Annotated in this window: 57 protein-coding genes (1 of these 57 cut by a window edge); 20 read left to right on the top strand and 37 right to left on the bottom strand. The window is 68.0% G+C overall.

Translation table 11 applies throughout. The features are described 5' to 3' along the window. The first annotated feature begins 1 nt into the window (after position 1). Positions 2-523: a 2-oxo-4-hydroxy-4-carboxy-5-ureidoimidazoline decarboxylase gene (gene uraD / locus SK803_RS33575; protein WP_319970195.1), complete on the top strand. Its 522-nt coding sequence runs from the start codon at positions 2-4 to the stop codon at positions 521-523. 4 nt (positions 524-527) lie between these two features. Next, complete coding sequence (pucL, locus tag SK803_RS33580; protein ID WP_319970196.1) at positions 528-1,406, top strand: factor-independent urate hydroxylase; 879 nt, start codon at positions 528-530, stop codon at positions 1,404-1,406. On the opposite strand, the gene SK803_RS33585 is transcribed toward pucL, so the two are convergent. Beyond that, positions 1,333-2,613 carry an FAD-dependent oxidoreductase gene (locus tag SK803_RS33585; protein ID WP_319970197.1) on the bottom strand — a complete coding sequence of 427 codons (1,281 nt, stop codon included), beginning with the start codon at positions 2,611-2,613 and terminating at the stop codon, positions 1,333-1,335. The two genes, pucL and SK803_RS33585, sit on opposite strands and share 74 nt — an antisense overlap. Before the next feature lie 70 nt (positions 2,614-2,683). Between SK803_RS33585 and SK803_RS33590 the strand changes: the two genes are divergently transcribed. Then, the gene (locus SK803_RS33590) at positions 2,684-5,932 is read left to right on the top strand and encodes an NACHT domain-containing protein (RefSeq protein ID WP_319970198.1); all 3,249 of its coding nucleotides are present in this window, start codon (positions 2,684-2,686) and stop codon (positions 5,930-5,932) included. Between the two features lie 2 nt (positions 5,933-5,934). On the opposite strand, the gene SK803_RS33595 is transcribed toward SK803_RS33590, so the two are convergent. The 3 genes from SK803_RS33595 to aceB all read right to left on the bottom strand — a co-directional run bounded on the left by SK803_RS33595 (position 5,935) and on the right by aceB (position 9,131). After that, positions 5,935-6,402 carry an Imm1 family immunity protein gene (locus tag SK803_RS33595; protein WP_319970200.1) on the bottom strand — a complete coding sequence of 156 codons (468 nt, stop codon included), beginning with the start codon at positions 6,400-6,402 and terminating at the stop codon, positions 5,935-5,937. Between the two features lie 75 nt (positions 6,403-6,477). Next, positions 6,478-7,647, bottom strand: coding sequence for a DUF6986 family protein (locus SK803_RS33600; protein ID WP_319970202.1), 1,170 nt, complete (start codon positions 7,645-7,647; stop codon positions 6,478-6,480). Beyond that, complete coding sequence (gene aceB, locus SK803_RS33605; RefSeq protein WP_319970203.1) at positions 7,647-9,131, bottom strand: malate synthase A; 1,485 nt, start codon at positions 9,129-9,131, stop codon at positions 7,647-7,649. Before aceB ends, SK803_RS33600 begins: the two co-directional genes overlap by 1 nt. A gap of 76 nt (positions 9,132-9,207) precedes the next feature. Between aceB and SK803_RS33610 the strand changes: the two genes are divergently transcribed. After that, complete coding sequence (locus SK803_RS33610; protein WP_319970204.1) at positions 9,208-9,951, top strand: IclR family transcriptional regulator; 744 nt, start codon at positions 9,208-9,210, stop codon at positions 9,949-9,951. Positions 9,952-10,009: 58 nt separating this feature from the next. On the opposite strand, the gene ftsY is transcribed toward SK803_RS33610, so the two are convergent. Continuing rightward, entirely contained in the window at positions 10,010-11,308 is a 1,299-nt protein-coding gene (gene ftsY, locus SK803_RS33615; RefSeq protein WP_319970205.1) for a signal recognition particle-docking protein FtsY, read from the bottom strand. A gap of 114 nt (positions 11,309-11,422) precedes the next feature. Between ftsY and SK803_RS33620 the strand changes: the two genes are divergently transcribed. Together SK803_RS33620 and SK803_RS33625 are read left to right on the top strand one after the other, a co-directional pair. After that, complete coding sequence (locus SK803_RS33620; RefSeq protein ID WP_319970207.1) at positions 11,423-12,550, top strand: anhydro-N-acetylmuramic acid kinase; 1,128 nt, start codon at positions 11,423-11,425, stop codon at positions 12,548-12,550. Next, positions 12,538-14,097, top strand: coding sequence for a sodium:solute symporter (locus tag SK803_RS33625; RefSeq protein ID WP_319970208.1), 1,560 nt, complete (start codon positions 12,538-12,540; stop codon positions 14,095-14,097). The genes SK803_RS33620 and SK803_RS33625 overlap by 13 nt, the downstream gene beginning before the upstream one ends. Here the strand turns inward: SK803_RS33625 and SK803_RS33630 are convergent. Continuing rightward, entirely contained in the window at positions 14,047-14,970 is a 924-nt protein-coding gene (locus SK803_RS33630) for a GNAT family N-acetyltransferase (protein ID WP_319970209.1), read from the bottom strand. The two genes, SK803_RS33625 and SK803_RS33630, sit on opposite strands and share 51 nt — an antisense overlap. Positions 14,971-15,064: 94 nt before the next feature. Here SK803_RS33630 and SK803_RS33635 point away from each other — a divergent pair, with 94 nt between their 5' ends. The 3 genes from SK803_RS33635 (at position 15,065) to SK803_RS33645 (ending at position 16,701) form a co-directional block, all read left to right on the top strand. Then, complete coding sequence (locus tag SK803_RS33635; RefSeq protein ID WP_319970210.1) at positions 15,065-15,550, top strand: tetratricopeptide repeat protein; 486 nt, start codon at positions 15,065-15,067, stop codon at positions 15,548-15,550. A gap of 74 nt (positions 15,551-15,624) precedes the next feature. Further along, a complete protein-coding gene (locus SK803_RS33640) occupies positions 15,625-15,963 on the top strand; it encodes a hypothetical protein (RefSeq protein ID WP_319970212.1) in 339 nt (112 codons plus the stop codon). 24 nt (positions 15,964-15,987) lie between these two features. Beyond that, positions 15,988-16,701 (top strand): lysophospholipid acyltransferase family protein, encoded by a 714-nt coding sequence (locus tag SK803_RS33645; protein WP_319970213.1) that lies wholly within the window; start codon positions 15,988-15,990, stop codon positions 16,699-16,701. A gap of 235 nt (positions 16,702-16,936) precedes the next feature. Here SK803_RS33645 and smc read toward each other — a convergent pair whose 3' ends face one another. The 4 genes from smc to SK803_RS33665 form a co-directional block, all read right to left on the bottom strand. Then, positions 16,937-20,656: a chromosome segregation protein SMC gene (smc, locus tag SK803_RS33650; protein ID WP_319970214.1), complete on the bottom strand. Its 3,720-nt coding sequence runs from the start codon at positions 20,654-20,656 to the stop codon at positions 16,937-16,939. Between the two features lie 154 nt (positions 20,657-20,810). Then, entirely contained in the window at positions 20,811-21,410 is a 600-nt protein-coding gene (locus SK803_RS33655; RefSeq protein ID WP_319970215.1) for an anti-sigma factor family protein, read from the bottom strand. Next, on the bottom strand, positions 21,407-21,913 hold the full coding sequence (locus SK803_RS33660) for a sigma-70 family RNA polymerase sigma factor (protein ID WP_319970216.1): 507 nt from the start codon (positions 21,911-21,913) through the stop codon (positions 21,407-21,409). Before SK803_RS33660 ends, SK803_RS33655 begins: the two co-directional genes overlap by 4 nt. A gap of 33 nt (positions 21,914-21,946) precedes the next feature. After that, entirely contained in the window at positions 21,947-22,219 is a 273-nt protein-coding gene (locus SK803_RS33665; protein WP_319970218.1) for an acylphosphatase, read from the bottom strand. A gap of 81 nt (positions 22,220-22,300) precedes the next feature. On the opposite strand from SK803_RS33665, the gene SK803_RS33670 reads away from it, so the two are divergent. Further along, on the top strand, positions 22,301-23,026 hold the full coding sequence (locus SK803_RS33670; protein WP_319970219.1) for a CAP domain-containing protein: 726 nt from the start codon (positions 22,301-22,303) through the stop codon (positions 23,024-23,026). On the opposite strand, the gene SK803_RS33675 is transcribed toward SK803_RS33670, so the two are convergent. After that, a complete protein-coding gene (locus SK803_RS33675; protein WP_319970220.1) occupies positions 22,999-23,502 on the bottom strand; it encodes a hypothetical protein in 504 nt (167 codons plus the stop codon). The two genes, SK803_RS33670 and SK803_RS33675, sit on opposite strands and share 28 nt — an antisense overlap. 153 nt (positions 23,503-23,655) lie before the next feature. Here SK803_RS33675 and SK803_RS33680 point away from each other — a divergent pair, with 153 nt between their 5' ends. After that, a complete protein-coding gene (locus SK803_RS33680) occupies positions 23,656-24,153 on the top strand; it encodes a hypothetical protein (protein WP_319970221.1) in 498 nt (165 codons plus the stop codon). 1 nt (position 24,154) lies between these two features. Here SK803_RS33680 and SK803_RS33685 read toward each other — a convergent pair whose 3' ends face one another. Next, positions 24,155-24,835 (bottom strand): response regulator, encoded by a 681-nt coding sequence (locus SK803_RS33685; protein WP_319970222.1) that lies wholly within the window; start codon positions 24,833-24,835, stop codon positions 24,155-24,157. Beyond that, entirely contained in the window at positions 24,832-27,321 is a 2,490-nt protein-coding gene (locus SK803_RS33690) for a sensor histidine kinase (RefSeq protein WP_319970223.1), read from the bottom strand. Before SK803_RS33690 ends, SK803_RS33685 begins: the two co-directional genes overlap by 4 nt. A 330-nt stretch (positions 27,322-27,651) precedes the next feature. Between SK803_RS33690 and SK803_RS33695 the strand changes: the two genes are divergently transcribed. Then, the gene (locus tag SK803_RS33695; protein ID WP_319970224.1) at positions 27,652-28,092 is read left to right on the top strand and encodes a MarR family winged helix-turn-helix transcriptional regulator; all 441 of its coding nucleotides are present in this window, start codon (positions 27,652-27,654) and stop codon (positions 28,090-28,092) included. A gap of 34 nt (positions 28,093-28,126) precedes the next feature. Here SK803_RS33695 and SK803_RS33700 read toward each other — a convergent pair whose 3' ends face one another. The 8 genes from SK803_RS33700 to SK803_RS33735 all read right to left on the bottom strand — a co-directional run bounded on the left by SK803_RS33700 (position 28,127) and on the right by SK803_RS33735 (position 33,253). Further along, a complete protein-coding gene (locus tag SK803_RS33700; RefSeq protein WP_319970225.1) occupies positions 28,127-29,233 on the bottom strand; it encodes a DUF1700 domain-containing protein in 1,107 nt (368 codons plus the stop codon). Next, positions 29,230-29,556, bottom strand: a complete 327-nt coding sequence (locus SK803_RS33705) for a PadR family transcriptional regulator (protein ID WP_319970226.1) — start codon at positions 29,554-29,556, stop codon at positions 29,230-29,232. Before SK803_RS33705 ends, SK803_RS33700 begins: the two co-directional genes overlap by 4 nt. 172 nt (positions 29,557-29,728) lie before the next feature. After that, a complete protein-coding gene (gene mutM / locus SK803_RS33710) occupies positions 29,729-30,586 on the bottom strand; it encodes a bifunctional DNA-formamidopyrimidine glycosylase/DNA-(apurinic or apyrimidinic site) lyase (protein WP_319970227.1) in 858 nt (285 codons plus the stop codon). Between the two features lies 1 nt (position 30,587). Continuing rightward, complete coding sequence (locus tag SK803_RS33715; RefSeq protein WP_319970228.1) at positions 30,588-30,788, bottom strand: hypothetical protein; 201 nt, start codon at positions 30,786-30,788, stop codon at positions 30,588-30,590. 8 nt (positions 30,789-30,796) lie between these two features. Next, on the bottom strand, positions 30,797-31,603 hold the full coding sequence (gene rnc / locus SK803_RS33720) for a ribonuclease III (RefSeq protein WP_319970229.1): 807 nt from the start codon (positions 31,601-31,603) through the stop codon (positions 30,797-30,799). A gap of 16 nt (positions 31,604-31,619) precedes the next feature. Further along, entirely contained in the window at positions 31,620-31,802 is a 183-nt protein-coding gene (gene rpmF, locus SK803_RS33725) for a 50S ribosomal protein L32 (protein WP_030467958.1), read from the bottom strand. 2 nt (positions 31,803-31,804) lie between these two features. Next, positions 31,805-32,386 (bottom strand): YceD family protein, encoded by a 582-nt coding sequence (locus SK803_RS33730; protein WP_319970230.1) that lies wholly within the window; start codon positions 32,384-32,386, stop codon positions 31,805-31,807. 150 nt (positions 32,387-32,536) lie between these two features. Beyond that, positions 32,537-33,253 carry a DivIVA domain-containing protein gene (locus tag SK803_RS33735; RefSeq protein ID WP_319970231.1) on the bottom strand — a complete coding sequence of 239 codons (717 nt, stop codon included), beginning with the start codon at positions 33,251-33,253 and terminating at the stop codon, positions 32,537-32,539. A gap of 148 nt (positions 33,254-33,401) precedes the next feature. On the opposite strand from SK803_RS33735, the gene SK803_RS33740 reads away from it, so the two are divergent. Then, positions 33,402-33,794 (top strand): GNAT family N-acetyltransferase, encoded by a 393-nt coding sequence (locus tag SK803_RS33740; protein ID WP_319970268.1) that lies wholly within the window; start codon positions 33,402-33,404, stop codon positions 33,792-33,794. On the opposite strand, the gene coaD is transcribed toward SK803_RS33740, so the two are convergent. The 4 genes from coaD to SK803_RS33760 all read right to left on the bottom strand — a co-directional run bounded on the left by coaD (position 33,791) and on the right by SK803_RS33760 (position 39,795). Continuing rightward, entirely contained in the window at positions 33,791-34,273 is a 483-nt protein-coding gene (gene coaD / locus SK803_RS33745) for a pantetheine-phosphate adenylyltransferase (protein ID WP_319970232.1), read from the bottom strand. The genes SK803_RS33740 and coaD overlap by 4 nt on opposite strands. Positions 34,274-34,326: 53 nt before the next feature. Continuing rightward, on the bottom strand, positions 34,327-34,881 hold the full coding sequence (rsmD, locus tag SK803_RS33750) for a 16S rRNA (guanine(966)-N(2))-methyltransferase RsmD (protein WP_319970233.1): 555 nt from the start codon (positions 34,879-34,881) through the stop codon (positions 34,327-34,329). Between the two features lie 338 nt (positions 34,882-35,219). Then, the gene (locus SK803_RS33755) at positions 35,220-36,293 is read right to left on the bottom strand and encodes an MBL fold metallo-hydrolase (protein ID WP_319970234.1); all 1,074 of its coding nucleotides are present in this window, start codon (positions 36,291-36,293) and stop codon (positions 35,220-35,222) included. Between the two features lie 124 nt (positions 36,294-36,417). After that, entirely contained in the window at positions 36,418-39,795 is a 3,378-nt protein-coding gene (locus SK803_RS33760; RefSeq protein ID WP_319970235.1) for a pyruvate carboxylase, read from the bottom strand. Positions 39,796-40,112: 317 nt separating this feature from the next. Here SK803_RS33760 and SK803_RS33765 point away from each other — a divergent pair, with 317 nt between their 5' ends. Beyond that, on the top strand, positions 40,113-41,357 hold the full coding sequence (locus tag SK803_RS33765; RefSeq protein ID WP_319970236.1) for a coiled-coil domain-containing protein: 1,245 nt from the start codon (positions 40,113-40,115) through the stop codon (positions 41,355-41,357). Positions 41,358-41,370: 13 nt separating this feature from the next. Here the strand turns inward: SK803_RS33765 and SK803_RS33770 are convergent, their stop codons facing one another. From SK803_RS33770 to SK803_RS33780, 3 genes are all read right to left on the bottom strand, one after another. After that, a complete protein-coding gene (locus SK803_RS33770) occupies positions 41,371-42,498 on the bottom strand; it encodes a hypothetical protein (RefSeq protein ID WP_319970237.1) in 1,128 nt (375 codons plus the stop codon). Between the two features lie 287 nt (positions 42,499-42,785). Next, positions 42,786-44,942, bottom strand: a complete 2,157-nt coding sequence (gene recG / locus SK803_RS33775) for an ATP-dependent DNA helicase RecG (RefSeq protein WP_319970238.1) — start codon at positions 44,940-44,942, stop codon at positions 42,786-42,788. A gap of 14 nt (positions 44,943-44,956) precedes the next feature. After that, a complete protein-coding gene (locus SK803_RS33780; RefSeq protein ID WP_319970239.1) occupies positions 44,957-46,567 on the bottom strand; it encodes a DAK2 domain-containing protein in 1,611 nt (536 codons plus the stop codon). A gap of 148 nt (positions 46,568-46,715) precedes the next feature. Here SK803_RS33780 and rpmB point away from each other — a divergent pair, with 148 nt between their 5' ends. The 3 genes from rpmB to SK803_RS33795 all read left to right on the top strand — a co-directional run bounded on the left by rpmB (position 46,716) and on the right by SK803_RS33795 (position 49,085). Beyond that, the gene (gene rpmB / locus SK803_RS33785) at positions 46,716-46,907 is read left to right on the top strand and encodes a 50S ribosomal protein L28 (RefSeq protein ID WP_030467945.1); all 192 of its coding nucleotides are present in this window, start codon (positions 46,716-46,718) and stop codon (positions 46,905-46,907) included. A gap of 160 nt (positions 46,908-47,067) precedes the next feature. Continuing rightward, positions 47,068-48,198: a nucleotide disphospho-sugar-binding domain-containing protein gene (locus SK803_RS33790; RefSeq protein WP_319970240.1), complete on the top strand. Its 1,131-nt coding sequence runs from the start codon at positions 47,068-47,070 to the stop codon at positions 48,196-48,198. Beyond that, complete coding sequence (locus SK803_RS33795; protein WP_319970241.1) at positions 48,195-49,085, top strand: NAD-dependent epimerase/dehydratase family protein; 891 nt, start codon at positions 48,195-48,197, stop codon at positions 49,083-49,085. The genes SK803_RS33790 and SK803_RS33795 overlap by 4 nt, the downstream gene beginning before the upstream one ends. Here the strand turns inward: SK803_RS33795 and SK803_RS33800 are convergent. Genes SK803_RS33800 through SK803_RS33820 form a run of 5 tightly spaced genes read right to left on the bottom strand, consistent with a single transcriptional unit; the run spans position 49,028 to position 52,949 of the window. Beyond that, the gene (locus SK803_RS33800) at positions 49,028-50,245 is read right to left on the bottom strand and encodes an MFS transporter (RefSeq protein ID WP_319970242.1); all 1,218 of its coding nucleotides are present in this window, start codon (positions 50,243-50,245) and stop codon (positions 49,028-49,030) included. The genes SK803_RS33795 and SK803_RS33800 overlap by 58 nt on opposite strands. Positions 50,246-50,287: 42 nt before the next feature. Next, positions 50,288-50,962: a uracil-DNA glycosylase gene (locus SK803_RS33805; protein ID WP_319970243.1), complete on the bottom strand. Its 675-nt coding sequence runs from the start codon at positions 50,960-50,962 to the stop codon at positions 50,288-50,290. Positions 50,963-50,982: 20 nt separating this feature from the next. After that, positions 50,983-51,504, bottom strand: coding sequence for a gamma carbonic anhydrase family protein (locus SK803_RS33810; RefSeq protein WP_319970244.1), 522 nt, complete (start codon positions 51,502-51,504; stop codon positions 50,983-50,985). 10 nt (positions 51,505-51,514) lie between these two features. Continuing rightward, positions 51,515-51,925 (bottom strand): GNAT family N-acetyltransferase, encoded by a 411-nt coding sequence (locus SK803_RS33815; protein WP_319970245.1) that lies wholly within the window; start codon positions 51,923-51,925, stop codon positions 51,515-51,517. A 55-nt stretch (positions 51,926-51,980) separates the two neighbouring features. Continuing rightward, complete coding sequence (locus SK803_RS33820; protein WP_319970246.1) at positions 51,981-52,949, bottom strand: thiamine-phosphate kinase; 969 nt, start codon at positions 52,947-52,949, stop codon at positions 51,981-51,983. Positions 52,950-53,046: 97 nt separating this feature from the next. Here SK803_RS33820 and SK803_RS33825 point away from each other — a divergent pair, with 97 nt between their 5' ends. Then, positions 53,047-53,280: an Lrp/AsnC ligand binding domain-containing protein gene (locus SK803_RS33825; RefSeq protein WP_090008449.1), complete on the top strand. Its 234-nt coding sequence runs from the start codon at positions 53,047-53,049 to the stop codon at positions 53,278-53,280. A gap of 19 nt (positions 53,281-53,299) precedes the next feature. Beyond that, positions 53,300-53,863 carry a DUF3515 domain-containing protein gene (locus SK803_RS33830; RefSeq protein WP_319970247.1) on the top strand — a complete coding sequence of 188 codons (564 nt, stop codon included), beginning with the start codon at positions 53,300-53,302 and terminating at the stop codon, positions 53,861-53,863. On the opposite strand, the gene SK803_RS33835 is transcribed toward SK803_RS33830, so the two are convergent. From SK803_RS33835 to SK803_RS33850, 4 genes are read right to left on the bottom strand one after another with little or no spacing between them, the layout of a single operon-like run. Next, complete coding sequence (locus SK803_RS33835; protein ID WP_319970248.1) at positions 53,860-54,912, bottom strand: D-alanine--D-alanine ligase family protein; 1,053 nt, start codon at positions 54,910-54,912, stop codon at positions 53,860-53,862. The genes SK803_RS33830 and SK803_RS33835 overlap by 4 nt on opposite strands. 32 nt (positions 54,913-54,944) lie before the next feature. Continuing rightward, on the bottom strand, positions 54,945-55,286 hold the full coding sequence (locus SK803_RS33840; protein ID WP_319970249.1) for an N-acetyltransferase: 342 nt from the start codon (positions 55,284-55,286) through the stop codon (positions 54,945-54,947). Next, positions 55,283-56,647, bottom strand: coding sequence for a MocR-like pyridoxine biosynthesis transcription factor PdxR (pdxR, locus tag SK803_RS33845; RefSeq protein ID WP_319970250.1), 1,365 nt, complete (start codon positions 56,645-56,647; stop codon positions 55,283-55,285). Before pdxR ends, SK803_RS33840 begins: the two co-directional genes overlap by 4 nt. 44 nt (positions 56,648-56,691) lie before the next feature. Continuing rightward, a complete protein-coding gene (locus tag SK803_RS33850; RefSeq protein WP_319970251.1) occupies positions 56,692-57,309 on the bottom strand; it encodes a hypothetical protein in 618 nt (205 codons plus the stop codon). A 57-nt stretch (positions 57,310-57,366) separates the two neighbouring features. On the opposite strand from SK803_RS33850, the gene SK803_RS33855 reads away from it, so the two are divergent. After that, on the top strand, positions 57,367-57,671 hold the 5' portion of the coding sequence (locus tag SK803_RS33855) for a helix-turn-helix domain-containing protein (protein ID WP_319970252.1). 910 nt of this gene lie beyond the right edge of the window; the window shows 305 of its 1,215 coding nt (coding positions 1-305); the start codon lies at positions 57,367-57,369; its stop codon lies off the right edge, out of view.

Here is a 57,671-nt window from a genome sequence, read left to right on the forward strand (position 1 = left end):
TGTGGAAGTTAGATTCCGCGATACAGAAACTTGGAGAGACGTGGAGAGCTTCAACAGCGCCCCGGAGGCCGAACTTCGACCTCTGCTCACCGAGTGCCTCGCGGTACCCCGCTGGGTCGACGCGATGGTGGCGGGCAGGCCCTACGCGTCGATGGATGCACTCCTCGCGGCTTCTTCGGTTGCCGCACAAGGACTTTCCGACGAGGAGGTGCTCGGCGCGATCGCCGGGCACCCGCGCATCGGCGAACGACAGAAGACAGGTGGGGTGTCGGCGAGGTGGTCGCGGTCCGAACAGTCCGGTGTGGACAGCTCCCAGGCTGATCGCCTGGCGGCTGCGAACGCCGCGTACGAGGATCGGTTCGGGCACATCTACCTGGTGTGCGCGACCGGCCTGAGCGGCGCGGAAATGCTCGGCAACCTGTCCTCACGGATGGACAACCCGCCGGAGGTCGAGCTCCGCGTCGTCAACGACGAACTCGCGAAGATCGCCGCGTTGCGGCTGCAGAAGCTGATCGGGAGCTGATCACATGGCCATCGTCCTGGGCCCCAACCAGTACGGAAAAGCCGAGAACCGCCTCGTCACGGTGTCGCGCAACGGTTCCGTGCACACGATCAAAGACCTGACCGTCAGCACCTCGCTGCGCGGGGACCTCGCCGACACGCACCTGACCGGCGACAACGCCAAGGTGCTCGCCACGGACACGCAGAAGAACACCGTCTACGCGTTCGCCAAGGAAGCACCGGTCGGCGAGATCGAGGACTTCGCGCTGCGCCTGGGCCGGCACTTCGTCGGCACGCAGGAGGCCATTTCCGGCGCGCGGATCCTGATCGACGAGCACGCCTGGGAGCGCATCGACGGCCACGACCACGCGTTCTCGCAGGGATCGAACGAGAAGCGCACCACCGCCGTGACGATCGAGGGCTCACAGGCGTGGGTGGTGTCCGGCGTGCGCGACCTCGTGGTGCTGAAGTCGACCGGGTCGGAGTTCCACGGCTACCCGAAGGACCCGTACACGACGCTGAAGGAGACCACCGACCGCATCCTCGCGACGTCGGTGACGGCCCGCTGGCGTTACGCGGGCACCGACGTGGACTGGGCGAAGTCGTTCACCGAGATCCGGTCGATCATGCTGAAGACGTTCGCGGACAAGCATTCCCTGTCGTTGCAGCAGACGCTGTACGCGATGGGCGAGGCCGTGCTCAACGCCCGCTCGGAGGTCGCCGAGGTACGCCTGTCCATGCCGAACAAGCACCACTTCCTGGTGGACCTCAGCGCGTTCGGGCTGGAGAACGACAACGAGGTCTTCTACGCCGCGGACCGCCCGTACGGCCTCATCGAAGGCTCGATCCTCCGGGACGACGCGCCGGACGCCGGTCTTGCCTGGAGTACTTTGCCAGCCTTCTGAACACCACCGGGTTGAACAGGCTCGCCGGCGAGGCGACCATGTGCACGACCCTGACGAAGCGGCGGAACAGGTCGGGGTCGTGCACGATCCCGGCCTGCCACTTCTTGAGGTACCAGCCGAACACGCCGCCGCGTTTGGTCTCCGCCCAGCTGCGGTCGGCGTTGCTGGACATCGCCCACGTCCCTTGCGCTGCCTTCGCGACCTTGCGCTGGAACGCCCGGCAGCCCTCGGCGCTGAAGTCGTCGTGCTGCCGGAACAACAGCGCCTCCATCGCCGCCACGGTCATGCCCTGCCCGTACACGGGGTTGAACGCGCACACCGCGTCGCCCACCGCCACCAGCCCGCCGGGCCAGTTCGCCGTGGCCTCGAAAGCGTTGCGGCGACTGGCGGTGCGGGCGAACAGGTAGACCGGCGTGAGCGGCTCGGCCTCGGCGAGCAGCTCCGAGATCGGCACCCGCAACGAGTCCAGGAACTCCTGGTAGCCGTCGAGGTCCCGTGGCGCGTGATCGTCGGCGGCGCCCTGCGCGGTGACCATCAGCCGGTCACCCTCGATGCGCATCACCGCACAGCCACGCGTGATGTCCGGAGCGGACAGACTTTGGGCGTACACCACGGGAAAGTCCTTCGGCGCGGTGTAGATCCGGGTCGCGTACCCGGTGCGGGAGTCGACCACCTCGGGTTCCGGCGCCGTGATCCCCGCCTCGGCGAGCCAGGCCGCCAGCTTCGACGACCGGCCGGACGCGTCGACGACCAGGTCCGCCTCGATCCTGCCGTCCCGCGTGAGCACGCCGTCCACGTCGCCGCCGCGGAACGACAGCCCGGTGACGTGCACGTCGTCCACGATCTTCGCGGTGACGCGGCGCCGCATGGCGGTCTCCAGCAACGGGCGGCTCAACGACAGCAGCGGCAGACCGGTGTGCGTCGTGGCCAGCCAACCAGACGAGTTGAGGATCCGCATGTCCCCCGCGTCGGCCAGTGGCGCCCCTGCCGCCACGAGCTCCGCGCGCAGCCCCGGGAACAGCCCCTCCATGAGCTCGCCACCGCGCACGAGCAACCCGTGCACGTGCCTGCCCTGCGGCACACCCGAGCGGTACTCGGGTTCGTCGGACAGCTTGTCCCGTTCCAGGACAACGACATCGTGAGACTCGCCCAGCACACGAGCCGCCAGCAAGCCGGCGATTCCCCCGCCTATCACCACGGCCTTCATGGGCCCATTGAACCCGAACGGCGCATCGCGGCGCGGTAACAGCCCGAATCAGCGCCACGATCTGGTGGGCGTGACCTCACCTGGCAGATCCCGGCGAGACGTTCTGCTGAGCCTCGCCCGTTTCGCGGTCGTGCTCGTCAGCCTCGGGGTCTTCGTCACGCTGCTGACGCGGTCGTTGCAGGACAACGACTCCTACGCCAGCATCCTGTCGGGCATCGCCACGATCGTCACGCTGTTCCTCGCTCTGTTCGACCACCTGCGCAGGCAGGACGCCGTGCCGCTGGTGGACGAGGCGATCGAAGACCTGCGGATGCGATTGCTCACCGAGTGGGAGCCCGAACTCCGCAACCGGGTGCAGCGTTCTCCCCACGAGCGCACGATTCCGCTCGAGTGGCGGAAGTACGGCGGGACGGGCCCGTCACCACTCGACGGCAGGTTCGAGGGCGACCCCGACGAGGCGGCGAAGCAGCTGGCCCGGCGGTTCGACCAGCCCGCGGGCAAGAAGCGGATGGTCGTGCTCGGGGAGCCGGGCGCGGGCAAGACGTTCATCGCGATCGCGCTGGCGGTCGGGCTGCTCCGGCACTGGAGCGAGGCCAAACCAATTGCGGTGTACCTCTCGATGTCGTCGTGGGATCCGGTCGTCGACAGCCTCGACGACTGGATCATCGACACCATCGCTAACACCTACTACTCCGGAGCACACCACACACCGGCGAAGCTGCTCACGGCTCGGCGGCTGCTGCCTGTGCTCGACGGGCTCGATGAACTGCCAGAACACCTGCGGCGTCTTGCTGTCCGGCGCATCAACGACACACTCACGGGCGACCGGACACTCGTCGTCACCTGCCGCACCGCCGAGTACGAGGACGTGCTCACGGGCGGCGCTCCCGCGCTTCTCCGCGCCCCTGCCGTCGAGGTGCTCCCGGTGACGCCCAGGGACGTTCTCAGCCGCCTGAAAGCGGTTCCCGCCTGGGCTGATGTCGTGCGTCATATCGAGAAACGCCCGATCGGACCGCTCGCGACCGCGTTGAGCACACCGCTGATGCTCTCGCTGTTCACCGCCACCTACCTCGATCGCGATCCCACCGAACTGCTCGACGAGACGAAGTTCGGCAGCAGGCACTCCGTCGAGGACCACATCGTCGACATGCGGCTGGACACCGCCCGCCCGGCGCAACGATCTGGCTCCGGATGGTCGCCGCAGCAGGCCAGGAAGTGGCTGACCTTCCTCGCCCAGCACATGCACGAGCACGACGAACGGGACATCACCTGGCGCAAGCTCGCATATCGCGCGGGTTCTGCGGCGACACCGCTGGTCGTGGCCGTCGTCCTGGGTGGGTTCCTGCTGCTCCTGACGTCAGCCGCGCTGCCCTCGAAAGAACGTTTCGGCCTGTTGATCAGCCAACGAACGACCCCCGTCTCGCTGCTGACCGACAAGTCACCGTGGACGTCGGTGGTCCTGGGCGCGATCGGGGCGGCCACGTGGCTGGCCTTCCGGCGCCGCCCTCTGCCGCGAGCACGTCCCGACCAGGCCCGCCGGCGCGTGCGCGGTTTCTACCGAGGCATGACCGTCGGCTTCGTCGCGGTGCTCGTCCCGGGCTTCGTGCTCGTTCTCGTGGCCACGGACGCGAACCTGTACTCCGCCGGAGGAGTGATCGAGACCTCCTCCCTCTTCTGCTCGACAACGGCGTTGGCGCTCGTGTCCGGTCTGGGTATCGGCCTGCACGAGATGCTCGTCGAACACGCCGCGGCCACACGCGTCGCCGCCACCGCGCGACAGGACCTGCGACAGGAAAGAATCTCGACCTTCCTGGCCGCGACCACCGCGGGTCTGGTCATCGGCTCACTCGCTGTCCTGAGCACCACGATCACCCTGGAGTTCGGCGCACATGTCGGGCAACGGCTCGCCCGGTCGATGGGGTTGAACACCGTCACCGACCTCGAGATGCCGCCCTGGGGCGACGGCCAGGCCTGGGTGGCGGTGAACTACACCGAGATGTTCGGAGCCAGTGCGCTCGTCGCGATCCTGTTCGCACTCATGCTGTCGGCAACCCGAGCATGGCCTCGCCTGGTGATGACAAGGGCGAAACTCGTGGTGGGCCACCGCCTTCCGTGGAGCTATCGGCAGTTCGTCAGCGACGCGACGCAGCTCGGCCTGCTGCGCCGTTCCGGCAGCGCACACCAGTTCGGCCACGTGCTGCTCCAGGAAAGGCTCGTCGCCACAGCGGCGCGCGGCGGACCGGCGCACGGTCGCCCCTGGCCTCGGATCATCGGAATCGGTGCCACCGCACTGCTCCTATTCACGCTCGTCGCTGGTGCAGCGTGGTCGGGGAGGCCCGCACCGTGCCGTGTGACCGGCTGGGCCGAAGTCGACGCTCGCATGACACGCGCGGCGATCGGTCAGGACAGCGCGTGCTTCGCGCGGATCGACCTGCAGGATTGGGAACGAGACCTGCAACGAGGTCTGGCCAACGCCCAGGTCCTGGCGGACATCAAGGCACAGCAGTCACAGGCCATGGATTCCATCAGGTCCGGATACGGCGCCGTGTCCATCGTCGGCGAGTTCGATCTGATGCCGCCGACCGAGTGGCACGAAGTCCTGGTGGGCATCGCCGCGGCCCAGCAGGTGAGCAGGGGCACCGTCAGCATCTCGTTCGTCTACGCCGATCTGGAGGGGAACGACGGCCCGGAAGCCGCCGATCTGCTCGACCTCTTCCTGCAGAGAGCGTGGCAGGACTCAGTATTGCGGGGGACCCGGATCTACGGTTACTCGGCAGTGGCCTTGGACGTCGCGTCGTCGCGCGTAATAGGTGAGGGAAACACCTCGACTCAAGTCGTCTCGCTGAACGACGAAGACTTCCGCGCACGGGCTAGGGAACAGGGCGATCGTGCCGCGCTGACCTGGCTGAACCGACCGAAGACGAAAGCGGAGCTCGTACCACCCGCCGAGGCTCTCGTCGATGACGTCGAGGCCGATCTCTGCACGGATTTGAGGGCCGCCCGTCGACTCGGGCTGAGTTTCGACCTGCGGCGCGCACAGCTGACTTCGAAGCTGCTCAACGACATGGCGGAGTGCGACGGAGCAGCCGTGCTGGTCAAGCCGGAGGACGTGCCCGCGCTGGCATCACTGCCTAACCGCCCGCGCGAAGTGAAAATCAACTACGTGAAGGACCAATCGGAGACCGTCGCAGGGGACTGCACGAGGGCACTGGGGGCAAACCCGAGCGTCCGGAGCATGAAGTCGTGCGTGGCAGTGGTGGCCGCCAACGAGTCGTTCCGCGTTGCCGTGGAACAACTTCCCAATCCGGAAGTCTCCTGAGGTCACCGGTTCTCGGTGGTGCGCAGGGCCATCTGCTGGTCACGCCACGAGTGGAAGAGATCCGCCTCGGAGTACCAGTCGACACCTGTCGGGCGTTCGCCGGTGGTCATGAACTCGATGAGCAACTGCTTGTACAGCTTGAGCGGCACCCCAACGCCAGGCGGGAAGTCCGTGTACTTCTCGTTGACGTACGGGGCTTCTTCCGACCCCTTCGGCCAGCCCATGAAGCTGTTGTCGACGTAGTACATGTAGCCCCACCCACCGCGCACGGCGAGCACGACGTTGTGGTCGGGATCGCCCTCGGCGGTGAGTGCCCGCCCGAAGTGGTCGAGCGAACCGTCGTTGCACTCCGGCCTGCCGAGCAGGCCGATCAACGTGTCCACATCCGCTTCGCACGCGACGACCTGATACTTGTGCTCCGCCGCGTCGAGGTCGGGTAGCCCGGTCCAAAGGCCAGCACGCATGCTCATGCCAGCCACCCTGCACCCATCGCCGACAACATTCGACACCCATTGACAGAACCACACGAACGGGTGATGACCCGGTCAGACCGATCGTGCGACGAGCCCCTTCAGTGCTGACTCGTCCAGACCTGTCGCCACCTGCACTTCCACCGGATCGAGTGCACCGCAGTCCACCGCTCGGAGGAAGAACGACGACAACGCCTGGGCGGTCGCGGGTTCGTCCAGAACGCCTCCCGAGACGCGCTGCACATAGGACTTCAGCCTCGCGGCGTCCGCGTCCAAACCCTCGCGGTAGAACGCGTAAACGGCCGCATAACGTGTCACCAATTGTGCCGGGTGCAGATCCCAACCCTGGTAGAAACCGTGTTCCAGCGACCGTCGCACGAGCCGGTAGTGCGTGTCCCAGCCGTGTTCCTTCTGATCACCGACGGGCAGCACGTTGGTGGAGCCGTCGGACAGCCGCACACCCGTTCCAGCAGCACAGACCTGCATGACGTGCCGCGCGAAGTCACACGCGCCGTGCGCCAAGTGCTGCTGGGCCGCGGACAACCCGCAGCCCGCCGTGTAGTCGTAGGTGCCGAAGTGCAGACCTGTCACCCGGCCGCGGCCCGCCTCGATGAACCGCGGGATCGCCAGCCGCCCCTCACCATCCACAACGGACTGCGTGGTCTCGACCTGGATCTCGAACTTCAGATCCTTCTCGAAGAGGTCGAGCACCTCGCCGAACACCTCGACCTGGTCGACAGATGTCACCTTCGGGAAAGTGATGACAAAACCTGGTGGAACCTCTCCCAATGCTGTCAGGAAGATGTCCAACGTGCGCAGCCCGCGCTCGCGCAACGCCTTGGTGTCGAACGACTTGATCCGCACCCCGAACGACGGCGGCGCGACGCCTTCCGAGAGCCAGCGGGACACGAGGTTCGCCGTGCTCTCGGCGTCCATGTCCTCGACGTCGTCCTCGGGCGCGCCGTAGCCGTCCTCGAAGTCGATCCGCAGGTCCTCGATCGGCTCGCGCCGCAACTTCGCCTGAACGCGCTCGAGCACGCCCTCCGGCAGTTCCGGCAGGAGGTCCGGCTCGATCGACTCCAGCGCCTCCCGCCCCCAGTCGCCGATCGTGGTCCCGATGATGCGACCGGCGGGCACGTAACACGTGTGCACGGGCTGACGCCCCACCGGCCAGCTGCGTTCCACAGTGGACAACCGCGCGGTCACCCGCGCCACGTCGTCCGGGGACAGCGATGTCTCGTACATCAGATGCGCTCGTACGCCGGCAGCGTCAGGAAGTCGACGAAGTCCTCGGACAACGCGACCTGTTCGAACAGCTCGACAGCCGCCGCGACGTGCGGGCCCTCGACCTCGTTCCCCACCCGCGCCAGCACTTCCCGCACCGCGTCGGCCGTGACCTGCGTGCCGTCGTCCAGCACGACCTTGTTGTTGATCCACTGCCAGATCTGGCTGCGCGAGATCTCGGCCGTGGCCGCGTCCTCCATCAGGTTGTGGATCGCCGCCGCCCCGTTGCCACCCAGCCAGGACGCGATGTACCGCACACCGACGTCAACGGCGCTTTCCAGCCCCGCGCGAGTCGCTCCACCACCCGCGGACTTGAAGTCCAGCAGCTGCGCACCCGTGACTTCGACCTCCGGCCGCTGCTTGTCGATCTGGTTGGGCTTGTCCCCCAGCACACCGTCGAAGATCTCACGGCAGATCGGCACCAGGTCCGGGTGCGCCACCCACGACCCGTCGAAGCCGTCCGTCGCCTCGCGCGTCTTGTCCTCACGCACCTTGCGCAGCGCGTTCTCCGTGACCTCGGGATCACGCCGGTTGGGAATGAACGCCGCCATGCCACCCATGGCGAACGCCCCGCGCTTGTGACACGTCTTCACCAGAAGCTCGGTGTACGCGCGCATGAACGGCGCCGTCATCGTCACGCTGTTGCGGTCCGGCAGCACGAAGTCCGCCCCCGCGTCCCGGAAGTACTTGATGACGCTGAACAGGTAGTCCCACCGACCGGCGTTGAGCCCCGACGCGTGGTCGCGCAGTTCGTAGAGGATCTCCTCCATCTCGAACGCGGCCGGAATCGTCTCGATGAGCACCGTCGCCCTGATGGTGCCGTGCGGAACGCCCTTCAGCTTCTGCGCCGTGGTGAACACGTCGTTCCACAGCCGTGCCTCAAGATGCGACTCCATCTTCGGCAGGTAGTAGTAGGGCTTACCCAACTCGGCGTTGTGGAAGAAGTGCAGCCCGAAGTCCACGAGCGCGCCAACAGCGTTCTTGCCACCGAACTGAAGGTTCCGCTCGTCGAGGTGCCATCCACGCGGCCGCACGACGATCGTCGGGTACGGCCCGCCCTTGAGCGAGTACTCCTTGCCCTCCGGCGAGGTGAACGCGATCGTCTCGCGCGCCGCCTCGTACAGGTTCACCTGACCCTGCACGACGTTGTCCCAGTGCGGCGTGTTGGCGTCCTCAAGATCCGCCAGCCACACCTTCGCACCCGAGTTGAGCGCGTTGATCGTCATCTTCCGCTCGGTGGGCCCGGTGATCTCCACCCGCCGGTCCCGCAGCGCCTCAGGCGCTTCCGCCACCTGCCACTCACCGTCGCGGATGCTTCGTGTCTCCTCGAGGAATCCAAGGGGCCGCCGCTCCTTGCGCAGGGCGAGCAACTCGTCCCGGCGGGCGGCATGCGCCTCGTGCAGCTTCGCCACGAACTCAAGAGCCTCGTCAGTGAGGACCTGCACCTGGATCCACCTCTCTCGGTTTTGCTGTGTGGACTATAGTTTTTGCATTGCGGAACTGCAACGAGAGGAGTCGCACGTGTCGACAGGTGGCGTGCAGTCGTTGCAAAGGGCGTTCGACCTGCTAGAACGCCTAGCCGACGCAGGAGGCGAAGCCTCCCTCTCCGAACTGGCCACCGCCTCAGGCCTCCCCCTCCCGACGATCCACCGTCTCATCCGCACCCTCGTCACGCTGGGCTACGTCCGCCAGAACAGCAACCGCCGCTACACCCTCGGCTCCCGCCTGATCCGCCTGGGCGAAACCGCCTCCCGGCAATACGGCACCTGGGCCCGCCCTTTCCTCTCGCAACTAGTTGACTCAGTAGAGGAAACCGCAAACCTTGCGGTCCTGGACGGCGACGAGGTCGTCTACGTGGCCCAAGTCCCCTCAAAGCACTCGATGCGCATGTTCACCGAGGTAGGCCGCCGCCTGCTCCCGCACGGCACAGGCGTGGGCAAAGCAATGCTGTCGCAACTCCCCCGCGACGACGTCCGCGCACTGCTGGACCGCACCGGCCTGCCCGCGTACACGTCGAACACCATCACGGACGCGACCGAACTGCTCGACTCGCTGGACGAGATCTCAGCGCGCGGCTACGCACTCGACGAGTCCGAACAGGAACTGGGCGTGCGCTGCATCGCGGTACCGGTGATCGGCGGCCCAACCCTGGCCGCAGTATCAGTCTCAGGCCCAGAGGGACGCCTCACCAAGGACGCCGTGAACCGCATCCTCCCCGAGGTGCTGGCCATCGCGAAGCGCCTGGCAGACCAGGCCGCGAACTGACGCAGGGGTCCCCAACTGGGAACCCCTGCGTCACAACGTGCTCAGACAGCCGACAAGATCAGCCGAGAAGTGCGTCCACAAAGGCGCCCGGCTCGAACGGCGCCAGGTGGTCAGCCCCTTCACCGAGGCCCACGAGCTTCACCGGGACACCCAACTCGCGCTGCACCTGGAACACGATGCCGCCCTTGGCCGTGCCGTCCAGCTTGGTCAGCACGATCCCGGTGATGTCGACCTGCTCAGCGAACACCCGAGCCTGCGTCAACCCGTTCTGCCCAGTAGTCGCATCCAGCACCAGCAGAACCTCGTCGACGACAGCCTGCTTCTCAACGACGCGCTTGACCTTGCCAAGCTCATCCATCAGGCCCTTTTTGGTGTGCAGCCGCCCCGCGGTGTCGACCAGCACGGTGGAGACCCCGGTCTCCACGCCTCGCTTGACAGCCTCAAAAGCAACAGAAGCCGGGTCGCCGCCCTCGGGTCCGCGCACAGTCTCAGCACCGACCCTCTTGCCCCAGGTCTCCAACTGATCAGCCGCAGCAGCCCGGAAAGTATCCGCCGCACCCAACAACACGGTGCGTCCATCAGCCACGAGCACGCGCGCCAGCTTGCCGGTGGTAGTCGTCTTACCAACGCCATTCACGCCCACCACCAGCAGCACAGCGGGCTTACCAGCGTGCGGCAACGCCTTCAGAGACCGATCCATCTTCGGCCCCAGCGCATCCACCAGCACCGAGCGCAGCAACGCGGCCGCCTCAGCCTCAGTCCGCACCCCAGCCGAAGCGATCTTCGAGCGCAGCGTCTCCACGATCTCCGTGGTCGTGGCCGCCCCGAGGTCAGCGATCAGCAGCGTGTCCTCGACGTCCTGCCACGAGTCCTCGTCCAGGTCGCCGGCCCCCAGCAAGCCCAGCAGCGAGGTCCCGAACGCGTTGCGCGACTTCGACAACTTCCCGCGCAGCCGCTCCAGCCGCCCCGCGGTCGGCTCGATCTCCTCGACCTCGGAAGCCTCTTCCGGCAGGTCGACCTCGACGAACCCGCGCTTCACCGAGTCTCGCGGCACCGAGGCGTCGTCGCCAACGCCTGGCTGCCCGTCGACCTCGGTCCGCTCGGCGACCGGATGCTCGACCGGCGCGGTGTCCTCGGCGACCTCCGCCCCCTCGACCGCCTCGGCAGAGGACGCCTCCGGGGCGGCAGGAGTGAGCGTGAAGCCGGACGAGGCCTGGTAACTACCTGACCGGGGCGCCTCGTCCTTCTGGGTCAGGCTGATGCGACGGCGACGCGTCAGCACCACGCCGGTCACCAGCGCGGCGATCAGGACGACCGCCACCACGACGAGGATCAGGACAAGGGAAGACGTCGGCACGGGCTCATGGTTTCACAGGCCCGCATGTGACCTGTCAACCACATATTGCTCAATTAGGCGAAAATTTCACCAAAGCTCTTGCGCCCGGCCACGGTGTGGAATAGACCACACGTCGTGAGGGTGATCGGACTGATTTCCGGCACGTCGATGGACGGCATCGACGTGGCCGTCGCCGACCTGTCGATCAGCGGTGACGTTGTCGAACTCGTGCCGGTGCAGCACGCCGAGCACCCGTTCCCGAAGGACCTGCTGGAGAAACCCCGGGACCTCGCTGAAGTGTGCGCCTTCGACACGTCGCTCGGGCAGGCTTTCGGTGAAGTCGCCGCCGGATATCTGCCGGCCGACCTGATCAGCTCGCTCGGGCAGACCGTCCACCACGAAGTGCAGGACGGCGACTGCCTCGGCACGCTGCAGCTCGGGCAGCCGGCCTGGATCGCCGAACGGACCGGTGTCCCGGTCGTCGCGGACCTCCGGGTGCGGGACGTCGCCGCGGGAGGCCAGGGAGCGCCGCTGGCGAGCACGCTCGACGCGCTCTGGCTGGCCGGTGACGCCCCCGCGGTCGCGCTGAACATCGGCGGCATCGCGAACATCACCGTCGTCAGACCGGGCAGTCCGCCGATCGCGTACGACACAGGCCCCGGCAACGCGCTGATGGACGCCGTCATGGAGGTCATCTCCCACGGCCAGAGGCGCCAGGACACCAACGGCGAGTTCGCCAGACGTGGCCACACCAGAGAAGACATCCTCAAGAAGCTCCTCGCCGACCCGTACTACGCGAAGCCCTGGCCCAAGTCGACGGGCAAGGAGCTCTTCAACGCCGAGTACCTGCGGGGGTTCCCGACGGTGCCGGCCGAGGACATGCTCAGGACCCTCGCGGAGCTGACCGCCCGCACCATCGCGGACGCCTGCCGGGCGCACGACGCGAGCGTGGTGGTCGCGTCCGGTGGCGGGATGCGCAACCCGGTGCTCGTCGAGGCGCTCACGAAGGCGCTCGACCCGATCCCGCTCAAGATCAGCGACTCGCTGGGCCTGCCGAGGGACGGCAAGGAGGCCTACCTCGCCGCCCTGCTCGGATTCCTGACGTGGCACGGGATCGCCGGCAACACGCCGTCCGCGACCGGCGCGTCCGGACCGCGGCTGCTCGGGAGCATCACGCCCGGCAACGGGCCGCTCAGGTTGCCTGAGCCCGTCACCACCACCGTGACCAAGCTGAAAGTGGGGGAAGCGACGTGCGCGGACTAGACCTGGCGATCATCGCCCTGTTCCTCGTCGGCATGCCGTTGATCGGCACGTGGATCGGCGGCAGGCAGAAGTCGTCCACCGACTACTTCGTCAGCGAGAAGCGCATCTCGTGGTGGGTCGTCTGCCTGTCGGTCGTGTCCGCGGAAACCTCGACGCTCACCGTCCTGAGCGTGCCGGTGATCGCCTACATGGCGACGCCCGCGCAGGGCGGCATGACGTACTTGACGCTCGCGCTCGGCTACATCGTCGGCCGGATCATCGTCAGCTTCGTGCTGCTGCCGCGCTACATCGCCGGTGACCTCGTCACGGCGTACGCGTTCCTGGGCAAGCGGTACGGCAACGGCATGCGCGCCACGGCGTCCGTCACGTTCCTCTTCACGCGCCTGCTCGCGGACGGCATCCGGCTGTTCGCGACGGCCATCCCGATCAAGGTCGTGCTCGCCGAGTACGGGATCACGGCGTCGTACTGGGCGATCGTGGTGGCGCTCGGCATCGCGATGGTGTTCTACAGCTTCTTCGGCGGCGTGCGTGCGGTCGTGTGGGTCGACGCCATCCAGATGCTCTGGTACGTCCTCGGTGGCGTCGTGGTGATCTGGGTGCTGGCCGGTCAGCTGCCGGACGGCTGGTTCAGCAAGGCCGCGGACCTGAACAAGTTCCAGATCTTCGACTTCACCTCGTCCCCGCTGACGGGCTCCTTCCCGTTCATCGCGGCGTTCTTCGGTGGTGCGCTGCTGTCGATGGCCTCGCACGGCGCGGACCAGCTGATCGTGCAACGGCTGATGGCCACGAAGGACGTGAAGTCCGCGCAGAAGGCGTTGATCGCGTCCGGCTTCGTGGTCTTCCTGCAGTTCGCGTTCTTCCTCGTCATCGGCGTGATGATGTGGGCGTTCTACAACGGCGTCGACCCGGTGAAGGACCTCAAGCTCAACAACAAGGACGAGCTCTTCGCCCACTTCATCGTCAACGACCTGCCGAGCGGACTGTCCGGCTTCGTGATCGCCGGCATCCTCGCGGCCGCGCTGTCGTCGTCGTTGGGCGCCTTGGCTTCCAGCACGGTCACGGACATCTACGAACGCATCCGCAAGACCCCGATGACCGACGACGAACGCCTGCGCCACGGCCGGGTCTGGACCCTGGTGTGGGCGGCCCTGCTGATCGTCTGCGCGGGCCTGTTCGCCTCCTCGAACAAGACCACGGCAGATCCGATCGTGGTGCAGGCGCTGGGCATCGCCGGCTACACCTACGGTGCGCTGCTCGGGGCCTTCCTCCTCGGCCTCATCTTCAAGCGCGTCACGCAGGTGGACGCGATCATCGCGTTCGTGTCGACGGTGCTCGTCGTCGGTTTCGTGATTCTCGGGGTCAAGTTCGTCGGCAGCACGCCGACGATCGACTTCGCGAAGGCCGACGCGACCCGGAAGTCCCTGACCGGCTGGTGGAACACGCCCCTGGGGGTGGCGGTCACCCTGCTCGTCGGTGGATTGCTGTCATTGCGGCATTCACGCGGTGTGGCGGTAGGCGACGAGCTCGATGTGAAGGCGAAAGCCTAGGCGGGCGAACATCTTCTGCGACGACTCGTTGCCGGAGTGGATCGACGCGGCGGCCTGCGGCCGGGCACCGTGTTCCGCCGCGAGCTTCCACAGCAGTTCGGTGACGAGTGCGGCGCCCACGCCCTGGCCGCGAACATCGGGTTCGACGGCCACGAAATCGATGTAGTACTCCTCGGGTTGGGCTTTACCCGCTGCGTACCCGAGCACGCGTTGGCCGTCCATCGCGACGACGACCGTGCGGGTCTCCGGTTTGGATTCGACGAGTTGTTTACCGGACAAGTACGTCCGCGGGAAACATCGTTCGTGCAGCACCGCAACGGCTTCGTGCACGAACGGATCAGTCGGGAGGACGCGCATCTCACGCTCGCTGGGGCACTTCGCGTCCCTCAGCAGCAACGTGCGCAGATCCCCGTTGTCCAGTATGTGGATGGCGCTCGCCTTGCCGGCTGAGAAGCCGTGCCGTTCGGCGAACGCCGCCAGTCGTCGGTGGGCGGTGTGCCCGTACAGCTCCAGATCGGTGACGCCGGTGAGGAGCTCGGTGGCGCGGCGGAACATCGCGTCGGCGGTCTGATCCCAGATGCGGCTGCCCGCGGGGTGGTTGACCGGTACGTCGACGAACGGTCCGTGCAGCCACGCGCGGCCGAGCTCCGAGTCGATCTCCACGCTGAGCATGCCGGTGATGTTGTCGTCGGCGTCGACGGCGACCACCGTGCAGTCGGCCCAGCTGGGCTCGAACTCGGCGAGCTCCGCGCGGAGCTCTTCGCTTGTCTCACCGAGGTAACCGATGTGGTGCGCGTTGTCGGCCTGGAGCCGGACCAGCAGCGCCATCGTGGCGCCGAGGTCGCCAGGTTCGGCGAAACGGATGTCGTACATAGAAGGAATGGTTGCTCGCACGGCCGTTCGAAGCGAGGGAGTTTTCCCGGAAGGCTCAACCGGTGGGAGACGCGCTGCTCGATAGGATCAAGTCGTGCCCTCCGTCCGAGAACTGGAAGAGCTCGTGGCCACCCTCGGCGACGATCATCCCGACGCCCTGACCAGCAGAAACAACCTGGCCGAGGCCAGGGCGCACGCGGGCGATTTCCGGGGCGCGGTGACCGACTTCAGGGCACTCGTCAAGGACCACACGGCCGCCGCGGGCGCGGACCACCCGCGGACGCTCGACGTCCGGCTGAACCTGGCGAGGGTGCTCGGCACGGCCGGACAGGTCAGCAAGGCCATCGGCGTCTGCGAGCCCCTGCTGCGCGACCAGGTCCGCGTCCTCGGTCCCGAGCACGCCGACGTCCTGGAGACCAGGCAGCTGCTCGCCAACCTGCGCTACAAGGCCGGTGACGCCGAAGGGGCGATCGAGGATCTGGAGCAGCTGCTGGCGGCTCTGTCGCACGTGCTCATGCCCACCCACAACCGGATCACGAAGGTGAAGCGCGACATCGCGTTCTTGAAGCGCCCCACGTGACGTGGGAGACAACACTCACACCCCTACCCAGATTCGGGCTTGCAGGGCAGGTGAGGGTGGGGGACTCTTCTACAGTGAGTGAGGAAACGATCCAACTCGATCTCAGCGAATCCGGGGTGGCCGTCGACCTGCCCTTGCCGACGAACAACCGGGACGGTGTCCAGGGAGTTCCCTACCGGCCGGTCGAATTCCGAGACGATGATCTGCCCACTGCCCTCGAACGCGCCGCCGCCTGGCTGCGGCAGACGCAGGACTGGCTGGGCGAGCCCGTGGACGTCATCGCAGTTCATCTCGACTACGACGACACCAAGGGCAACCCGTACTACGACCTCAAGTTGCTGTGCAACGACGAGGACCTCGCGGGTGTGCCGAGGGTCATCCGAGACAACGAAAGGGCCGCTACCGGTCAGTAGCGTTTACGGCTACCGTTCGGAAGCATGTCGGATCGCGTATATCCCCCGGTGATCGCCGCAGCGAAGCTCATGTTCAGGGTGCTGGACCTGCGGATCACCGTCGAAGGGGCGCACCACGTCCCGCGCACGGGTGGAGCGGTGCTGGCGTCGAACCACGTCAGCTACCTCGACTTCATCTTCGCGGGCTTCGGGGCGCGCCCATCGGGGCGCCTCACGCGGTTCATGGCGAAGCACGAGATCTTCGCCAACAAGATCGCAGGCCCGCTCATGCGCGGCATGCACCACATCCCCGTCGACCGGAGCGCGGGCCAGGCCTCCTACCAGCAGGCCCTGTCCGCGCTCCGCACCGGCGAGGTGGTCGGGATCTTCCCCGAGGCCACCATCAGCCGTTCGTTCACGGTCAAGGACATCAAGTCCGGCGCGAACCGCCTGGCGCACGAGGCCGGCGTACCGCTCATCCCCATGGCGTTGTGGGGCACCCAGCGCCTGTGGACCAAGGGCCGTCCCAAGAACCTCACCCAGCGGCACGTGCCGATCACCATCCTCATCGGAGAGCCGTTCGAGGCCTCCCCCGATGACTCCGGCGACGGTCTGCTGCGCAAGCGGATGCAGGACCTGCTGGACACCGCGCAGGCCGGCTACCCGACCGAGCCCGGCGCCTGGTGGGCGCCCGCGCACCTCGGCGGCACCGCGCCCACGCCGGAAGAGGCCGCGGCGCTGGACGCGCGCCGGGACTGAGTCGCGCGTACAAGGTTTTCACAAGACCGGTCCGGCAAGGTGGTCCGTGCGCACCTGAAGTGGTGAGGTTGAACTGGGGGACTTCACCCCTTCAGGCGCGAAGGCCGCGTCTGCACGGTGATGTCGGGGGACCTTTCTCCCCGAAGAGGAAGGTCACCGCGCCAGGCGCGGCCAGTGGTAAGAGGCCGCGGTCGGGGTTGGTCACAGCCCCCCAGGCACCGCTCCGACCGCCCTCTCAGGCTTCGTCTTCCGCCGGTTCCGGCGCGGACTCCGCAGCATCGACCGGCGCGGCCTCAGCCGCCGCAGACTCGACCGGCACAGACTCGACCGGCACAGACTCGACCGGCGCAGCAGCCTCGGCCGGTTCGGCACGCTTGGCCTTGGTCTCGTCGCCCGTCGTGCGCAGCCGCTGCGAGATCACCTGCGAGATGCCGTCACCGCGCATCGAGACGCCGTACAGCGCGTCCGCGATCTCCATGGTCGGCTTCTGGTGCGTGATGATCAGCAGCTGCGAACGTTCCCGCAGCTGCTCGAACAGGCTGATCAGCCGGTGCAGGTTCGTGTCGTCCAGCGCCGCCTCGACCTCGTCCATCACGTAGAACGGTGAGGGGCGGGCACGGAAGATCGCGACCAGCATCGCGACGGCGGCCAGCGACTTCTCGCCACCGGAGAGCAGCGACAGGCGCTTGACCTTCTTGCCGGGCGGGCGGGCCTCCAGCTCGATGCCGGTGGTCAGCATGTCGTCCGGCTCGGTCAGCACCAGCCGGCCCTCGCCGCCGGGGAACAGGACCTTGAAGACGATCTCGAACTCGCGCGCCACGTCCTCGTAGGCCAGCGTGAAGACCTCCAGGATCTTCTCGTCGACCTCCTTCACGACGGTGAGCAGGTCGCGGCGCGTGTCCTTGATGTCCTCGAGCTGGGTCGAGAGGAACTTGTAGCGCTCCTCCAGCGCGGCGAACTCCTCCAACGCGAGCGGATTCACCTTGCCCAGCAACGAAAGGTCGCGCTCGGCACGCTTGGCGCGGCGGGCCTGGGTGTCGCGGTCGTACGGCATCGGCTGCGGCTCGGTGACCTGCTCGCCGCGTTCCTTGGCGGCCTCGTACTCGGCCATCTCCGCCGCCGACGCGGGCACGGGCTGGTCCGGGCCGTACTCGTTGACGAGGTCTTCGAGCCCGATGCCGAAGTCCTCGGAGATCTTGGTCTCCAGCTGTTCGATGCGCAGGCGCTGCTCGGCGCGCAGGACCTCGTCGCGGTGCACGGCGTCGACGAGCTTCTCGAGCTCACCGGACATCTCGCGCACCACGTTGCGCACCTGGGTCAGCAGCAGTTCGTGCTGCTGACGGCGTTCCTGGGCCTGGTCGCGCTCACGGGCGGCGCGGGCCAGCGAGATCTCGATGCGTTCCAACGCCTGTTCGCCGCCGCTGACCACGGCCTTCGCGACCACGGCGCCACGTGCGCGGTGCTGGGTCGCACGGGCGTGGCGTTCGCGGGCCTCACGCTCGGCGCGCGCGGCACGACGCAGTCCGTCCGCCTTGCCTTGCAACGCCCGTGCGCGCTCCTCAGCGGTGCGCTGCACCAGGCGTGCGTCCATCTCAGCCTGACGGGCCTGAGCGAGCTCAGCGGCCAGCTGGTCGCGCTGCTCGGTGTCCGGCTCGTCGTCGAGGGTCTGCTCCTCCTCGGCCATCAGCAGCCGCTCTTCGAGCTCGGCCAGCTTCAGCAGGGCTTCCTCACGCGACCGCTCGACCTTGGCGCGCTGCTCGGTGATGCGGCTGACCTCGGCCTCCGCCGACCGCACCGCGGACGCCATCCGGTTCAGCCGCTCGCCGGAGCGGGCCTGGCGGACCTTGGCCTCCTGCACGGCTTCCTTGACCGCGTCGAGCACCTTGCGGCGGGCCTGCTGCTCGGCACGGGCGCCTTCCAGCGCCGCCGAAGCGTGTTCCAGCGCGCGTTCCGCCGTGCCCAAGGCCTCCTGGGCCTCGTCGACGGCCGCCTGGACCTCGATCACGCTCTGACCCTGACCGCCGGAGCCACCGACCGCCCAGTCCGCGCCGAAGACGTCGCCGTCCCTGGTCACCGAACGCGTGTTGAGCCGGGCCGCGGTGTCCAGATCGTCAACGACCGCAAGGCGATCGAGCGCACGAGCCAGTGCCGGACGCAACGCCTCGGGGGCGTGCACGACGTCGATCGCCCACCGCGCGCCGTGCGGGAGGTAGCCCCACTGCGAGGTGTCCACAGTGGACCCATGCGAGCCGATCAGCACGCCTGCGCGTCCGGCGTCCTTCTCCTTCAACAGCTTCAGCGCCTGCAGTGCGCCGTCACCGGACGCCACCGCGACGGCGTCGGCGATCGGGCCCAGCGCGGCGGCCAGCGCGACCTCGAAACCGGGTTCGACGGTCAGCAACGCGGCAACGGAACCCAGCAGGCCGGGCACGTCGGACGCGAGCAGCACGCCCGCGCCGTCCTTGCGGGTCAAGCCCAGCGAGAGTGCGTCGACGCGGGCACGCCACGACGCGATGTCGCGTTCCGCGGTGCGTTCGGCCTTCACGAGTTCGTCGACACGCTGCTTGGCCGCGTCGTTGGACTGCACAGCCTGGTGCAGACGTTCGTCGAGGCCGTGGTCGTCCTCGTCCTCGGTGCCGGTGATCTCACGGGCCTCGGCCAGTTCCATCGAGGCGTACTCGACGCGTTCGGTGGCCTCGGTGACCGTGACGGAGAGGCGTTCGATCTCCTCGGCGGTCGCGTTCGTCTTGCTGCGCAACGCTTCCACCTGACCGGACAGGCGCGCGAGGCCCTCCCGGCGGTCGGCGATCGCGCGGACGGCGGCGATGTGCGCCTTCTCCGCCTGCGACACCATGCGCTCCAGCTCGGCCCGCGTCTCCACGGCCTCCGCCAGCGCGATGCGCGCCTCGGTCACGCCTTCCTGGAGCTCCAGCTCCATCTCGGCGGTCTCCTCGGCCTCGCGGTCGAGGTCGTCCGGGTCACGGCCGCGCGAGGGCGCGTCGACGTCCGCGGACAGGTGACGGGCACGTTCCGCGGCAAGGCGAACGGTGCCGCGGAGACGTTCCTCCAAAGCGGACAGCCGGTACCAGGTGTCCTGCGCGGCCTGCAGCTTCGGCGAGTCGGCGGCGACCCGTTCTTCCAGCTCGGTCTGCTGGTACTGCGCGGTCTGCAACGACTTCTCGACCTCGGCGCGGCGCTCGCGGGCCTTCGCCTCGTCGTGTTCCTCCTGCGCGATGTTCTCCCGCTGCGTCACCAGGTCGTCGGCGAGCAGGCGGAGTTTGCTGTCTCGCAGCTCGGACTGGACGACCTGCGCGCGGCGGGCGATCTCGGCCTGCTTGCCGAGCGGCTTCAACTGGCGGCGCAGCTCGGCGGTGAGGTCGGTGAGCCTGGTCAGGTTCGCCTGCATCGCCTCGAGCTTCCGCAGCGCCTTTTCCTTGCGCTTGCGGTGCTTCAGGACGCCGGCGGCCTCTTCGACGAACGCGCGCCGCTCCTCCGGTTTGGACTCGAGGATCGCGGCGAGCTGGCCCTGACCGACGATCACGTGCATCTCGCGGCCGATGCCGGAGTCCGACAGCAGCTCCTGGATGTCCATCAGGCGGCACGAGCTGCCGTTGATCTCGTACTCGGTGGCGCCCTCGCGGAACATCCGGCGGGTGATCGACACCTCGGTGTACTCGATCGGCAGGACGCCGTCGGAGTTGTCGATCGTCAGCGTCACCTCGGCGCGACCGAGCGGCGCGCGGCCGGACGTGCCGGCGAAGATGACGTCCTCCATCTTGCCGCCGCGCAGGTCCTTGGCGCCCTGCGTGCCCATCACCCAGCGCAGCGCGTCGAGCACGTTGGACTTGCCGGACCCGTTGGGGCCGACCACACAGGTGATGCCGGGCTCGAAGCGCAGCGTGGTAGCCGAGGCGAAGGACTTGAAGCCCTTCAGCGTCAGGCTCTTGAGATGCACGCGGGGCAGAGTACCCAAACGCTTGCGGGTGATGCGTTAGGCAGGCCGTGACCTGCGTTTCCAAGCGCTGTGATCGTCGGCCTTCACCTCGTATTCCGCCGGTCAGACGGGCGCTGAGCGGTGGAAGACGCGGTGATTGCCGGCGGTCACAGCGCTAGGGACGGAGAGTAACCAACAGTCCTGTCTCGTCGGACACTTCCAGGCGATCGATCTGGTCGACCCGGAACGACGTGGAACCGGGAATCCGCTCGTCAGGCCCGTGATCGGAACCCCACCAGCCACCGATCTCCCGCTGCCCCTGCCGGTCGAACACGATGACCTTGCAACGCGCGCCCGGTTTCACGTCACCGAGCTTGAACCACATCTCGGTGCCCCAGGACTTCGAGACCATCGAGACCTCACCGTCCACGCCGGTGCCCGAGTCCTTCGCCGCCCAGATCGGCGCCGACGAGGACGGTGCCGGTCGCAGGAAGAAGAGGCCGCCGGCCAGCGCGAGCAGGGTGAGGACGGCCGCGCACGCGATGAGCACGCGGCGGTGACGGTTCGGATCGGGCGGGCAGGCCGGGATCTCGTCGAGGTTCTCGACGTCCTCCAGGCTCAGGCGGCCGAGCAGGCCCGGCAGCGGGGCGAGCCGCAGCATCTCGGCCTGGCACGCGTCGCAGGCCCCGAGGTGCTTTTCGAAAGTGGACCGTTCCTTGAGGTCGAGCGACCCGAAGAGGTAGGCGCCGACGTCGACGGTGTGCTGGCAGCTCACGCCTCGGTCACCCCTCTTTCCTCCAGTGCGTCGCGCAGCGCCCGCAGTGCGTAGAAGCAGCGCGACTTGACCGTGCCCGGCGGGACGCCGAGCGTCTTGGCGGCCTCCGCGACGGTGCGGCGGCGGTAGTACAGCTCGATGACGACCGTCCGGTGCTCGGGCGTGAGCGCCCGCAGCGCCGACGCGATCTGCCACGTCTGCAGCACGTGCTCGACCTTGTCGCTGACCGGCGGCAGGTCCACCGGTTCGAGCGGCACCTCGGTCGCGCGTGCGTTGCGGCGGCGGTATCCGGAGATCACCAGGTTCTTGGCGACCGTGTAGAGCCACGGTGCCGCGTCGTCCGGGTTCAGCTCGTCGTAGTGCCGCCACGCGCGCAGCAATGTCTCCTGCACGACGTCCTCTGCCTGCTGATAGTCGCCATCGACCAGCCGCAGCACGTAGTGCAGCAGCGGGCCTCTCCAGCGGTCGTAAAGCTGGATGAGGACGTCTTCGGCGGAGTCCACGCTCCCTTACTACGCCACCCCTTTCGGAAAGGTTCAGCGCTCCACGAACCCGGTCAGATCACCCCTGGCCTCCGACCACTGCTCACCGACAGATTCGACGTGTCCAGGGGTTTCACCCGAACGGAGAGCCTTCAGCAGTTGTTCACACTTCTCCCGCGGACCCTCGGCGACGACTTCGACCCGCCCGTCCGGCCTGTTCGAAGCGCTGCCCACCAGGCCCAGTTCCAGCGCCCTGGCTCGCGTCCACCAGCGAAAACCGACTCCTTGAACCCGTCCACGCACCCAGGCGTTCAGTCGCACGTCCACCTCCGAATGGTTGCGTAGTCACGCGAGGTGACCGAACACGCACTCTGGGGTTGTCACCCATTAGTGGTACGGTGCCGACCCGTGAGTGCCCGCAGCCTCTTACTCGGCCTGCTGATCGGTGCGACCGGAATCGGCGGTCTCGCCGTCACCGGGACCTCTCCTCTCGGCATCAGCTTCACCAACGCCGCACAGCAGGAGACCACCGACGCAGCGAACCAGTTCGGTACAGGCAACGCGGCCGCACCCAACAACAGACCGGCCCCCGCGGACAACACGGGCGTCGGCACTCCCACGGGATCGTCGTCGTCTTCCGCTCCCACGACTTCTTCGACGACGACCGCCCCGCCTTCCTCTTCGTCGTCAGCGGCTCCCACCACCACGACGACGCCTCCTGAAGCGCCGAAGCCGCCCGTCCAGCCCCCGCAGCCGCCGTCCGGCCAGTCGCCGGAGCAGGCCGTGCTCGCGCTCGTGAACGACGAGCGCGCCGCGAAGGGCTGCAAGGCGCTGGTGATCGACGACCGCATCACGACCGCCGCCCAGGGCCACAGCACGGACATGGCCACGCAGAACTACTTCTCGCACACGTCGAAGGACGGCAGGACCTTCGACAGGCGGATGAAGGAAGCGGGCTACCCGAAGCCCGGCGGCGAGAACATCGCGATGGGCTACGCCAACCCCGGCGCGGTGATGGAGGGGTGGATGAACTCCCAGGGCCACCGCGAAAACATCCTGAACTGCAGCTTCACCACCATGGGCCTGGGTCTCGACACCCGCGGCAACTACTGGACCCAGAACTTCGGTTTCTGACGGTTGAGCAGGGGAAACTTCGTGTACGAGAGCCCGGAACCTGACTCGCGGTCGCGCTTTTTCCGCGGCGCGCCACAGGTCGTCCTAGCCGCGTCCGGCGTCGTGCTGGCGACCGTCTTCGCCGCTGTCGCCTCCCTCGCGGCAGGCTCGGACAGCGCCAGCGAGACACCGTCGACGCAGCCGCCGCGCAAGGAGGCCGTGCGCGACGCCCTGAGCATCGTGCCGACGTCCGCACCCACCTCGTCGGTCCAGGTGACGTCGTCGTCGGTCCCGGAGACCACGACCGCCAACGCCACGACGACGACGAAGAAGTCGACCCGCGTCACCACCATCACGCGCCCTGACGGCACGACCACGACGGTGACCACCGAGGACCCGCCGCAGAACACGCCGACCAAGCCGACGGATCCGACGTCGACCACCACCACGACGACGACCACGACGTCGTCGACCACCACCAGCACGACGACGAGCACGACGACAACGAATCCGGCGGGCTAGGGTTACGCCCGTCACCGTCCAGTGACTCAGCGCTACACGAAGGTGTGGCGTGACTGAGGCTTTGGTGCGTTTCCGCCGATAACTCGAACGCAAGTCCATCCGACCGGGTTTCCCACGAGGAGATGGGTGTGTTCGAGGAAGATCATCCGCAGTCACCGGCCGAACCGGCCCAGAAGAAGCGCGCGGGCACGGCGGTGATGCTGGCCGCGGGCGGCGTGGTCGTCGCGACCCTGTTCGCCACGGTGGCGTCCATGCTCGCCGCGTCCGGCAAGGAAGCGGCGCCGGAGCGCACGTCGGCCGACATCGTCCAGACCATCACCAGCGTCGCTCCTGACGGCAGCACCAGCACCGTCGTCGTGACGGTGTCCTCCGGTGCGCCCTCGCCGGGCAAGCCGGACCGCAAGCAGGCCGCGCGCCCGCAGGAGCAGCCGAAGCCCGGCACGCCGGACCAGCCTCAGCTGACCACGGATCCGGCCCAGCCGTCGCAGCCGGCCCAGACGCCGACCACCCCGCCGACCTCGCAGACCGAACCGCCGGCGTCTTCGTCCTCACCGGCGTCGTCGAGCACCGCGCCGCCGTCGTCGTCTTCGAGCCCGACCTCTCCGGCGCCGGACCCGAAGCCCTAGTTCAGGGCTCGAACCGGTACCCCATCCCGGGTTCGGTCAGCAGGTGCCGCGGCCGCGCGGGCTCCGGCTCCAGCTTCCGCCGCAGCTGCGCCAGGTACACCCGCAGGTAGTGCGTTTCCCTCTCGTACGCAGGTCCCCACACGTCCCGCAGCAGCTGCTTCTGCGCGACGAGCTTCCCGGCGTTGCGCGCGAGCACCTCCAGCAGTCCCCACTCGGTCGGCGTGAGGTGCACCTCGGCCCCGTCCTTGAGCACGCGCTTGGCCGCGAGGTCGACGGTGAACGAGGCGGTCTGCACGATCGGCTCGTCCTCGGGGCCCGCGACGGCCGAGCGGCGGACCGCGGCACGCAGCCTGGCCAGCAGCTCGTCCATGCCGAAGGGCTTCGTCACGTAGTCGTCGGCGCCCGCGTCGAGCGCGTCGACCTTGTCGGTCGAGTCGGTGCGGGCGGACAGCACGATGATCGGCAGGGTCGTCCAGCCGCGCAGGCCGGCGATGACGTCCGTGCCGTCCATGTCCGGCAGCCCGAGGTCGAGGACCACGACGTCGGGCTTGCCGTCGGCGGCCAGGCGCAGTGCAGTGGCGCCGTCGTGGGCGGTCAGCACGTCGTAGCCGCGGGCGGAGAGGTTGATCCGCAACGCGCGCACGATCTGCGGCTCGTCGTCGACCACCAGTACTTTCGTCACGAAGCCCTCTCATCGACCGGGAGTGAGATCACCACGGTGAGGCCGCCACCGGGCGTGTCCTCCATGCTGATCGTGCCCTCCATCGCCTCGGTGAAGCCCTTCGCCACGCTCAGACCGAGACCAACGCCACCCGGCGTGCGATCGCCGAGGCGCTGGAACGGGGCGAACACCTGGTCCGCCGTGTCGCGCGGCAACCCGCGGCCGTGGTCCACCACGCGCAGCTCCACCTCGTCGCCGTGCGCCGACGCCCGCAGCGCCACCGCGCCCGCGTAACGCAGCGCGTTGCCGACGACGTTCGCGATCACTCGTTCGAGGAGTCCGAGGTCGGCGCGCACGGGCGGGAGCGACTCGGGGACGTCGACCTCGATGTCCCCGCTCAGGCCGCTCAACGCCCGTGCGACGGCTTCGTAGTACCCGACGGCACGGAACTGCGGTTCGACGGCGCCGGTGGCGAGGCGGGACGAGTCGAGCAGGTTGTTGACCAGGTCGGTGAGCCGGTCGGCGGACTCCTCCACGGCTTCGAGCAGCTCGGCGGTGTCCTCGTCGGACAGCTTCAGCTCCGGGTCGCGCAACGAGCCCACCGACGCCTTGATCGAGGTCAGCGGCGTGCGGAGGTCGTGGCCGACGGCACTCAGGAGCGCGGTCCGCAGCTCGGAACGGGAGGCCTCGCGCTGGACTTCGAGGGCCTTCTCGGCCATGCGTTGCTGCCTCAGCGCGAGCAGTGCCTGGCCTGCGGCCGCCTCCAGCACGCGGCGGTCGGACGCCGGCAGCGACCGGCCGCGCAACGCCAGGTGCACCTCGGGAGTCACCGCGATGTCGACGTCCGCGTCGTCGGGTTCGTCGCACGGGCCTACGCCGACGCACGCCACTCGTTCCCAGTCACCGTCGACGCGCTCCAACAGCGCGACGGAGGTCAGACCGAAGTTCTCCTTCACCTTCTCCAACAGCCGTGCGAGCGGATACGGGTTCGTCAGCACGGTGCGCGCGTACGACGCGAGAAGCGTGGCCTCAGTGCGAGCGCGCGCTGCCTGTGTGGCACGGCGGGCTGCGTAGTCCACCACCAACGCCGTGGAGACGCCCACGATGATCATCGCGAAGAAGGTGAGCACGTTCTGCTGCGCGTCGATGGTGAACGTGTAGAAGGGCTCGGTGAAGAAGAAGTTCAGCAGCAACGCGTTGACCAGCGCGGCGGCGATCGCCGGGCCCAGACCGCCTACGATCGCGACCACCAGCGTGACCAGCAGGTACGCGATGACGTTGGTGGAGAAGTTCAGGCTGCCGCGCATCGACGCGCCGGCCGCCGTCACCAGCGCTGGCCCGGCGACCGCGAGGAACCAGCCCCACGCGAGCCTGCTCGGCTTGAGCGGACTGCTCGCGAACCGCGCCCGCCAGCCGCTGGTCGTCGCCGGGTGCGTGACCATGTGGACGTCGATCGCGCCGGACTCCTGCACGACCGTGGAACCGATACCTGCCGAGAACGCGCGCGCGAACCGTGAACGGCGTGACGTACCGACCACGAGCTGAGTGGCGTTCACACCTCGTGAGAACTCAAGCAGCGCCGTTGGCACGTCATCACCAACGACCGTGTGGAACGTAGCGCCGACGTCTTCCACGAGCTTGCGGTACTTGGTCAACGCGTGCGGGTCGGCTCCCGCTAGTCCGTCACCCCTCAGCACGTGCACGACGAGAAGGTCGCCACCCGCGCGCGTTGCGATGCGACGCGCGCGACGGATGAGCGTCTCGCTCTCCTTGCCACCGGTGATGGCGACGACGACGCGTTCGCGCGTCTCCCACGTGTCGGTGATCTGCTGCTCGGTCCGGTAGCGCAGCAAGGCGACGTCGACCTGGTCCGCGACCCACAACAGCGCCAGCTCGCGCAGCGCGGTCAGGTTGCCGACGCGGAAGTAGTTGCCGAGGGCCGCGTCGATCTTGTTCGCCGCGTAGACGTCGCCGTGGGCGAGCCGGCGGCGCAGTGCTTCGGGAGTGAGATCGACGAGCTGTATTTGGTTCGCCTTGCGCACGACTTCGTCCGGCACGGTTTCCTGCTGCGGTACGCCCGTAATGCGATGAACGACGTCGTTGAGAGATTCGAGGTGCTGCACGTTGACCGTCGACAGGACGTCAATCCCGGCGTCGAGCAGTTCCTCTACGTCCTGCCACCTTTTTGCATTACGAGACCCCGGCGCGTTCGTGTGTGCGAGTTCGTCGACGACGGCGACCTCGGGCGCGCGAGCCAGCACCGCGTCGACGTCCATCTCGGTGAGTTCGACACCGCGGTGCGTGGAGTGCCTGCGCACCACGATTTCCAGGCCTTCGACCAGTTCAGAGGTCTTCGCACGGCCGTGGGTCTCCACGAATCCTATGACCACATCTGTGCCGCGTTCCCGCCGCCGGTGCGCCTCGCCCAGCATCGCGAACGTCTTGCCGACGCCAGGAGCTGCACCGAGATAGATCCGCAGCTCACCACGCCTGGGTTTCGCACTCACCGCACCAGTCTGCTCCTGGCCCCGCGTGGACTGTTCGGGGGTACGCACTGCGCCGCCCGGCCACACAAGTGCTCCTTCCCACATCTTTCGACAGAGATCTGTCTCGTTGAATCATGCTTCAGCGCGGCACCCGTTCGAGTGAGCCTCACTGCACTTTTTACGCCGTTTACCAGCACATTTAAGTGTGCCGGACGCGCGCTGTGACACCCCGCGTCACCACAACGGCCGAATGGGTTATCGGCAGTTGGCGGATAGCGCGCGGAGCGTGAATGAGGGAAAGTGCCAGGGTTCGTGTCCGAATTCGGACAATCACATGCGCGCGGAGAAACGATGCCCACCACCGTCACCAACCACGAGGCACTTCAACTCGTGGTGGCCGTGCACCGGCTGGTGCGAAGTCTTCGACAGGCCGCTCCGGCCCGTCGTTTGCAACCCACCCAGTTATTGGTGCTGTCAGAACTGAGCGCCCACGGCCCGATGCGCATCGGCGAGATCGCGGTGCGCGCGCTGTGTTCGCAGCCGACCGCGACAACCGTCGTGACCAGCCTCGAAGGCACCGGCCTAGTGCGAAGAGAGCCCGACGCCGCCGACGGCAGAGCGACGATAGTCGTGCTCACCGAAGTCGGCCGCGAGACGATCCTGTCGCTCGCTCACGGCGAAGCCGAACTATTGAGTGAAAGAATGTCCGAACTTTCGCCGGAAGACAGAGAACACCTGCGCTCTGCCATGCCAATATTGCGCCACCTGGCCGAACCGCAGGAGAACAAGTAGGAGCGGGACCCCCCGACGGGTCCCGCTCCAGGCATTACTTGCTGGGTGACACAGAAGTAGGTGACACCGAACTGGAAGGTGTAACAACAGAACTCGACGGCGGTGTGTTGGTCGTTGATGTCACCGATGACGGAGCGGACACACTCGGTGCCACCGTGTAACAGACACCGTTTTCGTAGTCGATCTTCGGCCGTGGATACCTGTTAGCAGGAATCATCGGTTCCGGGTCACCGCCACCGCAGCCGTTGTACTGGCGCGGGGCGTTGATGGGATCGCCGTCCTGGTCGTACAACAGCACGTTCGTGAGCAACTTGCCGTTCTCGTCGTACGCATAGATGTTCTGGTACGACTGCATGCTCGGCACCTGCTGGTACGACGACCTGTTGTTGTAGGCGAGGTTGTTCGCAGTCACGTCGATCACCTGGAACAACAGCCCGACCGCCAGCGCCGAGGCCGGCAGGCTGAACCACAGCCACCGCCGGTCGGTCTTGGCGCGCGGCCCGGCGAACACCGACAGCACCGCGATCCCGGCGATGACCAGGAACCCGAGGATGTCGCGACTCGCGAGCAACACCGCCCCGAGCCCGAGCAGACCCGCCCGCACCAACCACCACGCGGGCTGCAACGACCGCAGGTAGGTCAACGCCCGTTCCGCCGGCGTACCGGCCTCCGGCGTCAGCCACTGCTTGACCTTGATCGTCTCGGGCAGCGCCATGATCTCGGCCTGCGTCGCCCCGCGGTCGTTCACCAGCGCGAGGCTGAGCACCAGGATCACGCCGGGCAGCAACAGGATCGCCGGCTCACGCAGAGCCGTGGCCCCCGCGAGCAAGGTGACGCCCGTGGCGATCGCCAGCCCCCACGCCGCCACCCGCGGCCTGGTCAGCAACTTCCCCTTGGTGGTGACCGGCAGCCGTTCGGTCCGCGGCGGATACCCGGCGGCCGACCTCAGCTCCCGCGCGTACTGATCGGGAGAACCGAGCCGCTGCTCGAGAGTCTCGTTCTCCCCGAGCTCGGTGGAGAGCTCGGCGACGTGCGCCTCGACGTCCTCCATGATCTCGGCGACCTCGTTGGGCGGCAGGTCGTCGAGGGCCGCACGCATCCCGGCCAGGTAGTACTCGACACCAAGCGCTTGGGTGTTCATGCTGCGACCTCCTCGAGCAGGCCGTCCAGCGTGCTGGCGAACGACCTCCACGTCTCCCTCGACTCAGCCAGGCGCACCCGCCCGGTCTCGTTGATGCTGTAGTACTTGCGGTGCGGCCCCTCTTCGCTCGGCACCACGTACGAGGTCAGCATCCCCGCGTTGTAGAGCCGCCGCAGCGTCCCGTACACCGACGCGTCGCCCACTTCGTTCAATCCCCCGGCGCGCAGTCTGCGCACCACGTCGTACCCGTACCCGTCGTCCTTGCGCAAAACCGCAAGGACGGCCAGGTCCAGCACCCCTTTGAGCAGCTGACTCGTGTCCATGGCCTCTCCCGCCCGCTCTTACGCCGTGAACACTACTACGCAGTGCGCAGTACTGTCTAACGCGCGTTACGGCTTCGAGATCGTTCAGGCAAGTTCGAACGTGCGCGCGAGAAGTCCGCTCAAGCGGATGACAGCGCACAAATAGGACGCAGGACCTACGGGGAGGGTTGGCTCAGCTGCGCGGGCGCGGTTGACAGCGCGGGCAGGAGTACGAGGAGCGGTTCATGAACGGCTCGCGGATCATCGACGCTCCGCAACGCTTGCACGGCCGGTTCTCCTGGCCGTAAGCGTTCAGCGACCGGTCGAAGTACCCGGACTGTCCGTTGATGTTGACGTACAAGGCGTCGAACGACGTCCCACCGTGCCCGAGCGCCTCACGCATCACGTCGGTGGCGTGGTCGAGCAGCTCGGCGGCCTTGACCTTGGTCAGCTTGTCCGTCATCCGGGTGCCGTGCAAACGAGCACGCCAGAGGGCCTCGTCGGCGTAGATGTTGCCGATGCCGGACACGAGGGTCTGGTCGAGCAGCGCGCGTTTGATCTCCGTGTGACGCAGGCGCAACGCCCGCACGGCAGCATCGCGGGAGAAGAGAGGATCCATGGGGTCGCGCGCGATGTGCGCGACGGAATCCGGTACGAGGGTGCCGTCGACCTCGACCAGCTCGGCCAGCGCGAGGCCGCCGAAGGTTCGTTGGTCAACGAAGCGAAGCTCTGGTCCGCCGTCGGTGAACCGGAAGCGGACGCGCAGATGCTTCTCGTCGGGAGCCGACGAGGGTTGAACGAGCATTTGGCCGCTCATGCCCAGGTGCGCGAGCATGGCGGCCTTGTCGGCCAGTTCGACCCAGAGGTACTTGCCGCGGCGCTTGGCTGCCACCATCGGTTGCGAGGCCAAGCGCGCGCAGAAGTCCAAGGAACCCATGTCGTGCCGGCGAATGGCACGTGGGTGCAACACCTCTACCGAGGAGATGACCCGGCCGGCGACGTGGGCTTCGAGGCCGAGGCGTACTACCTCGACCTCTGGGAGTTCGGGCACGTCAGGCTTCGGACTTGCCCTCGTCGATGGGCTGCGCTTCGATCACGGCGGCCTGCGGCTTGGTGGGCTTGAGAACCCACACACCCGCGCGGCTCGTGTCCCTGACCAGCACAAGTCCCTGGATGCCTCCGTTGCGGGAGGTGTTCACGGGGCCGCGAGCGGAGCGCGTGCGGCGGTTGGTGCGGTACCTGGTCGCATACATTGCGTGTCTCAGTCTTCCTCGGATGGGAGGGTCCCTGGCGGCGTCACCGAGGCGCCGTTCTGTCCGTTCGCGGATCGGACCGACTCCTGCTCGGCCTTGACCCGCTCCGACAGAACATGATAAGCCGCTTCAGCGGCTTTCTGCTCGGCTTCCTTCTTGGTGCGCCCATCACCCTTGCCGTAAGGCTGGCCACCGACGAGCACCGTTGCGGTGAACTCTTTGCGGTGATCCGGCCCTTGGTCGTCCACGCGGTACTCCGGGACGCCGAGACTGGCTTGGGCGGTGAGCTCCTGCAGGCTTGTCTTCCAGTCCAGTCCAGCACCCAGAAGCGGAGCTTTGGCCAAGAGTGGATCGAACAGCCGGTGAACGAACGTTCGTGCGGTATCAATACCGAACTGCAGGTACACCGCACCGATGACGGCCTCGAGACCGTCGGCGAGGATGCTCGCCTTGTCCCTGCCGCCGGTCAGTTCTTCGCCACGACCGAGCAACAGGTGTGCGCCCAGCCCGCCCGGTCCCAGGTCACGCGCGACACCCGCGAGAGCGTGCATGTTCACCACGCTGGCACGGAGCTTCGCGAGCTGACCTTCGGGAAGGTCGGGATGAGTGCGATAGAGGTGGTCGGTGACGACCAGCCCCAGCACAGCGTCTCCCAGGAACTCAAGACGCTCGTTCGGCGGCAGGCCGCCGTTCTCGTACGCGTACGACCTGTGGGTGAGCGAAAGCCCGAGCAGCTCGGCGTCCAGTTGGACGCCGAGCGCTTCGGACAAAGTCGCGCGGTCGGCTTGCGGAGCGCGCGGCGGCTTTCCCCCCACTACGAAACCGAGGAGATCAGGCCGGCTGAGCGACCTGGCGGCCAGCGTACTGACCACAGGCCGGGCAGGCGACGTGCTGCGGCTTCGGCTGGCGGCAAGCCTTGTTGGAGCACGCCACCAGGTGCACGGCAGACGTCTTCCACTGGGAACGGCGCGCACGGGTGTTCGAACGCGACATTTTCCGCTTCGGGACGGCCACGACTACTTCTCCTCGTTGTTGTCATCGCTGAGCCGCTCTTGCAACGCGGCCCACCGAGGGTCAATCGTCTCATGCCCGTGGTCGGGCCCGAGCTCCGCCCACCTGCCACCACACTCGGAGCAAAGCCCCTTGCAGTCCGGCTCGCAGAGCGGCGCCTGCGGCAGCGCGAGGACGATCGCGTCCCGCACCACAGGCTCGAGGTCGATCAGATCGTTGACGATCCGGCTGACCTCGTCTTCATCGGTGGTCTCGTCCGTGGTGCTGTCCGGCCACGCGTAGAGCTCCGTGATCCGGACTTCAACCTCATCGGTGAGCGACTCGAGACACCTCGAGCACTCCCCTGCGACCTTGGCGAACGCCGTCCCCGACACGAGCAAGCCCTCCACGACCGATTCGATCAGGAGGTCGAGCTCAACTTCCCCGCTCTCGGGCACCGCGATCACCCCGAGCAGCCCCACACCTTCGCCGGGGACCGACCTGACAAGGGGTCGGCTCAGACCGGCGCGACGGCCGATGTCCCTGGTGTCGATGACCCAGGGACTGGATGCTGTGGGACGCGTGGACGCGTGACGATGCTCAGTCATGATTTCGGGTTGTTGCCGGCGGGGACCTACCACGTCCAGCCGGTCCAGGGTACGGGACGACGGCCTCGCGCGTGAAATCCGCAGGTGATCGCACCTGCAAGACGTAGCGCGAATCACACGTTCAGTCGCCCCTTGCGCCCAGCTGGTTCGTCAAGAACCGTAGTCGAACGGCGCCGCGGCCCCCGCGACGGCCGGTCCGCGCAGGTGCGAGCGGCCCTTGCCGACCGACCTGAGCGTGTGCGCGAGGAGGTCCTCGAAGTCCGCGAGCTTGCCGTCCACGTACGCGTCGCACTCCGACCGCAGCCGGATCGACTCGCTCTGCGCGGCGTCCAGCAGGCGTGCCGCCTCGGCGTGCGCCGCGCGGACGACCTCCTGCTCGTTGACGAGCCGGGCCTGCTCGGCTCGGCCGTCCTCGGTGGCGCGCTCGTAGTTGGCACGGCCGGCCTGGATCATCCGCTCGGCCTCGGCGTGCGAACGACCCACCAGGTCGTCGTACTCCTGCCGACCGGCGGCCACGGTCCGTTCCGCCTGGTCCTCCGCCTCGGCGATCATCCGCTCGGCTCGTGCCCGCGCGTCGGACAGCATCGCCTCCGCCTCGGCCTGCGCCTCGGCGAGCATGCGATCAGCGTCCGCGCGTGCCTTCGACACCCCGGACTCAGCCTCGTGCTTGGCCTTGCCGACGACCTCGTCGCGGTGGTCGAGCACGTCCTGCGCGTCGTCCAGCTCCGCGGGAATGGCATCGCGCACGTCGTCGAGCAGTTCGAGCACATCACCGCGCGGCACGACGCAGCCCGAGGTCATCGGTACTCCGCGCGCTTCCTCGACGATCGTGACGAGCTCGTCGAGTGCCTCGAACACCCGGTACACGTCTCACTCCCTAACCCCTGTGGATCCCACCCACAAGTGTGCCCTGCCGATCTCCCCCGCAGAGGGAGATCGGCAGGGCGTGTCAGGATTTGCCGTGACCATCACCATCAGGCAGGCCACCGCGGCCGATGTCGACCCGATCGTGGCAATGCTCGCCGACGACCCCCTCGGCGCCACCCGCGAACGCCCCGGCGACCCCGCCTACCTCAAAGCCTTCGAAGTCATCGACGCCGACCCGCACCAATACCTGGCCGTCGCGGTCTCCGATGATCAGGTGGTGGGCACCCTGCAGCTCACGTTCACGTCCGGCCTGTCCCGCCTGGGCATGACCCGCGCCACCGTGGAAGCCGTCCGGGTGCGCTCCGACCAGCGCGGCAACCGCCTGGGCGAACACCTCATGACCTGGGCGATCAACGAGGCCCGTGCACGCGGCTGCGGCCTCATCCAACTCACCACGGACGCCTCACGCACCGACGCCCACCGCTTCTACGAACGACTCGGCTTCACCGCATCGCACGTAGGCATGAAACTCTCGCTCTAGCGAGTCTCGGCCAGGCGCTGCTGCAACCGCTGCTCGATCGTCGCGGGCAACAACGTCTTGACATCGCCGCCGTACGTCGCGACCTCCTTGACCAGCGAGGACGCCAGGAACGAGTACGCGGGCGTGGCAGGCATGAACAGCGTGTCGACCCCGGTGAGCTGGTGGTTCATCTGCGCCATCTGCAGCTCGTAGTCGTAGTCCGTGACCGCGCGAAGGCCCTTCACAATGGCCTTGATGTCGTTCTCACGACAATAATCGACCAACAGCCCGTGCCACGAGTCCACCCGCACGTTCGGCCAAGGCTGCGTGACCTCGCGCAACATCTCCATGCGCTCTTCAACCGAGAACAACGTCTTCTTGGTCTTGTTGATGAGCACAGCGACGACGACCTCGTCGAAGAGATGCGCGGCTCTCTCGATGATGTCCAGGTGACCGTTGGTTACCGGGTCGTAGGAGCCGGGCGTCACGGCACGCGTCATAAGCCGGACGTTAGCACCCGATCGGACGCCTCCAGGCGTGTCCGTGGTTCTCGTCACCCATCAGAACGCACCTGACCCCAATACACAGCCGTGTCCCCGTATCGCTTGGCACGCAAGGGTTCCACCAGGTCAGGCCACAAAGGTTCGCCACTGCGCGAAGCACGCTCGACAATCAACACCGCATCCCGCGCGAGCTTCCCGGCAAGCCCGCTCAACACTTTCCCGAGCTCCTCATCGCCAACCGCGTACGGCGGATCGGCAAACACAACGTCGTACACGTCACTCTCAGCCGACGTGAAAGCCTCAGCCGTGCGGTTGACGATCACCGTGTTGCCGAACCCAAGCTCCCGAGCGTTCGCCTTCAACACCTCAGCCGCCCGCTTGTCCGACTCCACGAACGTGGCGTGCGCAGCCCCCCGGCTCAACGCCTCAAACCCAAGCGCCCCCGACCCGGCATACAGGTCCAGCACCTTCGCCCCGTCAAGATCCATCATCGCCTCAAGCGAACTGAACAGGGCCTCGCGCACCCGGTCAGACGTGGGCCGAGTCCCCTTCGGCGGCACCTTCAGCCTCCGACCGCCCGCAGTACCGGCAACAATCCTCGTCACCCGCCCATCGTCCCAGCCACCTCCCGCGCGGCAACGCGCCGGTCTCACGCCGATGGCGAAGCCGAGGCGACCCAATGGCGAAGCCGAGGCGCTCTTCGCTTGAAACAGCGCTCCGGGCGGGGCCCCGTCACGAGTCGTGCCGCAGCCCTTGCCGCGCAGACCGCACCACCTACGCAACGCAACTCCGCCCAACCCAACAGGCGTGCCATCAACCCGCGCGTGGCGGAGGACTCCCCAGATCAGATTGGCAGGGGGTCTGGGGGACGGAGTCCCCCAGGGGAAGCACTCAACCGCAAGCCGCCGCCCGCAACCCAACCACCTGCGCAACACGCGCGCCATCAGGCCAACGCCTGCCACCACCCATCAACCTCACCAGGAGCATCAACATCAACCCGCTCCCCAGGCCGAGGCACAGCCAACTTCATCCCCCGAGCCTTCACCTCACGCCACACCCGGTCGATCGGCTCCCCCCACGGATGCAACGCCAGGTTGAACGTCGCCCAGTGCACCGGGATCAGCAGTCCACCGCCGAGGTCGTCGAACGCCCGCACACCGTCCTCCGGCGTCATGTGGATGTCCGGCCAAGCATCCCCATACGCCCCAACCTGCATCAACACCGCATCGAACGGCCCATGAGCCTCCCCGATGACCTTGTACCCGGGGAAATACCCGGTGTCCCCGCTGTAGAACACCGACCGCTCCCCACGAGCAATCACCCAGGACGCCCACAAGGTCACGTTCCGCTTGATCGACCGCCCAGAGAAGTGTTGCGCCGCAGTACAAGTGAGCGTGAACCCGTCCACGGAGAACGATTCGTCCCAGTCCAGCTCCACCACGCGATGCGCGGGCACGTCCCACCGAGCCAGATGCGCCCCAAGCCCCAGCGGCACCACGAACACCGCCGACGTACCCGAGGTCAGCGCCTGCACGGTCTCCATGTCGAGATGGTCGTAGTGATCATGCGAGATCACCACAGCACTGACCACCGGCAAATCCGACAACTGATGCGGAACCGGATGCAACCGCTTCGGCCCGACATGCGCCGAAGGCGAAACCCGGTCACTCCACACAGGATCGACCAGCACCGCAGCGCCATCGATCTCGATCAACGCCGACGCGTGCCCGTACCAGGTGACGTGCAAACCGGACGAAACCGGCGCGCCTGGCCCGACCAGCGGCACGGCGGCGGACGGCTTGCGGTCCTCGCCACCGAAGACAAAATCACGCACGGAGAAGGAGTCCCGGTCCGGGACCGTGCTGACTTCCTTGTCGTTGTGGAACTTGCCGTCGCGGTAACGCGGCGAACGCGACATGTGCACCGGATCCGGAGTGCCGCCCAGCTGCCGCGGCACCTCGCGCAACGCCCACGCCACGCCTGCCAGTCCGAGCAGTCCGGCCAACGCCTTCTTCATGATCGAAACCTCTCCCGTGCTCCCGTGCCCGGTGCAACGCAGGGAATGGTCGTCGAGTTCCACGCTCCTCGCACAACGAAAGGGCCCGGCCTCGCGAGAGGCCGGGCCCTTTCGTCGGAAACGCTTACTCCAGAACGATCAGAAGGTCGCCACCCTCGACCTGCTGGGCCCCGCGCAACGCCAGGCGCTGCACCCGCCCTGCCTTCGGAGCGGTGATCGCGGCCTCCATCTTCATGGCCTCGATGGTCGCGACCGTCTGACCCGCGTCCACGGAGTCACCCTCGGCCACCGCCGCCGTCACCACGCCGGCGAACGGCGCCGCGACGTGGTTCGGGTTCGTCCGGTCGGCCTTCTCCGCGGCCGGGATGTCCGCCGCCACGGACTTGTCGCGGACCTGGATCGGCCGCAGCTGTCCGTTCAGGGTCGCCATGACCGTGCGGATGCCGCGCGCGTCGGCCTCGGAGATCGCCTCCAGCCCGATCAGCAGCCGCACACCGGGCTCCAGATCGACGGAGTACTCCTCGCCAGGACGCAGGCCGTAGAAGAAGTCCTTGGAGCGCAGCACCGACGTGTCGCCGTAAGCGTCGCGGTGAACGCGGAACTCCTTGGTGGGCGCCGGGAACAGCAGCCGGTTCAGCGTCGCCCGCCGGTCGTCGACCAGGCCGGCCTCGTCCTCAGGGGACAGCTCCTCGACCGGCTTCGGGGCCGGACGGCCTTCGAGGGCCTTGCTGCGGAACGGCTCCGGCCAGCCGCCGGGCGGGTCGCCCAGCTCGCCGTGCAGGAAGCCGATCACCGAGGCCGGGATGTCGAACTTGCCGGGGTCCGCCTCGAAGTCCTTCGGGGCCACGCCCGCACCCACGAGGTGCAGCGCGAGGTCGCCGACGACCTTGGACGACGGCGTCACCTTGACCAGGTGGCCGAGCATGCGGTCGGCGGCCGCGTACATCGACTCGATCTCCTCGAACTTCTCGCCCAGGCCCAGAGCGACGGCCTGGGTGCGCAGGTTCGAGAGCTGACCACCGGGGATCTCGTGGTGGTAGACGCGGCCGGTCGGGCCGGGGATGCCGGACTCGAACGGCGCGTAGATCTTGCGCACCGCCTCCCAGTAGGGCTCCAGGTCGCAGACGTTCTGCAGGTTGAGACCCGTGGAGTGCTCGGTGTGGTCGGTCAGCGCCACGATCGACGACAGCGGCGGCTGCGACGTCGTGCCGGCCATCGACGCGGCGGCGCCGTCGATCGCGTCCACCCCTGCCTGGATCGAGGCCAGGTAGGTCGCGAGCTGGCCACCGGCCGTGTCGTGCGTGTGGAGGTGGACCGGGAGGTCGAACTCCTTGCGCAGCGCGGAGATCAGGCGTGCCGCGGCGGGTGCGCGCAGCAGACCGGCCATGTCCTTGACGGCCAGCACGTGCGCGCCCGCGCCGACGATCTGCTCGGCGAGCTTGAGGTAGTAGTCCAGTGTGTACAGACGTTCGTCCGGGTTGGACAGGTCGCTGGTGTAGCACAGCGCGACCTCGGCGATGGCCGTCCCGGTCTCGCGCACGGCCTCGATCGCCGGGCGCATCTGCTCGACGTCGTTGAGCGCGTCGAAGATCCGGAAGATGTCGATGCCGGTGTTCGTGGCTTCCTGCACGAACGCATTGGTGACCGCCTCGGGGTACGGCGTGTAGCCGACCGTGTTGCGGCCGCGCAGCAGCATCTGCAGGTTGATGTTCGGCACGGCCTCGCGCAGCGCGGCGAGCCGCTCCCACGGGTCCTCCGCGAGGAACCGCAGCGCCACGTCGTAGGTCGCGCCGCCCCAGCACTCCAGGGACAGCAGCTCTGGCGTCATGCGCGCGACGTGCGGCGCGACGGCGAGCAGGTCCTTGGTGCGCACTCGGGTGGCGAGCAGCGACTGGTGCGCGTCGCGGAACGTGGTGTCCGTGACGCCGACGGCCTTGCTCTCCCGCATCCACCGCGCGAAGCCCTCGGGACCGAGCTCGACCAGCTTCTGCTTGGAACCGGCGGGCGGCTCGGCGTTCAGGTCGATGACCGGCAGCTTCTCGCGCGGGTCCACCGCGGTCGGGCGGGTGCCGTTCGGGTGGTTGACCGTGACGTCCGCTAGGTAGGTCAGCAGGCGCGTGCCGCGGTCGGCCGAGTGGCGCGCGGTCAGCAGGTGCGGGCGCTTCTCGATGAACGACGTGGTGACGCGGCCCTCGTAGAAGTCCGGGTCGTCCAGGACCGCCTGCAGGAACGGGATGTTCGTGGAGACACCGCGGATGCGGAACTCCGCGATCGCACGGCGCGCACGGGCGACGGCGAGTTCGAAGTTGCGGCCGCGGCAGGTGAGCTTCACGAGCATCGAGTCGAAGTGCGCGCCGATCGCCATGCCCGCGCCGGCCGTGCCGCCGTCGAGGCGGATGCCGGAACCACCTGGCGAGCGGTAGGCGCTGATCATGCCGGTGTCCGGGCGGAACCCGTTGGCCGGATCCTCCGTCGTGATGCGGCACTGCAGCGCCGCACCGCGCAGCTGAACGGTGTCCTGCGACAGGCCGAGGTCGTCGAGCGTCTCGCCGGACGCGATGCGCATCTGCGACTGCACGAGGTCGACGTCGGTCACCTCTTCGGTGACCGTGTGCTCGACCTGGATGCGCGGGTTCATCTCGATGAAGACGTAGTGGCCCTGCGGGTCGAGCAGGAACTCCACGGTGCCGGCGTTGCGGTAGCCGATGTGCCGGGCGAACTTCACCGCGTCGGCGCAGATCCGGTCGCGCAGCTCGGGCGCCAGGTTCGGCGCGGGCGCGATCTCGATGACCTTCTGGTGACGCCGCTGCACCGAGCAGTCGCGCTCGAACAGGTGGATCACGTTGCCCTGGCCGTCGGCGAGGATCTGCACCTCGATGTGGCGCGGTTCGACCACGGCCTGCTCGAGGAACACCGTCGGGTCGCCGAACGCCGACTCCGCTTCACGGGAAGCGGCTTCGAGCGCCTCACGCAACGCGGCCGGGTCGTCGACCTTGCGCATGCCCCGGCCACCGCCACCGGCGACAGCCTTGACGAACACGGGGAAACGCATCGTCTTCGACGCTTCGAGGAGCTCGTCGACGTTCGAGGACGGCTCGCTCGACTCCAGCACCGGCAGCCCGGCCTCGCGGGCGGCGGCGATGGCGCGCGCCTTGTTGCCCGTCAGCTCCAGGACCTCGGCGACGGGGCCGACGAACGTGAGCCCTGCCTCCCGGCAGGCCAGCGCGAGTTCCGGATTCTCGGACAGGAAGCCGTAACCGGGGTAGATCGCGTCGGCGCCCGCCTTGCGGGCGGCCTTGATGATCTCGTCGACGGAGAGATACGCGCGCACGGGGTGACCCGGCTCGCCGATCTCGTAAGACTCGTCCGCCTTCAACCGGTGCAGCGAGTTTCGGTCCTCGTGAGGGAAAACGGCGACCGTTCCCGCGCCCAGTTCGTAGGCGGCTCGGAACGCGCGAATCGCGATCTCGCCGCGGTTGGCGACAAGAACCTTGCGGAACATCCGTAGCCCTCCCGGTATTGCTCTGCGGTCAGTTCAGGCACGTTACCGTGCGACTCTTGCCTGTTGGGAGGACTGTCTCACGTGATGGGTGTCATCCTGATCGGTCCTGCTGGTGAGAATTCTCGCGTGTGGAGAGCAAGATGGACACCCACCACCCGGTCAGACTGCGGCCGGTAGTGGGATTAACCAGATCGAGTGACGATCTTGGGAAACATCTCGGTAGGGTGAGCCATATGGCCGGGGCTGATGGAGCCGGGCAGCCTACTGCCCGCACACCGCATTTCGACGTTGTCCTCCGTGGTTACAACCAGCGACAGGTGAATGAACGAGTCACTCGCCTTGAGTTCGACCTCAAGAACTCGAACCGCTCCCGAGACGCGGCTGCCGCGCAGGTGGCAGAGCTGACCAAGCTCCTGAACTCGATGCGCGCCGATCTCGACAAGACCAAGATGCAGCTCCAGAACCTCGCCAACAGCCCCGTGAGCGCGTCCAACGTCACCGAGCGTGTTCGCGTGATGATGAGCCTGGCCGAGGAAGAGATCGCGGACATCCGCAAGGACGCCCTCGACAAGGCGGCCGCCACGCGCGGCGAGGCCGAGAAGTGGGCGGCCGATCAGCGGGACAGCCACAACCGCCTGCTCGCCGAGACCGAGGCCCGCCGCAAGCAGCTGGAGGTCACCTACCAGCAGCGCCACGCCGAGCTCGACCAGAAGTTCGCCGACCGCAAGTCCGAGCTGGAGGCCGAGCACACCGCGTTGCGCACGAGGCTGACCTCCGAGCACGAGGCCCTGGTCGCCGAGGTGCGTGCCGACGCCGAGCGCGTCGCCGCCGAGTTCGAGAAGAAGTCGGCCGACCTGGACGCCCGCCGCGTGGAGCTCGACGCGAAGTACAAGGCGTACCACGACACGCTCGACAAGGAGTACGACGGCCTCAAGGCGACGCTGACCGCCGAGCACAAGAAGGTGCTCGCGGACGCCAAGTCGGAGGCCGAGCGGGTCGCCGCCGAGGCCGAGGTCACGCGGGTCGAGGCGCTGCAGAAGCTCGACGACGCCCTCAAGCTCAAGCAGGCCGAGGCCGAGAAGGCGCTCGCCGACCTCGAGGCCGAGTCGCTCGCCAAGGCCGAGAAGACCACGTCCGACGCGTCCGCGCAGGCAGTCGCCCTGGTCAGCGCGGCGGAGGACAAGGCGGCCACGACCCTGCGCGAGGCGTCCGACAAGGCGGAGGCCACCGTCGCGGACGCCGAGCAGAAGGCGGCTTCGGTGGTGCGCGAGGCCGACGAGAAGGCTTCGACGCTCGTCCGTGACGCCGAGGCCAGGACGTCGGCGTTGGTGCGCGAGGCGGAGGAGAAGAGGGCCGCCGCGGTCGCCCAGGCCGACCAGCGCGCCGCCGCCGCGGCCGAGAAGGAAGCGTCATTGCGTTCGGCGCACGACAACCTCGCGAACCAGTTCCACGCCGCCCAGGCCGCGGTGGACGCGGCGATGTCCGTGCTGAAGCCGCTGGACGACGCCGAGAAGGCCGACGAGGACAAGACCCAGCAGCTGCCCAAGCCGCGCCAGGACTGAGTGTTCGACTCGATCAGCCGGGGAACGGCGGCAGGCTGCTCGTGGCCCAGCTCGTGTGGCAGCCGCCGTTCGCCACGTAGTCGCTGGCGAACCCGATGAGCGACCTGCCGTCGAGCGACGCGACGCCGCTGGGGTGGTAGTTCGGGCAGGAGTTGTCGCGCGCTCCCGGCACCGGAACCGGCGCCGCGACCTCGTACCAGCCGTCCCTGCCGCCGTTCTCCGAGACGAAGACCGTCCTGCCGTTGCCCGCGTCGACCTTGCCCGACGCGTTCATCAGCATCTGCCCCATCAGGATCACGCGCCCTTCAGGCGTGCCGTTGGGCGCGAGGGTGATCGACGGCGTGTGCGCGAAGTACTTGCCGTCCTTCGTTATCGGTCTGGTGCCGGACCACGCCGGATCACCCCAGCTGACGCCGTCCTGCGAAGTGCGGTGGTACGCCTCGCAGAAGTACTGGTTCGGCTGCGCGCAGATCTCGTACATCATGTAGTACCGGCCCGTCGGCAACCGCTTGACCTGCGCCATTCCCGGCCGGAGCCCCTTCTGCCGCACCGCGACGATCTTCTCCTTGGCCGACCAGGTGACGCCGTCCGCCGACACCGTCCGCCCGATGTACTGGCTGTGCGCGCTGTCCGACTCGTCCGCGAAGTAGCAGTTGAGCCTGCCCAGCGCGTCCACCGACAGGTCCGGCTCCCACAGCCCGCCCTGAGGCCTGGCCCGCGCGCACTCGGACAGGTACTGCCACGTCTCGCCGGCGTCCTGGCTGCGCCAGATCCGCGCCTTCAGGGTCTCTTCCTTGTAGCCCACCGACCCCACCCACAGCACCGTGCCGACGGGCATGTCGCCCACCTGGCTCGGCAACTCGTAGAGGTGCCCGCAGCAGCTCGCGTGAGCGCTGGCGGTGTCGACGAACGAGGCGACCTTCCTGAACTTCTTGCCGGTCCGGTTGGCGCGCAGGACGTCCACGACGTGGTTGCCGTGCAGCGCCACCAGGATCGAGCCGCGGCCGGGACCGTGCTCGAGGCGGATCGCGTGGGGGTAGCGGGACTCCTCGCCGGTCAGGACCGCAGGGTTCGCGAGGGCCGGGGCCTGGGACGCGATGAGGGTGGCGGCGACGAACGCGGTGATGATCAAGCGGCGCACGATCGGGAACGTACTGGGGAGATCGGACAAGTCCGGCACGTGGCACGCGCACACCTTCAGGTGAACCAGGTGTGCGCGGGTGCGCGCGCCGGAAGCTGGTGACGGACGACAGGTCGCCCACGGCCGCAGCCCGCTCCGAGTCGTGAGTGGCGCACCGCGGTGCGTGGCCGACTCGCGTGGTGAGCGACCAGCCGCCGGTGAAGCCGACTTGAGCGGCTGTCAGCCAACCGGTGCGAGCGAGGTCGGCTCAGGGCTGCGGCCCATCACACAGCACCGACCCGTGCCGGCTAAGCCTTCTCCAGGAAGTCCGCCCTCTCCTCCGTCAGCAGCGTCGCCACCATCCCCGCGAGCCCGGGGTGCTTCGCCAGGTCCGGATCCGCGTCCACCACCAGTTGGGCCGCCACGCGGGCGTCCGCGATGATGTCCTCGTCACGCAACAGCGACAGCATCTTCAGCCCCGAGCGGCGGCCGGACTGCGCGGCGCCGAGGATGTCGCCCTCGCGGCGCAGTTCCAGGTCCAGCTGGGCGAGTTCGAAACCGTCCAGAGTGGACTCGACGGCGCGCAGGCGTTCCATGGTCGCGGTCATCTCCGGCATCTCCGTCACCAGCAGGCAGAGGCCGGGCGCGCTGCCCCGGCCCACGCGGCCGCGGAGCTGGTGGAGCTGCGAGACGCCGAAACGGTCCGCGTCCATGATGGCCATGACCGTGGCGTTCGGGACGTTGACGCCCACCTCGATGACGGTGGTGGCGACCAGTACCTGAACCTCGTTGGCCGTGAAGGCGCGCATCACGGCGTCCTTCTCGTCGGGTGGCATGCGGCCGTGCAGGATTTCGACGCGCAGGCCGCGCAACGGGCCCTGCGCCAGCATGTTCGCCACGTCGACCACGGACAGGGCCGGGCGCTTGTCCTCGTCTTCGGACTTCGCGGGCTCCTCGTCGCCGATGCGCGGACAGACGAAGTAGGCCTGGTGGCCGGCGGAGACTTCTTCACGCACGCGGGCAAACGCGCGGTCGAGCCACGTCGGCTTCTCGCGCACGGGCACCACCGAGGTCTTGATCGGTGAGCGGCCGCCCGGCAACTCGCGCAGGGCGGACACTTCGAGATCGCCGTAGACTGTCATGGCCACGGTGCGCGGGATCGGCGTCGCGGTCATGACGAGCACGTGCGGGTTTTCCCGTTCACCCCGCGCGCTCAGGGCGGCGCGTTGCTCGACGCCGAAGCGGTGCTGTTCGTCCACCACGACCAGGCCCAGCGAGTGGAACTCGACCTTCTCCTGGATGATCGCGTGCGTGCCGACGACGATGCCCGCCTCGCCGGTCACGATGTCCAGCAACGCCTGGCGGCGCTGGGCCGTGTTCATCGAGCCCGTCAGCAACGTCACGCGCGTGGCGTCTTCCGCGCCACCCAGCTGGCCTGCCTGGGCGAGGTCGCCGAGCATCTCCTGCAACGAGCGAGCGTGTTGTGCCGCAAGGACTTCGGTGGGGGCGAGCATCGCGGACTGACGGCCGGCGTCGACGGCCTGGAGCATTGCTCGCAACGCGACCATGGTCTTGCCCGAGCCCACCTCGCCCTGCAGCAGGCGGTTCATCGGCACGGTGGACTCCAGGTCCGAGGCGATCTGCTCCCCGACCTCCACCTGACCTTTCGTCAGCGTGAAGGGCAGCCGCGCGTCGAACGCGTCGAGGATGCCGCCGGACCGGCGCGCGCAGGCCGGTGCCGGGCGAGCCGTGGACGCCTTGCGGCGCTGGGCCAGGGCCAGCTGCACGGCCAGCGCCTCGTCCCACTTCAACCGCAGCTGCGCCACGGAGATCTCCGCCCAGCTCTCCGGCCGGTGGATCGCCCGCAGCGCCGATTCCAGCCCGATCAGGCCGTGCTCGGTGCGGAAGTCGGCGGGCAGCGGGTCCTCCGGCACGCCGTCCCAGATCTCCAGCAGCTGCTTCACGCAGTTCGCGATGTTCCACGTGTTGATGTGCTGCGAGGCCGGGTAGACGGGCAGGAACGCCTGCAGGAACGACGATCCGTCCTGCTCCGGGGTCAGGATCTCGAACGCCGGGTGCACCAGCTGCAGGTTCTGGCGGTAGCGGCCGACCTTGCCCGCGAACAGGGCGCGCGTGCCCGGCAGGAGTTCCTGCTCGGCCACGAACGCCACCTTGCCGAAGAACACCAGGTGCAGCTCGGAGGTGCCGTCGGTGATCACGGCCTCGGTCATGTGGCCGTGCCTGGCCTTCATCCGCCGCTTGGTGCACTTGCGGACCTCGGCCTGCACGGTGACGTGCTCGTCGATTTCCAGCGAGCGGATGTCGGTCAGCTTCCCGCGCTCGTCGTACCGGCGCGGGTAGTGGCGCAGCAGGTCACCGACCGTCGTGAGGCCGAGGCCGGTCTCCAGTGCGTCGGCGGTCTTCTTGCCGAGCAACGGCTGCAGCTTGTCGTCGAAGGAGATCATCGCGCCCTATTGAACTACTCGACACCGACAAAAATGACCGCGTCCGGCTGACCGCCCGGATACGCCGTCACTTCCACCTCCGGATGGGTGACCCGCAGGTGGTCCTCGAGCACGTCCACCAAACCATCCGGACTGTCCGCGCCCAAAATCACGGTCACCAGCTCGCCGCCGCCGTTGAGCATGCGGTCGACCAGCCGGCAGGACAGGTCCAGCAACGACTCCGGCGACGCGGGACCTGGCTCGATCAGCACGACCTCGCCGTCGAGCATGCCCAGCAGGTCGCCCGGCTGGCAGCGGCCGACCCACGTGATGGCCTCGTCGGCGGCGATCGAGAGCTCACCGCGGCGCGTGGCGGCGGCGGCCTCCGCCATCGCGACAACATCGTCACCAGCGCGCCTGGATGGGTCGTGCACCGCCAACGCCGCGAGGGCCTGCACGGGCGAGAACGTTGGCACCACTACTACGTCCTGCCCTGCGGCCTGTGCGTACGCCACGGCCTCCTCGAGTGCCTCGCGGATGTCCGGATCACCTGGCAGCACCGCGACGTGGCGCGCGCGCGTCGACACGATGGACGACAACAGGTCCGTGGGCGTTGCAGAAGAAGTAGCGAGGTCGAACACCGCGGCGCCTTCTGCGCGGAAGAGGTCCACGGCGCCGCTCACCACCACCACGATCGCCCGGTCGCGCACGAACCGTGAAGCCTGCGCGGCGATCTGGTCGGCGAACCGCGCCACCGTGATGCGGTGCGGGCGCCCAGCGCGCACACCCGCCTCTATCGCCGCGCCGATGTCGTTGCAGTGCACGTGCACGGTCCACAAAGAAGCACCGTCGCCCACGACGGACACGCAGTCGCCGAGCAGGTTCAACGACGCGCGCAGCTCCACGACCGCCTCCTCCGAGGTGTCGTCGAGCAGGTACATGACCTCGTACTCGAACTCCGGCGACCCGCTCTCACGCGCGGTCGTCAGCGACTCGGGCGTGCGCGGCAGCAAGGGCGCGTCCATCGGGGTTTCCACGGTCTGACCGGTGATCACCGCGGCCAGTGTGTCCAACAACACAACGAGCCCGCGCCCGCCGGCGTCCACCACACCGGCCTTGGCCAGCACGGCCAGCTGACGAGGCGTGTCGGCCAAGGCGATGGCACCCGCGCGTGAGGCCGCCATCACCACCTCGTCGAGTTCGTCCGACGGACAGTCACGTGCGGCCTCGGCAGCGGCGTGCAGCACGGACAGGACCGTGCCGGCCACCGGCTTGGACACGGCGGCCGTGGCGAGTTCGTCCGACCGTTGCAGGCCCTTGCGCAGCGCCGAGCCGGTGACCAGGGAAACCTCCTGCACGGTCTCCGCCAGCCCCCTGAGCACCTGGGACAGGATCACGCCGGAGTTGCCGCGCGCGCCCGCGAGCGCGCCTCGGGCCAGCGCGGACAGCGCGTCACCCACCGTGGAGATCGGCGACCGCAGCAGCGCGTCGAGGGCCGACTGCATCGTGTGCAGCAGGTTCGTCCCCGTGTCACCATCCGGTACGGGGAAGACGTTGATCTGGTCGATGGACTCCCGATTGGCGTCCAGCGACCGCACGCACGCGTCCGCCCACCTGCGCACCGCGACCGCATCCATGACCTGCATGGCGGCGAGAGTATCCACCCGGTTTGGTCGCGGGTGAGGCCACCGGCTACCCTGATTGGGTTGCCGTGCCCGGTTGAGGCTTGTGCACGCTTGCGCGCCCACCGGGACGCGAGACTTACCGCTTGAGGAACCTGAAGGAGTGGCTGACGTGGCTGCCGTGTGCGACGTCTGTGGCAAGGGGCCGGGCTTCGGCCATTCGGTTTCGCACTCCCAGCGGAAGACGAACCGCCGCTGGAACCCGAACATCCAGTCTGTGCGCGCCAAGGTTTCGGCCTCGCAGCGCCAGCGGATCAACGTGTGCACGTCCTGCCTGAAGGCCGGCAAGGTCGTGCGCGGCTGATCACCGCCACAGTTCGTTTTTAGTTCGAGAAGAGCCCGGCTTCGGCCGGGCTCTTCTGCTTTTCCCGGAACTTCATGGAAAAACCCAGTCAAGACGTGTAGTTGACTCGCCAATCAAGACGATGTTGAAACAATCCCGAACTTGCCCTTACGTTGGTTGAGTGCGAGTCCTGGTGACGAGTTGTCCGGGTTACGGGCACCTGTATCCACTTATTCCACTCAGCTGGGCGTTGAACAACGCCGGGCATGACGTGCTGCTCGCGCTGCCCGACCGGTTCGCGCAGGTGGGAGCTGCTACCGGGCTACCGGCCGCAGCGGTGGGCGAGGTGTCCATTCGCACTGTCTTCGCGAACTCGAATCATGCGCTTTATTCCGGGAACGTGACGGAAGCGCTGATAGAACACGTCACCGAGCATTACGTGAGAATCGCCCATTTCACGGTTGCGAACGTGGTCGAGCTGGCCGGGAGATGGCGTCCTGATGCCGTGGTTCACACGCCGTGGGAGTACGCGGGACCGATCGCCGCCGCACGACTCGGGATTCCGCTCGTCCGGCACACCTGGGGCGTCGCGCTGCCGGCCGAACTGGCCGACGCCGAGGCCGCCGCGCTCGAACCGGTGCACCGCGAGTGGGGATTCCCGGACGACCCCGCGCAGCTAGTGGACGTCTGCCCGGCGGCGCTTCAGTACCCGGACGCGCCGGAAGGCCAGCCGATGGCCTACACCGCCTACAACGGCTCAGGTGTGCTTCCGGCGTGGCTGTTCGAGCCACGCACAAGGCCGAGGATCTGCGTCACGCTCGGCAGTGTGCCCGTCCCAGGTGGCGAACACGACCGTGTGCTGCGCACCGTTCTCGCAGGACTCGAGACCATCGACGCAGACGTGTTTGTGATCACGGGCGGCGGAGCACTCGACCCCGGCATCGTGCCCGCCAACGCTCGCATCATCGACTGGTTGCCGCTCAACCAGGTGTTGCGCGTCTGCGACGCCGTGGTGCACCACGGCGGCTCGGGCACGACCATGACGTCGCTGCACGCGGGCCTGCCGCAGCTCGCGTTGCCGCAGATGTGCGACCAGCACCGCCACGCCGACCGCGCGGAAGCCGTCGGCGCCGCCGCCAAGCTCATCGGAGACGACATCACCGCGGAGTGCGTCCGCGACCACGCCGACCGGCTGCTGCACGACCCGGCAGCGCGCGTGGCCGCGGAGAAGATCCGCGACGAGATGCGGGCCATGCCGTCACCCGCCTCCGTCGTCTCCTCCCTCATCGCTCTAGTGGAGGCGCAACAGTGATCTCAGGACAAACAGTCGTGGTGACGGGCGCGGGCGGCTTCATCGGGTCGCACGTGGTGGAGACCCTGTTGGGCACCAACGCCCGTGTAGTCGCCTTGTACCGCACGGATCCACCGCCGTTCACCGCGCCGAACCTTCAGACGTTCCCGCTCGATCTGCGCGACGAGAACGAGCTGCGGGCGGTGCTCCGTTACGCGGCTCCCAACGCCGACACGGTGATCCACACGGCCGCGATGGACGGCAACGCGGCGTTCAAGCGCGACAACACCGCCCTCATCTTCGACACCAACCTCCGCATCGGGTCGAACGTGCTGAACTGCGCGCGCGACGCGGGCGTCGGAAAAGTCGTGCTGGTCAGCTCCGCCGAAGCATCAGTGGAGTCCGACAACGGTTACGCGCTCTCGAAATCCGTGGTCGAGCTGCTCGCCGAGCAGTACCGCAAGCAGTACGGCATGCGGATCTTCCTGCCGCGGCCTTCGAACGTCTACGGCCCGCGGGACAAGGTCGACCGGGTGATCCCGGCGATGATCACCCGGATCACCTCAGGCCAGGACGTCGAGATCTGGGGCGACGGCTCGCAGACGCGGTCGTTCGTGCACGTGCGCGACGTCGTGACCGCCATGCTGGAGATGGTCGCCCAAGACACCGACGACGTGCTGACCGTGGCGTCACGCGAGACCATCTCGATCCTCGAACTGGCTCGGACGTTGTGCGCGCTCCTGGACGTGCCCGAGCGGGTGCGGCTCGATCCCACCAAACCGACCGGCGCGCCTCCTCGCCCGTTCGACACCACGCGGATGTACCAGCTGGTGACACCGCGGGCACTGCGTCAAGGGCTCGGCGAAACCGTGTCCTGGTACCGGTCCACGTCACAACTGGCGGCCTGACGGCGCAGGGCGCGGTGCACGAACACCAGGCAGGCGACGCCGCTGAGCAACGCCCCGGTGCCGCCCAGCGCGAACACCGCCCGTGGCCCCATGACCAGCAACAACCCGCCTGCTGCCGCCGTTCCGAGCAGGTTCGCGCCGATCACCATCGACCCTGCCGCGGCGAACGCCCTCCCGCGCATCTCCTCAGGTGTGCGCAACCGCACGATGGCGTTCATGGTCACGTTGCCCACGCCGTTCATCACGCCACCGATCAACCAGCCGATCCCCGCCGCCACGACGAACGGGAACGTCGCCGGGATCAACACCGCGATGCCCGTGACGATGCCGGAGATCGCGAGCGCGTAGGCGACCTCCGGCACGGTCCGAAGCCGCGCCGCCAGCCGGTTGCCGAACAGCATCCCGACCATCCAGCACGCCTGCATCGCGCCCAGCACGAACTCGTCGCCGTGCAGCACGTACCGCACGAACGCGGGATCGGCCACGTTGATCACCACGACCGCGCCGGCGACCAACGCCAGCCCGATGATCGCCGCGAACAGCACGGGATCGCGCCGAACGTGCCGAATCCCCGAAAGCGCACTGGGTCGCGCCTTGTGCTCGCCAGAAGGCCTGCGTTCGGACCGGACGAACGTCAGCAGCCCGGCGTAAACGAAGAACGTGGCACCGTCGACGAGCAACGCGGCGGGGTGCCCGAAGATCCCGGCGAGCAACGCGCCACCGGTCACGCCGGCGATGTTGCCGACACTGCGTGCGGTGCCGAGCCACGCGTAACCACGTGTCGCTTCTTCTTCGCCGGCGATGTGCGGCACCAATGCGGACGTGGAGGGCATGGCGACCGCGCGGCCGCAGCCCGAGAGGAACACCAGCGCCACCACGAAGACGGGCTGGCCCATCAACGGCGCGATGGCCGCGATCGCGAGGCCCTGCCCGAGCAGCGCGATGATCAGCAGGCGGCGGTTGGGCAGCCGGTCGACGAGCAGGCCGGCCAGCGGCGCGCCGAGCACGAGCGGGAGCAGTTCGGCGACGAGGATCGCGGCGACCAGCAGCGAGGTGATCGGTGTCGCCCAGAACAACAGGACGAGCAGCGACAACGAATTGCCGAATTCGGAGACGGCGGCGCCGAACGCCAGCAGCCTCAGATCACGATTCCCCCGCATGCTTCGCGACGCTAGTGCCGCGAAGCATGCGGGCCGAATGAATTAGGGCAGCTTCCAGTCGATCGGATCCGCGCCCTGCTTCTCCAGCAGTTCGTTGGCGCGGCTGAACGGCTTCGAGCCGAAGAACCCGGCGTGCGCGGAAAGCGGCGACGGGTGCGCGGATTCGATGGCGGGCAACGGTTCCAACAAGGGGCGCAGGTTGCGGGCGTTGCGGCCCCACAAAATGGAGACAAGAGGCGCGTCGCGCGCCGCCAGCGCCTTGATCGCCTGTTCGGTGACGGCCTCCCAGCCCTTGCCCTGGTGGGAGTTCGCCTTGCCGGGCTGCACGGTGAGCGCCCTGTTGAGCAGCAGCACACCGCGCTCGGACCACGGCGTGAGGTCACCGTTGGAGGGCAACGGGTGACCGAGGTCCTCCGCGTACTCCTTGTAGATGTTCACCAGCGACTTGGGGATCGGCCGCACGTCGGGGGCCACCGAGAACGACAGGCCGACCGCGTGGCCGGGCGTCGGGTACGGGTCCTGGCCGACGATCAGCACCTTCACCTGGTGGAACGGCTGCTGGAACGCACGCAGCACGTTCTCACCCGCCGGCAGGTAGGTGCGGCCGGCGGCGACCTCCGCGCGCAGGAACTCACCCATGGCGGCGATCTGGTCAGCAACGGGGGCGAGAGCTTCAGCCCAACCGGCTTCGACAACTTCGTTGAGGGGACGAGCCACGGCTGTGAACCCTATCTCACTCAATCCAGCCGACGGAGCTTCTCCCGGTACAAAGCGATGTTCTGAACGTATTTCTCGACGATGAATGCCCAGGCCTGTTCTGGCACAACATGTCCGGCCCGCTCGCGAGCGGGAACTCCCAGCACCATCGAACGTTCGCGGACGTGGCCGTCGAACGAGACCACCGCGCCGGCGCCGACAATCGCGCCCTTTTCCACGATGGAACCGTTGAGCACCACCGAACCCGAGGCGATCAGGCAGTCGTCCGCGACCGTCGCGCCCTCGATGTGCACGTTGTGGCCGATGACGCACGACGAACCGATGTGCACCGGGTGGACCTCGGTGCAGTGGATCACCGTGCCGTCCTGGATCGACGTGCGCTCGTCGACGACGATGCGGCCGTAGTCGCCGCGCAGCACGGCCTGCGGCCACACCGACGAGAACGCGCCGATGCGCACGTCACCGATCACCGTCGCATCCGGGTGCACGTACGCGTCCGGGTGGATCTGCGGCGTGTAGTCCCCCAACGCATAAATGGCCATGCGCCCGAACCTACAACGACTTCCCGAAGCAGCGGCTCTCCGGGTGGTCCCGGTACACGCCGAAGTTGTCGATCTGCTCGTAACCGCTGGAGGTGTACAGGCTGATCGCCTCCGGCTGGCGGAGACCGGTTTCCAGCACCATCCGCTCCAGGCCCGCCTCGCGCGCGGTCGTCTCCAGGTGGGCGAGGACCAACCGGGACAGGCCCTTGCCGCGCACGGAGTCGACGACGTACATCCGCTTGATCTCGGCGGCGCCCTCGAGTTCGGGGCTGATGCGCCAGCCACCGCACGCGACGGGCACGCCGTCGAGGTAGCCGATCACGAAGTAGCCGAGCGGTGCGGCGAACTGCGCCGGGTCGACCGGCGTGACGTCGACATCGCCGTAGCGGTCGACGTAGACCTGTTGCAGGTCGGCGATCATCTTGACCGAGTCTGGATGGTCATACGTCCGCGTGCATAGTTCCACATCGACCAGTTTACGCGCGCCAGTGCTCCCAGCCAGGAGGTTTTTCATAAACCCTGCCGTCGACCGTCACACCCTGGCCCGCGCGGACCGTGCCGATGGTCGTCCAGTTCTCCGGAACCGACTTGGGGCCCGGGAACGTCGCCGCGAGCGCGTGATCCTCGCCTCCGGTCAGCGCCCAGTGCCGCGCGTCACCGCCGAGCGCCGACGCGACGTCGAGCAGACGCTGGTGCAGCGGCAGGAGTTCGGTGCGGATGTCGATCGCCACGCCGCTGGAGTCCGCGATGTGGCTGAGGTCCTGCAGCAGTCCGTCCGAGACGTCGATCATCGAAGTGGCGCCGGCCTCCGCGGCCCTGGGGCCCTCCTCGTACGGCGGCTCCGGCGTGCGCTGGGCGTTCACGATGCCCACCGGGGAACGGAAACCGCGCCCCAGCACGGCCAGTCCCGCGGCCGCCCAGCCGAGTCTTCCGGCCACCGCCACGACGTCCCCGACGAGCGCCCCTGACCTCGTGATCGGCTCGAGCCCGTTCATGTCGCCCATGGCCGTGATCGAGATCACCAGCGTGGCGGAGCTGACCATGTCGCCGCCGACGATGCCCGCGCCGGCCGTCGCCGCCTCCTGCCAGAGTCCCGACATGATCCCCTGCACCGTCGCCGCGGGAGTGTCCGGCGGGCACGCGATCCCGACGAGCAGACCGGACGGCAACGCTCCCATCGCGACGATGTCCGCGAGGTTCACGGCCGCCGCTTTTCGGCCCACCTGCTCGGGACTGGACCAGTCGAGTCTGAAGTGGACACCTTCGACCAGCACGTCCATGGAGGCCACGACCCTGCCGTCCGGAACGGCGACCACGGCCGCGTCGTCACCGGGACCGAGGATGGTCGTCTCGGGTTGCGCCCGACCGGTCGTCACCCGGTGGATGAGATTGAACTCACCCACATCGGCGACCGTCTCCGCGTCGCGCGGCGGCTCCGGACGCAAAGTTGCCTCCCAATCTGAGCATTCGGAACCCCAACTGGGGTACGTTGCGTGACACGTTCCTACCTCGACCCAACCTGTCGCGACGAAGGGGCACGCCGTGGTGCATGCATACATCCTCATCCAGACCGAGGTCGGCAAGGCCGCCGCAGTCGCCTCCGAGATCTCCGGAATCACCGGCGTAGCAACCGCAGAAGACGTCACCGGTCCTTACGACGTCATCGTGCGCGCCGAGGCGGAGACCGTCGACCAGCTCGGCCAGCTCGTGGTCGCGCGGATCCAGAACGTCGAGGGAATCACCCGGACGTTGACCTGCCCGGTGGTCCATCTCTGACCCGTGTTGTCATAACTGGGTGACTCAGCAGGAATCCACGTCGGCGCTGTCCCGGCCGCTGCTCGCGGCGGTCGGGCTCGCCGTGCTGCTCGCCATCGGTGTCGCCACGCTCGGTCTAGTGCTGGGCACGGGAAACCAGACGCAGGACGTACCCGGTCGCACGGGTCCCCTCGCGCTGGTCTCGATCGACGCACCGGACGCGGGCTCACCGACGTGCGTGTCCCTCGTCGAGAAGCTGCCGGTGGGGCTGCCGTCCGGGAAGGACATGCTGCCGCGCCGGGAGCTCGCCTCGCCCGCGCCGCCCGCCGCCGTCGCGTGGGGTGACGCCGAACACGATCCGGTGGTTCTGCGGTGCGGGATGCCGAGGCCGTCCGAGCTGTCGGCGACCTCGCAACTGCGGGTGATCTCCGACGTGCAGTGGTTGCAGCTGCCCGGTTCCGGCAGCTCGACGTGGGTGATCGTGGACCGCGACGCGTACGTGGCGCTGACGGTGCCCGACGACGCGGGCACCGGACCGTTGCAGGACATCTCGACGACGGTGCGCGACCTGCTGCCGAAGCAGCCGGTCAAGACCGCGCCCTAACGAAGGCCTGAACCGCGCGCGATCGCCGTCTCGATCAACGTGGTCAGCAGGGTCGGGAAATCGATGCCGGTCGCCTCCCACGCCTTGGGGTACATGGAGATCGGCGTGAAACCGGGCATGGTGTTGAGCTCGTTGACGATGAGCTCGTTCCGCTCGGTGAGGAAGAAGTCCACCCTGGACAGACCCTGGCAGTCGAGCGCCTTGAACGCGACGACGGCCATCTCGCGCAGCTGCGCGGTGATGTCGTCGTCGAGCTTCGCGGGGATGTCGGCCTCGTAGGAGTCGTTGACGTACTTGGCCTCGAAGTCGTACCAGTCGGCGCCCGTGCCGACCGGACGCAGTTCGGCGGGCAGCGAGGCCTCGACGCGACCGTCCGGGAACTCCAGCACCGCGAGTTCGATCTCGCGGACGTTGGGCACGGCGGCCTCGATGATGACCTTCGGGTCGTGCTGGCGCGCCTCGAAGATCGCGGCGTCCAGGTCCGCCCAGTCGCTCACCTTGGAGATGCCGACCGACGACCCGGCGCGGGACGGCTTCACGAACACCGGCAGGCCGAGGTGCTCGCGCTCGTCGAGGGTCAGCGTGGTGGCGGCCCGGTCCAGCGCGACGAACTTGCCGACCGGCAGTCCTTCGGCCTCGAGGATCTTCTTGGCGAAGACCTTGTCCATGGCGGCGGCACTCGCGAACACGCCCGGCCCGACGTACGGGAGACCACCGAGTTCGAGCAGACCCTGGATCGTGCCGTCCTCGCCCCACGCGCCGTGCAGCAGCGGGAAGACGACGTCCACGTCCTGGAGCGCGACGCCCGGCTCGACCGGGGTGATGTCGGTCTTGTTGCGCAGCGTGGGGAGGTTGCCCGCGCCTGATTCCAGCGCGTTCGGGTCCGTGCCGAGCGCCCACTGCCCCTGCGGCGTGATGCCGACCGGCACCACCTCGAAGCGGTCCGCGTCCAGGTAGGGCAGGACGCTCTTGGCGGACTGGCAGGAGACCTCGTGCTCGGAACTGCGGCCGCCGAAGACCACGGCCACCCTCGTCTTGCGCTGCGTCATGCGGGCGACCCTACCCGTTTGGGCGATTGTGCCTACCCGCCAGTTCGAGGTCGCGGCACGTAGCGGATCTCCGGAAACGGCCAGTCGTCGGCAAGCCAGGCGGAAACCACGTCGTAGAGCGGCTTGTCCAGGTCAGCGCGGTCGGCACGCACCCAGGAGTGCACGCTCGCCACGGCGTGATCGTCGCGCGCCGGGTAGATGTAGACGCACCCGATCACCTCGTCCGCCGCGAGCACCGAACAGGTGAACCCGGCCCGCCGGTCGAAGTCGTCGGCGTGCCTGCGCAGGTCGGCCAGGTTGCCGAGAGGCTCCAGGCGGAACGACTCGGTGGTGAGCTCGCGCGGGACCTCGAAGTCGTCGGGTACGAATGTCATGACGTCAGCAGTTCTGTGAGGACGGGCAGGGCGTTGACCAACTGTTCTCTCGAGCACGCGCTGTACCCGATGACGAGCCCGTGCAGCTTGGCCCGGTTCACGTAGTGCCGCGCCAGCCCGTCGACCCGCAGGCCGCGTTCGAGAGCCAGCCTCATGAGCTCGCGCTCCTGTTCCGCGCTGGGCAGCAACACGACGACGTGCGCGCCCGCGTCGTCGCCGAGCACCTTGATGCCGGCGTCGGCGAACGTGTCGATGATGAGCGCACGCCGTTCGGACAGCTCGCGCCGCAGCTTGCGCAGGTGCCGGCCGAGATCGCCCATGCGGGCCAGCTCGACGACGACCCGCTGTCCCGCGGCCGCCGGGCTGGTGCCGGTCAGGTCCCGGTGTTCGAGCACGGCCGTGGCGATGTGCTCGGGGGCGACCATCCAGCCCGCGCCCAGCGTCGGGGTGAGGATCTTGCTCGTGGTGCCGAGGTGGACCACGACGTCCGGGGCCAGCGCGGCCAGCGACGGCAGCGGTGCCACGTCATATCGGAGCTCGCCGTCGTAGTCGTCCTCGATGACCAGCCAGCCGTCTCTTCTCGCGCGCTCGACCAGCGCGACCCTGCGCCCGGCCGACATGCGCCCGCCGAGCGGGTACTGGTGGGCGGGCGAGCAGTAGACGGCCTTCACTCCGGCCGGCACGGCGTCCGGGAGCAGCCCTTCCGCGTCGACGGCCGCCTGCACGACCTTGAGGCCGGCGGCGCGGAAGACACCCACCGCACGCTGGTAGCCGGGCTCCTCGACGGCCACGGCGTCGCCGCGCTTGAGCACCGCGACCGCGATCTCGGTCAGCACGGCCGTGGTGCCGCCGGTCGCCAGGACGGGGTCGGCGTTGACGGCCAGCCCGCGGTGGCGCAGCAGGTGTTCGGCGATGGCCTCGCGGTAGTCGGGCAGCCCGGCGCGTTCGGGACGGAACAACGGCGGCGTGTCGGCCGCCGCCCGCCACGCCCTCCGCCAGGCCGCGCGGTCGAGGCCGCTCGCCCACGGCGCGCCGGTGCCCAGGTCGACGAAGTCGGTGATGGCGGGCACGACGGGCTTGCGCGAACGTTTGCGCAACGGGCCGGGCGGCGTCGTCGTGACGTAGGTGCCAGAACCGTGGCGGCCCGCGATCCAGCCTTCCGCGTGGAGTTGTTCGTAGGCGGCGGCGGTGACCGTGCGGGAGACTTGAAGGCTCTCGGCCAACGCCCGTGTGGACGGAAGACGGTCGCCCGCGCGCAGCCTGCCCTCGGAGGCGGCGGAGCGGAGGGCGTCGGCCAGCTGGACGGCGAGTGGTTCCGGCGACTCGCGGTCGAGTGCGACGGGGAGCGCGGTCTCAGCCACGGTTCCGAGCTTGCCAGGCGGATGGGCTGCACGCAGACGCGGGGTTACGCCACCGCGCCGGCAAGCTCCTCGAACTCGACCAGAGTGCAACCGCGCAGTTCGCGAACCAACGCCGAAGCCTGGACCCATCGAACAGCTGGATCTTCGTACGCCATGTTCACGACGCTGACCGGCGCTGGTGCCCAGACACCTGGCCGGTGGAGCAGACCTCGCACCCCGGCGATCGGGAAGTCGCGGACGCTGACGGCGACAGCGCCCTTCCGAAGCGCAGGACAGTGCCGCAACGAGACCGCCACGCATGACGCACACACAGGCGGTTCCACCGACGCCATGCCCTCCGGCCATCCAGGCCAGTCGTCGCGATGGTCCCGGTGCAGCCACAGGACGCCGTCGCCGGTCCGGCTCGCGGGGCCACCGCAGACCTGACAAAGCAGCAGCTCCATCGCTCGTCGCTGGCGCAGCGGGTGCGCCCTTCCGAACTCGGGCCGACCCGATCCCTGACGCTGCGGTGTCTGCTGCCACAGCACTCCGTTGAGGTCACGGTCCGTCTGGAGTTCAGTGGCGTAGCCGATGCCGCGGCGCTGCACGATCCGGTTCGGAAGGTCCTGCTCCGCGGTCCAGGCGGTGATGTACGGCGAGATCACGGCTCTGAAGCTAGGCACGATTCCGAGTGAGAGCTTGGACAGAATGTGTGAGGTTCAGGTCGCTATGGTCGAAACATGGAGGAAAGCGCCGAACGCATCGGCGCCCGCGTCCGCTATTGGCGCGAGCGGCGCAAGCTGCCTCGCCGGCAGTTCGCCGACATGGTCGGGCGTTCGGTGTCGTGGCTGGACAAGATCGAGTCCGGCGAACGCGAACTCGCGCGGTTGCCGGTCATCGAACGAGTGGCAGACGCACTGAGCATCGACCCGGCCGTGCTCACCGACAACAACCGGGACCAACGCACACGGCAGTGCGTCGACGCGAGCGAAGTCCTGGCCATTCGCGCCGCGCTCGCCACGTATCCAGGTCTCTCACCTGATGC

Source organism: Lentzea miocenica (assembly GCF_033949945.1).
Classification (GTDB): domain Bacteria; phylum Actinomycetota; class Actinomycetes; order Mycobacteriales; family Pseudonocardiaceae; genus Lentzea; species Lentzea miocenica.

What these genes read in the sequence shown, in the direction of transcription:
- pucL (WP_319970196.1), top strand. Translation starts at nt 528, where the DNA reads ATGGCCATCGTCCTGGGCCCCAACCAGTACGGAAAAGCCGAGAACCGC.
- SK803_RS33585 (WP_319970197.1), bottom strand. Translation starts at nt 2,613, where the DNA reads ATGAAGGCCGTGGTGATAGGCGGGGGAATCGCCGGCTTGCTGGCGGCT.
- SK803_RS33595 (WP_319970200.1), bottom strand. Translation starts at nt 6,402, where the DNA reads ATGAGCATGCGTGCTGGCCTTTGGACCGGGCTACCCGACCTCGACGCG.
- SK803_RS33600 (WP_319970202.1), bottom strand. Translation starts at nt 7,647, where the DNA reads ATGTACGAGACATCGCTGTCCCCGGACGACGTGGCGCGGGTGACCGCG.
- SK803_RS33630 (WP_319970209.1), bottom strand. Translation starts at nt 14,970, where the DNA reads ATGTACGACATCCGTTTCGCCGAACCTGGCGACCTCGGCGCCACGATG.
- SK803_RS33645 (WP_319970213.1), top strand. Translation starts at nt 15,988, where the DNA reads ATGTCGGATCGCGTATATCCCCCGGTGATCGCCGCAGCGAAGCTCATG.
- SK803_RS33695 (WP_319970224.1), top strand. Translation starts at nt 27,652, where the DNA reads ATGCCCACCACCGTCACCAACCACGAGGCACTTCAACTCGTGGTGGCC.
- SK803_RS33700 (WP_319970225.1), bottom strand. Translation starts at nt 29,233, where the DNA reads ATGAACACCCAAGCGCTTGGTGTCGAGTACTACCTGGCCGGGATGCGT.
- SK803_RS33705 (WP_319970226.1), bottom strand. Translation starts at nt 29,556, where the DNA reads ATGGACACGAGTCAGCTGCTCAAAGGGGTGCTGGACCTGGCCGTCCTT.
- SK803_RS33715 (WP_319970228.1), bottom strand. Translation starts at nt 30,788, where the DNA reads ATGTATGCGACCAGGTACCGCACCAACCGCCGCACGCGCTCCGCTCGC.
- SK803_RS33730 (WP_319970230.1), bottom strand. Translation starts at nt 32,386, where the DNA reads ATGACTGAGCATCGTCACGCGTCCACGCGTCCCACAGCATCCAGTCCC.
- SK803_RS33740 (WP_319970268.1), top strand. Translation starts at nt 33,402, where the DNA reads ATGCTCGCCGACGACCCCCTCGGCGCCACCCGCGAACGCCCCGGCGAC.
- coaD (WP_319970232.1), bottom strand. Translation starts at nt 34,273, where the DNA reads ATGACGCGTGCCGTGACGCCCGGCTCCTACGACCCGGTAACCAACGGT.
- SK803_RS33755 (WP_319970234.1), bottom strand. Translation starts at nt 36,293, where the DNA reads ATGAAGAAGGCGTTGGCCGGACTGCTCGGACTGGCAGGCGTGGCGTGG.
- SK803_RS33760 (WP_319970235.1), bottom strand. Translation starts at nt 39,795, where the DNA reads ATGTTCCGCAAGGTTCTTGTCGCCAACCGCGGCGAGATCGCGATTCGC.
- recG (WP_319970238.1), bottom strand. Translation starts at nt 44,942, where the DNA reads ATGATCTCCTTCGACGACAAGCTGCAGCCGTTGCTCGGCAAGAAGACC.
- SK803_RS33780 (WP_319970239.1), bottom strand. Translation starts at nt 46,567, where the DNA reads ATGCAGGTCATGGATGCGGTCGCGGTGCGCAGGTGGGCGGACGCGTGC.
- SK803_RS33800 (WP_319970242.1), bottom strand. Translation starts at nt 50,245, where the DNA reads ATGCGGGGGAATCGTGATCTGAGGCTGCTGGCGTTCGGCGCCGCCGTC.
- SK803_RS33810 (WP_319970244.1), bottom strand. Translation starts at nt 51,504, where the DNA reads ATGGCCATTTATGCGTTGGGGGACTACACGCCGCAGATCCACCCGGAC.
- SK803_RS33815 (WP_319970245.1), bottom strand. Translation starts at nt 51,925, where the DNA reads ATGATCGCCGACCTGCAACAGGTCTACGTCGACCGCTACGGCGATGTC.
- SK803_RS33835 (WP_319970248.1), bottom strand. Translation starts at nt 54,912, where the DNA reads ATGACGCAGCGCAAGACGAGGGTGGCCGTGGTCTTCGGCGGCCGCAGT.
- SK803_RS33840 (WP_319970249.1), bottom strand. Translation starts at nt 55,286, where the DNA reads ATGACATTCGTACCCGACGACTTCGAGGTCCCGCGCGAGCTCACCACC.